The organism is Xanthomonas sp. 1678, assembly GCF_031455575.1.
GTDB lineage: Bacteria > Pseudomonadota > Gammaproteobacteria > Xanthomonadales > Xanthomonadaceae > Xanthomonas_A.
Genome location: NZ_JAVDSZ010000017.1, coordinates 1 through 57056 on the forward strand (window position 1 = coordinate 1; position 57056 = coordinate 57056).

Annotated in this window: 45 protein-coding genes, 2 rRNA genes and 2 pseudogenes; 31 read left to right on the forward strand and 18 right to left on the reverse strand. The window is 68.6% G+C overall.

From position 1 onward, the window contains the following. Positions 1 to 77: ribosomal RNA gene (locus tag J2Y70_RS20970) — 23S ribosomal RNA — on the forward strand; the annotation flags it as partial. Positions 78 to 244: 167 nt separating this feature from the next. Further along, a 5S ribosomal RNA gene (gene rrf, locus J2Y70_RS20975) occupies positions 245 to 359 on the forward strand. Positions 360 to 426: 67 nt separating this feature from the next. Here rrf and J2Y70_RS20980 read toward each other — a convergent pair. Next, a complete protein-coding gene (locus J2Y70_RS20980; RefSeq protein WP_309922221.1) occupies positions 427 to 837 on the reverse strand; it encodes a PepSY domain-containing protein in 411 nt (136 codons plus the stop codon). Between the two features lie 184 nt (positions 838 to 1021). Between J2Y70_RS20980 and J2Y70_RS20985 the strand changes: the two genes are divergently transcribed. Then, positions 1022 to 2089, forward strand: a complete 1068-nt coding sequence (locus J2Y70_RS20985; protein ID WP_309922104.1) for an NAD(P)-dependent alcohol dehydrogenase — start codon at positions 1022 to 1024, stop codon at positions 2087 to 2089. Positions 2090 to 2530: 441 nt separating this feature from the next. On the opposite strand, the gene J2Y70_RS20990 is transcribed toward J2Y70_RS20985, so the two are convergent. Continuing rightward, positions 2531 to 4261 (reverse strand): M28 family metallopeptidase, encoded by a 1731-nt coding sequence (locus tag J2Y70_RS20990; RefSeq protein WP_309922107.1) that lies wholly within the window; start codon positions 4259 to 4261, stop codon positions 2531 to 2533. 84 nt (positions 4262 to 4345) lie between these two features. After that, positions 4346 to 5008, reverse strand: a complete 663-nt coding sequence (locus J2Y70_RS20995; protein WP_309922109.1) for a hypothetical protein — start codon at positions 5006 to 5008, stop codon at positions 4346 to 4348. A 143-nt stretch (positions 5009 to 5151) separates the two neighbouring features. Between J2Y70_RS20995 and J2Y70_RS21000 the strand changes: the two genes are divergently transcribed. Next, positions 5152 to 6420, forward strand: coding sequence for a peptidoglycan DD-metalloendopeptidase family protein (locus J2Y70_RS21000; RefSeq protein ID WP_309922223.1), 1269 nt, complete (start codon positions 5152 to 5154; stop codon positions 6418 to 6420). Between the two features lie 104 nt (positions 6421 to 6524). Further along, positions 6525 to 8042: a S41 family peptidase gene (locus J2Y70_RS21005; RefSeq protein ID WP_309922112.1), complete on the forward strand. Its 1518-nt coding sequence runs from the start codon at positions 6525 to 6527 to the stop codon at positions 8040 to 8042. Positions 8043 to 8249: 207 nt separating this feature from the next. On the opposite strand, the gene J2Y70_RS21010 is transcribed toward J2Y70_RS21005, so the two are convergent. After that, a complete protein-coding gene (locus J2Y70_RS21010; protein WP_263396039.1) occupies positions 8250 to 8570 on the reverse strand; it encodes a DUF1820 family protein in 321 nt (106 codons plus the stop codon). Between the two features lie 40 nt (positions 8571 to 8610). Continuing rightward, positions 8611 to 9303: a rhomboid family intramembrane serine protease gene (locus tag J2Y70_RS21015; protein WP_145708760.1), complete on the reverse strand. Its 693-nt coding sequence runs from the start codon at positions 9301 to 9303 to the stop codon at positions 8611 to 8613. Between the two features lie 233 nt (positions 9304 to 9536). Here J2Y70_RS21015 and J2Y70_RS21020 point away from each other — a divergent pair, with 233 nt between their 5' ends. From J2Y70_RS21020 to J2Y70_RS21045, 6 genes are all read left to right on the forward strand, one after another. Then, positions 9537 to 10877: an outer membrane protein transport protein gene (locus J2Y70_RS21020; RefSeq protein ID WP_309922119.1), complete on the forward strand. Its 1341-nt coding sequence runs from the start codon at positions 9537 to 9539 to the stop codon at positions 10875 to 10877. A 626-nt stretch (positions 10878 to 11503) separates the two neighbouring features. Beyond that, complete coding sequence (locus J2Y70_RS21025; RefSeq protein WP_309922122.1) at positions 11504 to 14476, forward strand: TonB-dependent receptor; 2973 nt, start codon at positions 11504 to 11506, stop codon at positions 14474 to 14476. A gap of 70 nt (positions 14477 to 14546) precedes the next feature. Further along, a complete protein-coding gene (locus J2Y70_RS21030) occupies positions 14547 to 16421 on the forward strand; it encodes a beta-galactosidase (RefSeq protein WP_309922126.1) in 1875 nt (624 codons plus the stop codon). Positions 16422 to 16491: 70 nt separating this feature from the next. Then, positions 16492 to 17868 (forward strand): APC family permease, encoded by a 1377-nt coding sequence (locus J2Y70_RS21035; protein ID WP_309922129.1) that lies wholly within the window; start codon positions 16492 to 16494, stop codon positions 17866 to 17868. Then, the gene (locus J2Y70_RS21040) at positions 17865 to 18791 is read left to right on the forward strand and encodes a sugar kinase (RefSeq protein WP_309922227.1); all 927 of its coding nucleotides are present in this window, start codon (positions 17865 to 17867) and stop codon (positions 18789 to 18791) included. Before J2Y70_RS21035 ends, J2Y70_RS21040 begins: the two co-directional genes overlap by 4 nt. Then, on the forward strand, positions 18772 to 20184 hold the full coding sequence (locus J2Y70_RS21045; RefSeq protein ID WP_309922132.1) for a 6-phospho-beta-glucosidase: 1413 nt from the start codon (positions 18772 to 18774) through the stop codon (positions 20182 to 20184). Before J2Y70_RS21040 ends, J2Y70_RS21045 begins: the two co-directional genes overlap by 20 nt. Positions 20185 to 20348: 164 nt before the next feature. Here J2Y70_RS21045 and putA read toward each other — a convergent pair whose 3' ends face one another. Further along, entirely contained in the window at positions 20349 to 23570 is a 3222-nt protein-coding gene (putA, locus tag J2Y70_RS21050) for a bifunctional proline dehydrogenase/L-glutamate gamma-semialdehyde dehydrogenase PutA (RefSeq protein ID WP_309922136.1), read from the reverse strand. Positions 23571 to 23806: 236 nt separating this feature from the next. Between putA and J2Y70_RS21055 the strand changes: the two genes are divergently transcribed. From J2Y70_RS21055 to J2Y70_RS21080, 6 genes are read left to right on the forward strand one after another with little or no spacing between them, the layout of a single operon-like run. Beyond that, complete coding sequence (locus tag J2Y70_RS21055; protein WP_263398549.1) at positions 23807 to 24283, forward strand: DUF2244 domain-containing protein; 477 nt, start codon at positions 23807 to 23809, stop codon at positions 24281 to 24283. A gap of 20 nt (positions 24284 to 24303) precedes the next feature. Next, positions 24304 to 25293, forward strand: coding sequence for a cytochrome c oxidase subunit II (coxB, locus tag J2Y70_RS21060; protein ID WP_309922139.1), 990 nt, complete (start codon positions 24304 to 24306; stop codon positions 25291 to 25293). Positions 25294 to 25323: 30 nt separating this feature from the next. Further along, entirely contained in the window at positions 25324 to 26934 is a 1611-nt protein-coding gene (gene ctaD / locus J2Y70_RS21065; RefSeq protein ID WP_263396031.1) for a cytochrome c oxidase subunit I, read from the forward strand. Next, positions 26934 to 27068 carry a hypothetical protein gene (locus tag J2Y70_RS21070; RefSeq protein ID WP_263396030.1) on the forward strand — a complete coding sequence of 45 codons (135 nt, stop codon included), beginning with the start codon at positions 26934 to 26936 and terminating at the stop codon, positions 27066 to 27068. The genes ctaD and J2Y70_RS21070 overlap by 1 nt, the downstream gene beginning before the upstream one ends. Next, entirely contained in the window at positions 27065 to 27655 is a 591-nt protein-coding gene (locus tag J2Y70_RS21075; RefSeq protein ID WP_309922144.1) for a cytochrome c oxidase assembly protein, read from the forward strand. Before J2Y70_RS21070 ends, J2Y70_RS21075 begins: the two co-directional genes overlap by 4 nt. Positions 27656 to 27675: 20 nt before the next feature. Then, positions 27676 to 28551: a cytochrome c oxidase subunit 3 gene (locus tag J2Y70_RS21080; RefSeq protein ID WP_263396028.1), complete on the forward strand. Its 876-nt coding sequence runs from the start codon at positions 27676 to 27678 to the stop codon at positions 28549 to 28551. A 284-nt stretch (positions 28552 to 28835) separates the two neighbouring features. On the opposite strand, the gene J2Y70_RS21085 is transcribed toward J2Y70_RS21080, so the two are convergent. Next, positions 28836 to 29054 carry a twin transmembrane helix small protein gene (locus J2Y70_RS21085; RefSeq protein WP_003480622.1) on the reverse strand — a complete coding sequence of 73 codons (219 nt, stop codon included), beginning with the start codon at positions 29052 to 29054 and terminating at the stop codon, positions 28836 to 28838. Between the two features lie 30 nt (positions 29055 to 29084). Here J2Y70_RS21085 and J2Y70_RS21090 point away from each other — a divergent pair, with 30 nt between their 5' ends. The 5 genes from J2Y70_RS21090 to J2Y70_RS21110 all read left to right on the forward strand — a co-directional run bounded on the left by J2Y70_RS21090 (position 29085) and on the right by J2Y70_RS21110 (position 34333). After that, a complete protein-coding gene (locus tag J2Y70_RS21090) occupies positions 29085 to 29843 on the forward strand; it encodes an SURF1 family protein (RefSeq protein ID WP_309922152.1) in 759 nt (252 codons plus the stop codon). 27 nt (positions 29844 to 29870) lie between these two features. Beyond that, positions 29871 to 30446, forward strand: a complete 576-nt coding sequence (locus J2Y70_RS21095) for a hypothetical protein (protein WP_263396026.1) — start codon at positions 29871 to 29873, stop codon at positions 30444 to 30446. Between the two features lie 10 nt (positions 30447 to 30456). Then, complete coding sequence (locus J2Y70_RS21100; protein WP_309922155.1) at positions 30457 to 31620, forward strand: COX15/CtaA family protein; 1164 nt, start codon at positions 30457 to 30459, stop codon at positions 31618 to 31620. After that, the gene (gene cyoE / locus J2Y70_RS21105; protein ID WP_309922158.1) at positions 31617 to 32510 is read left to right on the forward strand and encodes a heme o synthase; all 894 of its coding nucleotides are present in this window, start codon (positions 31617 to 31619) and stop codon (positions 32508 to 32510) included. The genes J2Y70_RS21100 and cyoE overlap by 4 nt, the downstream gene beginning before the upstream one ends. A gap of 92 nt (positions 32511 to 32602) precedes the next feature. Further along, positions 32603 to 34333 carry a methyl-accepting chemotaxis protein gene (locus J2Y70_RS21110; protein WP_309922161.1) on the forward strand — a complete coding sequence of 577 codons (1731 nt, stop codon included), beginning with the start codon at positions 32603 to 32605 and terminating at the stop codon, positions 34331 to 34333. 208 nt (positions 34334 to 34541) lie between these two features. Here the strand turns inward: J2Y70_RS21110 and J2Y70_RS21115 are convergent, their stop codons facing one another. Together J2Y70_RS21115 and J2Y70_RS21120 are read right to left on the reverse strand one after the other, a co-directional pair. Then, a complete protein-coding gene (locus J2Y70_RS21115; protein ID WP_309922164.1) occupies positions 34542 to 36128 on the reverse strand; it encodes a thioredoxin family protein in 1587 nt (528 codons plus the stop codon). 326 nt (positions 36129 to 36454) lie between these two features. Further along, positions 36455 to 37441 (reverse strand): bile acid:sodium symporter family protein, encoded by a 987-nt coding sequence (locus J2Y70_RS21120; protein ID WP_309922167.1) that lies wholly within the window; start codon positions 37439 to 37441, stop codon positions 36455 to 36457. Between the two features lie 73 nt (positions 37442 to 37514). Here J2Y70_RS21120 and J2Y70_RS21125 point away from each other — a divergent pair, with 73 nt between their 5' ends. Next, positions 37515 to 38480: a DUF6602 domain-containing protein gene (locus tag J2Y70_RS21125; protein ID WP_309922170.1), complete on the forward strand. Its 966-nt coding sequence runs from the start codon at positions 37515 to 37517 to the stop codon at positions 38478 to 38480. 19 nt (positions 38481 to 38499) lie between these two features. Here the strand turns inward: J2Y70_RS21125 and dnaG are convergent, their stop codons facing one another. From dnaG to rpsU, 4 genes and pseudogenes are all read right to left on the reverse strand, one after another. Next, positions 38500 to 40236 carry a DNA primase gene (gene dnaG / locus J2Y70_RS21130; protein ID WP_309922174.1) on the reverse strand — a complete coding sequence of 579 codons (1737 nt, stop codon included), beginning with the start codon at positions 40234 to 40236 and terminating at the stop codon, positions 38500 to 38502. Positions 40237 to 40339: 103 nt separating this feature from the next. Beyond that, positions 40340 to 41218: pseudogene (locus J2Y70_RS21135) on the reverse strand (YihY/virulence factor BrkB family protein); the annotation flags it as partial. A gap of 127 nt (positions 41219 to 41345) precedes the next feature. Then, positions 41346 to 41792: a GatB/YqeY domain-containing protein gene (locus tag J2Y70_RS21140; RefSeq protein WP_309922178.1), complete on the reverse strand. Its 447-nt coding sequence runs from the start codon at positions 41790 to 41792 to the stop codon at positions 41346 to 41348. 292 nt (positions 41793 to 42084) lie between these two features. After that, on the reverse strand, positions 42085 to 42300 hold the full coding sequence (rpsU, locus tag J2Y70_RS21145; protein WP_003465342.1) for a 30S ribosomal protein S21: 216 nt from the start codon (positions 42298 to 42300) through the stop codon (positions 42085 to 42087). A 121-nt stretch (positions 42301 to 42421) separates the two neighbouring features. On the opposite strand from rpsU, the gene tsaD reads away from it, so the two are divergent. The 6 genes from tsaD (at position 42422) to J2Y70_RS21175 (ending at position 50318) form a co-directional block, all read left to right on the forward strand. After that, positions 42422 to 43501: a tRNA (adenosine(37)-N6)-threonylcarbamoyltransferase complex transferase subunit TsaD gene (gene tsaD / locus J2Y70_RS21150; protein WP_309922181.1), complete on the forward strand. Its 1080-nt coding sequence runs from the start codon at positions 42422 to 42424 to the stop codon at positions 43499 to 43501. A gap of 95 nt (positions 43502 to 43596) precedes the next feature. Beyond that, the gene (gene folB / locus J2Y70_RS21155; RefSeq protein ID WP_263396016.1) at positions 43597 to 43953 is read left to right on the forward strand and encodes a dihydroneopterin aldolase; all 357 of its coding nucleotides are present in this window, start codon (positions 43597 to 43599) and stop codon (positions 43951 to 43953) included. 108 nt (positions 43954 to 44061) lie between these two features. Then, positions 44062 to 45510 (forward strand): circularly permuted type 2 ATP-grasp protein, encoded by a 1449-nt coding sequence (locus J2Y70_RS21160; RefSeq protein ID WP_263396015.1) that lies wholly within the window; start codon positions 44062 to 44064, stop codon positions 45508 to 45510. Beyond that, entirely contained in the window at positions 45510 to 46451 is a 942-nt protein-coding gene (locus J2Y70_RS21165) for an alpha-E domain-containing protein (protein ID WP_263396014.1), read from the forward strand. The genes J2Y70_RS21160 and J2Y70_RS21165 overlap by 1 nt, the downstream gene beginning before the upstream one ends. 347 nt (positions 46452 to 46798) lie before the next feature. Continuing rightward, positions 46799 to 48976, forward strand: coding sequence for a glycoside hydrolase family 3 N-terminal domain-containing protein (locus tag J2Y70_RS21170; RefSeq protein WP_309922188.1), 2178 nt, complete (start codon positions 46799 to 46801; stop codon positions 48974 to 48976). A gap of 196 nt (positions 48977 to 49172) precedes the next feature. Next, positions 49173 to 50318, forward strand: coding sequence for a PQQ-dependent sugar dehydrogenase (locus J2Y70_RS21175; RefSeq protein WP_309922190.1), 1146 nt, complete (start codon positions 49173 to 49175; stop codon positions 50316 to 50318). Between the two features lie 136 nt (positions 50319 to 50454). Here J2Y70_RS21175 and J2Y70_RS21180 read toward each other — a convergent pair whose 3' ends face one another. Both J2Y70_RS21180 and J2Y70_RS21185 read right to left on the reverse strand, forming a co-directional pair. Further along, positions 50455 to 50760: a hypothetical protein gene (locus J2Y70_RS21180; RefSeq protein ID WP_263396011.1), complete on the reverse strand. Its 306-nt coding sequence runs from the start codon at positions 50758 to 50760 to the stop codon at positions 50455 to 50457. 116 nt (positions 50761 to 50876) lie between these two features. Further along, a pseudogene (locus J2Y70_RS21185) lies at positions 50877 to 51123 on the reverse strand (PQQ-dependent sugar dehydrogenase); the annotation flags it as partial. Between the two features lie 136 nt (positions 51124 to 51259). Between J2Y70_RS21185 and J2Y70_RS21190 the strand changes: the two are divergent. Continuing rightward, a complete protein-coding gene (locus J2Y70_RS21190) occupies positions 51260 to 52168 on the forward strand; it encodes a hypothetical protein (RefSeq protein ID WP_309922194.1) in 909 nt (302 codons plus the stop codon). 354 nt (positions 52169 to 52522) lie between these two features. Continuing rightward, the gene (locus tag J2Y70_RS21195; protein ID WP_309922197.1) at positions 52523 to 53035 is read left to right on the forward strand and encodes a hypothetical protein; all 513 of its coding nucleotides are present in this window, start codon (positions 52523 to 52525) and stop codon (positions 53033 to 53035) included. Between the two features lie 39 nt (positions 53036 to 53074). On the opposite strand, the gene J2Y70_RS21200 is transcribed toward J2Y70_RS21195, so the two are convergent. The 3 genes from J2Y70_RS21200 to J2Y70_RS21210 form a co-directional block, all read right to left on the reverse strand. After that, positions 53075 to 53572, reverse strand: coding sequence for a hypothetical protein (locus J2Y70_RS21200; RefSeq protein WP_263396008.1), 498 nt, complete (start codon positions 53570 to 53572; stop codon positions 53075 to 53077). A gap of 91 nt (positions 53573 to 53663) precedes the next feature. Next, complete coding sequence (locus J2Y70_RS21205) at positions 53664 to 54959, reverse strand: APC family permease (RefSeq protein ID WP_309922201.1); 1296 nt, start codon at positions 54957 to 54959, stop codon at positions 53664 to 53666. Beyond that, entirely contained in the window at positions 54956 to 55711 is a 756-nt protein-coding gene (locus J2Y70_RS21210; RefSeq protein ID WP_309922230.1) for a L,D-transpeptidase family protein, read from the reverse strand. Before J2Y70_RS21210 ends, J2Y70_RS21205 begins: the two co-directional genes overlap by 4 nt. Positions 55712 to 57056 lie beyond the last annotated feature (1345 nt).

Consider the following 57056-nt stretch of genomic DNA (forward strand, 5'->3'; position numbering starts at 1 on the left):
GTGGTTGATAGGTCAGGTGTGTAAGTGCAGCAATGCATTGAGCTAACTGATACTAATGATCCGTGCGGCTTGACCATATAACCTCAAGGTGCTTCCAAGCATCCCTTAGCACGACACACGTCGATAGCTATCCAATCGCTCGCTACGTCACACCCTATGAGAGGCTGGCGCCAGTTGCCGTCTTCGACACCGCACATCCGTGCCACGTCCGAAGCTAGCAACCCGGCGACACTCCAACCGTCTCCCTGGTGAAATTAGCGCTGTGGAACCACCCGATCCCATCCCGAACTCGGAAGTGAAACGCAGCTGCGCCGATGGTAGTGTGGCTCAAGCCATGCGAGAGTAGGTCATCGCCAGGGGCTTTACCCCAAATCCCCGTCCGCAAGGACGGGGATTTTTTATTGCCTGCAGGAAAGCAACAACACCTCAGTCGTTCTGCGCGCTCACCACGCTGCCGTCCGTCGGGTCCGCGTACACCTCCACCCGCTGGCCCGTCGACGTCTGCGCCCGCGCTTCCCACAACCCGTCGTCGTACTTCAGGTCGTGTACCTGCGAGTACCCCGACGCCGTCAGCGCCGCGCGCACCTCCGCCTCGCTCAGCTTCGACGGCACCCCTTCCGCATACACCCGCCCACCGCGCGGGCCCACCCGCACGTCGCTGTGCTTGCCGTCACCGCTCGTGGCCTCCGTCTTCCACAGCCCGTCTTCGAACTTGAGCCGGTCCAGCTTGGTGTAACCCTGCTCGCTCAGCAGCGCGCGGACCTGCGCCTGCGTCAGCGGGGCGCTGCCTTGCGCCGCCGGCGCTTGCGCGTAGGCGCTGCCGGCTGCGAGCGCCAGCGTCCTTTAGTTCGTTGGCCCGCCGGCCAGGTTGATTCGCTCCGTTCCACTGACGATGCGCGCTTTTAATGCGTGGCGACTTAGACTTTCCGCCTGCCATCCAGCTTTGACGTGCGTTGTCGCTCCGACCGCACCTGGGCCTACCAGGCCGCACCCTCCTTTCCCCCGTTACGAGAGAACCCTCATGAGCCAAGCCAATGGATACGCCGCACGGGCGTCCGATCAGCCGTTGACCCCTTACGCGTTCGAACGCCGTGCGACTGGGCCGCAGGATGTCAGCATCGAGATCCTCTACTGCGGCGTCTGCCATTCCGACCTGCATACGGCACGCAACGAATGGCAGAACACCCAATACCCGTCCGTGCCGGGACATGAAATCGTCGGACGCGTGACTGCCGTCGGCGACCAGGTCGAGGCCTTCAAGGTCGGCGACCTGGTCGGCGTCGGGTGCATGGTCGATAGTTGCCGGCATTGTGCGTCCTGCGCGGACGGCGAAGAGCAGTATTGCGAGAACGGCTTCGTCGGTACCTACAACGGTCCGATGTTCGGTGGCGAGAACACCTATGGCGGTTACTCCGACCATATCGTGGTCGACCAGAAGTACGTGCTGCAGATCCACCATGCCGAAAAGGACCTCGCCGCGGTGGCACCGCTGCTGTGCGCCGGCATCACCACCTATTCCCCGTTGAACCACTGGAAGGTGGGACCGGGCAAGAAGGTCGGCATCGTCGGGCTGGGCGGTCTTGGCCATATGGGCGTGAAGATCGCGCACGCGATGGGCGCGCATGTGGTGCTGTTCACCACGTCGGCGAGCAAGAAGGAAGACGCGCTGCGTCTTGGCGCCGACGAAGTGGTGGTGTCCAAGCTGCCGGAGGAGATGGCGGCGCACAACAACAGTTTCGACTTCATCCTCAATACCGTCGCCGCTTCGCACGATCTGGATGCGTTTCTGACCCTGCTCAAGCGCGACGGCACCATGACCCTGGTCGGCGCACCGGCCGAGCCGCATCCGTCGCCGACCGTGTTCAACCTGATCATGAAGCGTCGGCGGCTGGCAGGCTCGTTGATCGGCGGCATCCGCGAGACCCAGGAGATGCTCGACTTCTGCGCGAAGCACGGCATCGTGTCCGACATCGAGACGATCGAGATGGCGCAGATCAACGAGGCCTACGAGCGCATGCTCAAGGGCGACGTGAAGTACCGCTTCGTCATCGACATGGCCAGCCTGGAGAAAGCCAAGCAGGCGGCCTGACCCATCGTATGGCAGGCCGCCGAACATGCGACCTGCTGCGACGACGATAAAGAGCTTCGACGAAGCGCCCGGGCATACAAATGCCCGGGCGCTTTTTTACTTTATGCGCGCGGTGCGTACGACACCGCGCTAGCGATTTGCTCTGACACTCGAAGTGGATCGTCACGTTGCGCACGCAGATCGTGTCGGACTGGCGAGGTTGGCCAGCGAGGCGCCGGGATTGGCGTGCAGGAAGCGCACGTTGCCGCGGCGCATTTGCACCTGCATGGAGGCGCAGCCGCGACAGGCTTGTCGGTACCGCCGGTCGCGACAGAAGTAGCTCGCCACACGTCGGCGACACCAGTAGCTGGCAGCACCACGCGGGAACCGTGCAGGGCGGGTTGAAACAACAACGGCGCCGCAGCGCCGTTGTCGTGACCCTTGCCGAGAGGCGTCAGCCGATCATTTGCCCGGTGCGGCCGGCGCCGGCTTGGCGCCGCCCATCATGCTGTCGCGGGCCGCCTTGAACGGGTTGTCCGAATACCAGTTCGGCCAAGCGTCGCCTGCGGCGAGTTCCTTGCCGACGCCGTAGACCGCCTGCAGGTCGTCCATCACCCCGTCGAGCTTCCAGGTGGCCGGATCGTACTGGTCGGCTGCCGTGTGGTAACGGTGCTTGCCGTAGTCCTCGGCGGCGCGCTTGCCGGCATCGATGCCGCCGTCGATCAGGTCTTCGCCGCCGTCGATGTACAGCGCCGGCACGCCGGCCTTGGCGAAGTTGAAGTGATCGGAGCGGAAGTAGAAGCCGCCCTGCGGCGAGGATTCGGCATGCAGCACGCGGCCTTGCGCAGCGGCGATCGGCTTGAGCAGGTCCTCCAGTTCGGAACTGCCGAAACCGTTGACCACCAGGTCCTTGGCGCGACCGGCGACCGGCATGGCGTCGAGGTTGATGACGCCGGCGATCTTGTTCAGCGGGAAGGTCGGATGGGCGACGTAATACTTGGAACCGAGCAGGCCCGACTCTTCCAGCGTCACCGCCAGGAACACCACCGAGCGCTCCGGCTTGGGCTGCTGATGCGCGAACGCGTCGGCGACCTCGAGGATGCCGGCGACGCCGGTCGCGTTGTCGACCGCACCGTTGTAGATGTTGTCGCCGGGCTCGCCCTCGTGCTTGCCGAGGTGATCCCAGTGCGCCATGTACAGCACCGCCTCGTCGGCACGGCTGCCGCCGGGCAGCACGCCGACCACGTTGCGCGACTTCTTTTCGGAGATCGTGCTCTTCAGGTCCACCGACAGCTTGGCCTTCAGCGGCACCGGCTTGAAGCCGCGCTTGCTCGCGTCCTTGTACGCCTGCGCCAGATCCAGCCCGGCATCGGCGAACAGCTGCTTGGCGGTCTCGGTGGTGATCCAGCCCTGCGCCGGAATGCGCGGTTCCGGATCGTCCTTGGCCGGCAGGTCGTACTGGGCGCCGGACCAGGAGTTCTTCACCACGTCCCAGCCGTAACTGGCGCCGGGGGTGTCGTGCACGATCAGCGCGGCAGCCGCGCCCTTGCGCGCGGCTTCCTCGAACTTGTAGGTCCAGCGCCCGTAATAGGTCATGCGCTTGCCTTCGAACAACGAGCCGTCCTCGGTGTGGAAGCCCGGGTCGTTGACGAACATCACCACCGTCTTGCCCTTCCAGTCCTGGTCGGCGTAGTCGTTCCACTTCTGCTCCGGCGCGTCCACGCCGTAGCCGACGAACACCATGTCGCTGGCGTCGATCTTGACCTCGGTCTGGCCGGTGCGGGTGCCGATCACCATGTCGGTGCCGAATGCCAGCTCGCGCGGCTTGCCGTTCTGCTCCAGCTTCAGCGTGGTGCGAGGGTCGGCCGTGGTCTCGGTCATCGCCACGTCCTGGAACCAGCTGTCGCCGTTGCCCGGCTGCAGGCCGATGCGCTGCATCTGGTCGCGGATGTAGGCGACGGTCTTGTCCTCGCCGGCGGTGCCCGGACCGCGGCCTTCGAACGCGTCCGAGGACAGGGTCTTGACCACTTCGCCGAAGTCGGCCGGGGTGATCTCGGGAGTGAAGGCGTGGGCCGCCGCGGCCACAGGAGCGGACGGCGGCGGTGCGGCATCGGCGGCCGGGGCCGGCGTTTCGCGTTTGCAGGCGGTCAGCGCAGCGGCCGCGGCCAGGCACAGCACAAGCTTGCGGGACATGGGGGCTCCTGGGGTCTGAGGAATCCCGATTCTATAGGCAAGTCCCGCGCGCGCGCCGCCGGCAGCGGAGGCCGGCGCGGCGGATCAGTTGTCCGGTGCGGTCTCGCCGTCGAACGCCTGGGCGGTGGCGCCGGTGATCGGCCCGGTCTTGGCGCTGCGGTGCACGTACAGCGTCACCTCGCGTTCGAAACGCAGCGGGCCATCGATCACCGCGCGCGGGCCGATGATGACGCGCGGCTTGCGCGCCGGCTTGAACGACATGCTGAAGCTCGGCTTGGTGATCTCGATCCCGCCGCTGATGTGCGAGTCGTGGCCCACGGTGATGTCGCCGTTGACCGTCTCGATGCCGCCTTGCAGCTGCGTGGCGACCAGGCCGATGCTGCCGTTGACGCTCTCCACGCCGCTGTCGATACGGCCGCCGCGGTCGACAAAGATGCCGCCGTTGACCGTCTCGATGGAACCGGAGATCTGCACCTGCTGGCCGACGCGGATGCCGCCGTTGACCGTGGACAGGCCCTTGGTCTGCGCGTTGTCGGCGATCTTGATGCCGCCATTGACGGTTTCCACGTCGCCGACGGTGGCGCCCGCCTCGACCTCGATGCCGCCGTTCACCGTCTCCAGGTCGCCGTATTGCTTGCCGGACTCGGCGGTGATGCTGCCGTTGACCTTGCTGATGCCTTCGGCGGCCACGGCGGGACCGGCGATCAGGGCCAGCGCCAACAGGACCGATAAATGCGTACGCTTCATCACCCACCTCCAGAACGCCGGCCAGTCGCGGCATCAATCGTGGGGCGATCACAACACGCTTCGCTACAATCCGCACCTGCCTGAAGTCATTGGACCAGCCCTTGCCCGCAACCGTCTTCGCTCCGCGCCCCGCCTCGCCCGGCATGGCAGGGCGGCGCCTGCGCGGGCCCTGGCGCGCTGCGCTGTGCCGGCTGGCGGCGGTCGCGCTGCTGCTGGTCGCGGCGCAGGCGCTGGCGCAGAACCCGCGCGAGGCCGAACGCCGGTTGGAGAAGGTGCGCGGCGAACTGAAGAGCGTGGCCGAGGAGCGGCGCGAGCTGGAAGGCAAGCGTGGCGACGCCGCGCGCCAGTTGCGCGAGGCCGACGAAAAGGTGGCCACGACCGGGCGCAGCCTGGCGCAGACTCAGCAGGCGCTGCGCCAGCACCAGCAGACCCTGGCCGAACTGGAGCGCAAGCGCGACACCCTGCGCAGCGGCCTGGTGCGGCAGCGTGCCGAACTGGCGCAGTTGCTGCGCGCGGCCTACGCGATCGGCGGCAATGCGCCGCTGAAGCTGCTGCTGGCGCAGGACAGGGTGGCCGACGCCAACCGGCTGCTGGCCTATCACCGCTATCTGCAGCGCGAGCGCGCGCAGCGCATCGCCACGCTGACCCAGGAGCTGCAGGCGCTGGAACAGGTCCAGCGCGACGTGGCGGCGCAGCGGCAACAGCTCAGCGCCGCGCAGCGCCAGCAGCAGGAACAGGCGGCGGCGCTGCAGCGCGACCGCAAGCAGCGCGCCAGCCTGGTCTCGGAACTGGACCAGCGCTACCAGGACCGCAGCGAGCGCGAAAAGGCGCTGGGCCAGGACGCCAAGGCGCTGGAAACGCTGCTGGCCAACCTGCGCGCGGCGGCCGCGCGGGCCGAGGCCGAGCGCCGCGCGGCGGCCAAGCGCGCCGCGGCCGAGCAGGCCGCGCAGGCCAAGGCCGCAGCGAAGAATCCCTCGCGCGGCGGCAGCAAGGTGCCGCCCAAGGTGGTGGCGTCGGCGCCGGCGCTGAAGGTCGGCGGTCTGGGCTGGCCGCTGTCCGGCGATCTGATCGCGCGCTATGGCGGCAAGCTGCCCGACGGGCGCACCAGCAACGGCGTGCTGATCGCGGCGCCGGCCGGCAGCACGATCACCGCGGTGGCCGACGGCACGGTGGTGTTCTCCGACTGGATGACCGGTTACGGCATGATCCTGATCGTGGACCACGGCAACGGCTACATGAGCCTGTACGCCCACAACGACGCGCTGCTGCGCGATCCCGGCGAGCGGGTCAAGCGCGGCGACGCGGTGGCCAAGGTCGGCAATTCCGGCGGCCAGGGGCGTCCGGCGCTGTATTTCGAATTGCGCCGCAACGGCCAGCCGGTGGATCCGTCGTCGTGGCTGCAGCGCCGCTGAGCGCCGCCGCGACGATCCGTTCAACGCGAATTTAGCCTGGCTTCGCGCATAATCCGGACAGCTGCGCCGTGCGCGCGCAGGCCATCCCCCAATCGGAGTGCTTCATGCGCGTAGTCCTGTCCGCTGCCTTGTTGCTTGCCCTGGCGCCGCTGCCGTCGATGGCGCAGAGCGCCGGCGAGCAGACGCCCACGGTCCCCACGGCCAGCGCCGACGATCCCGATGCCACCGAGTCGGCCACCTCGCGTGTGCCGCTGGACGAGATCCGCCGCTACGTGGCGGTGTACAACGCGGTGAAGGAAGCCTACGTCGATCCGGTCGATGACAAAAAATTGATGCAGTCGGCGATCCGCGGCCTGCTGCTGGACCTGGATCCGCACAGCACCTATTTCAGCAAGGAAGACGCCGAGGCCTTCGACGAACAGGCCACTGGCGCCTACGACGGCATCGGCGTGGAATTGCTGCAGCTGCCGGACAACACGCTCAAGGTGGTCTCGCCGATCGACGACACCCCGGCCGCGCGCGCCGGCGTGCGTTCGGGCGACATCATCGTCGCCATCGACGGCAAGCCGATCAGCGCGGTCAAGGCGATGGAGCCGTTGCGCGGCGAATCCGGCAGCAAGGTGGTGCTGACCATCGTCCGCGAGAAGCTGGACAAGCCGTTCGACGTGACCCTGACCCGGCAGACCATCCGCGTGGCCAGCGTGCGCAGCCGCATGCTCGAGCCGGGCTACGGCTACATCCGCATCAGCACCTTCCAGGCCGATACCGGCGCGGACTTCCACAAGCAGCTGCAGCAGCTGCAGACGCAGGCCGGCGGCAAGCTGCGCGGCCTGGTGCTGGACCTGCGCAGCAACCCCGGCGGTCTGCTGACCGCGGCGGTGCAGGTCGCCGATGACGTGCTCGACAAGGGCACCATCGTGACCACGCGCGGACGCATCTCGGTCAGCGATTCCAAGTTCGACGCCACGCCCGGCGACGTTCTCAACGGCGCGCCGATGGTGGCGCTGGTCGATGCCGGGTCGGCCAGCGCCTCGGAGGTGCTGGCCGGAGCGCTGCGCGACAACAAGCGCGCGCGCATCGTCGGCAGCCGCACCTTCGGCAAGGGCTCGGTGCAGACCGTGCTGCCGCTGGACAACGGCGACTCGGTCAAGCTGACCACGGCGCGCTACTACACGCCCAGCGGCAAGTCGATCCAGGCCAGCGGCATCGTGCCGGACGTGGTGCTGCGCCCGGAAGAGGGCAAGGACGACGCGGACACGCCGGCGGTGCTGGCCGACTACAGCGAAGCGACGCTGCCCGGCCACCTGCACGGCGACGACGAAGGCGCCGAAGGCTACAGCGCCGGCGACGTGCTGCCCGGCGATGCGCCGATCGCGCAGGCGCTGGCCGAGTTGAAGCAGCCGGGCGCGGTGGCCAGGGCCGCGGCGGCCAAGCCGGCCAAGGCCAAGCCGAAGGCGGCCGCGCCGACGGCAGCGAAGCCGGCGACGCTCGCGCCCAAGACGGTGGCGCCGAAGAGCGACGCGCCGAAGGCCGATACGCCGCAAGCCGAGACACCGAAGGTCGATCCGCCCAAGACCGACGCACCCAAGACCGACACGCCGGCGCCGCCTTCGGGCAGCTGACGCTGCGGTCGCAGTGTGCCGCGCCGGTCACGGCGCGGCTGCGCCTACGCGACGCAGTCCATCAATCCGGCAACGCCCTTGTAGGAGCGGCTTCAGCCGCGACCGGGCGCTACCGGTAGCGCCCGGTCGCGGCTGAAGCCGCTCCTACAGGAAGCAAAGCGCGGACAGAGAGATGCGCTGCTCGCTCGCGATCAGCGCCGCCTCGGCTCAGCGCGGCTTGCCGGGCATCGGGAACGGGGTGATCACCTTTTCGCCGGTGGTCGCGTCGCGGATCGCGGACTGGCCTTTCTTCTCCACTTCCTCGATGCGCACGATGCTCTGCATCGGCAGGTGCAGCATCTTGGTGTCGCCGAACTCCTCGCGCAGGCGTTCCTCGGTGGGATCGACGACCAGGCCGTCGTGCAGGTCGAACACCAGCGCGCCGATCTCGCTGAAGCCCCACAGGTGGCTGCTGCCCACGTGCTGCGCGTACAGCTCGTACACCTTGCCGTGGTTGAGGAACGTCACTTTGTACAGGGGCTTGGCCATGCGCGAAGTATAGAGCGCGGTAGCGCGGCGGCGCGGCGGCTCAGAAGCCCTTGCGCTTGCGCAGGCGCCGCGCGATCGCCGCGCGCACGTACAGCCCGTACGCCATGCCGAAGGCGAAGCCGGTCAGGTGCGCCGACCAGGCGACCATGCCGAACGCCGGGCCGATGTAGGCGAACACCACCTGCAGCGCCGCCCAGGTGCCGATCAGCAGCGACGCCGGCGCGCGCACGAATTCCAGGAACAGCCCCAGCGGCAGCACCACCCCGAGCTTGGCGCGGGGAAACAGCGCCAGGTAGGTGCCGATCAGCGCCGAGACCGCGCCGCTGGCGCCGATGATGACCCGGTCCGGGGTGCCGATCGCGAACACCGCGGCCAGGTTGGAGATGGCGCCGCCGCCCAGGAACAGCAGCAGGAAGCGCCACGGCCCGAGCACGCGTTCGGCCGGCAGGCCGAAGATCAGCAGGAACACCAGGTTGCCGAGCAGGTGCGACCAGTCCGCATGCAGGAACAGGGCGGTGAACAGGCGCAGCACGCTGCCGTCCTGCACCGTCGCCAGCCAGTCGCGCGGGCTGGCGACGCCGGCCGACAGCGCGCCCCAGTCCAGCCACAGGGTCGCGCGCGCCTGGTTGGGGCGGCTGATCGACCACAGGAACGCCAGCCACATCGCCGCGAACAGCAACGGCGTGGCCCAGCGCAGCGTGGTCCGGTCGCGGGAAGGGATGGAGACGAACATGCCTGTACCGGGGAAGGCGGCCCGTAACGATACCGGCTCCATTCGGCTGAACGCACGCCTACTCCGCGCGAAGCTGAACGGGGGCTATTGTTATTGTTCGGTTAACGCGGCGGGGTATACTGCATACGGCGTCGTATGTCGGGAGGGGAATCCGGCGCGCGCTCCTGGCTTGCACAGCTGGGGGTGCGCAGGCGCGAACACAGACATTTTCGTCTTCCGGAGAGTGACAAGCCATGCAAAACGCAACCCAGTTCGTCCGTTTCACCGCCCTGGCCGTCGGCATCGTCGGCGCCCTGACCATCGGTCAGGCGCACGGCGCCGCGTTCCAGCTCAAGGAAAACAGCGCCAAGGGCCTGGGCCGCGCCTTCGCTGGCTCCGGCAGCGCCCCGGACGATGCCTCGATCATCGCCAACAACCCCGCCGGCATGCGCCAGCTCGACGGCCGCCTGTTCCAGGCCGACGTCAGCGCGATCCACTTCTCGGCCAAGTACAAGGGCGAGAGCGGCACCTACGCCACCGGCGCGCCGATCTCCGGCGGCGACGGCGGCGACGCCGGCATGATCGCCCCGGTCCCGGCGATGTACTTCCACGTGCCGTTCGGCGAGAACAACAACATGCACCTCGGCACCTCGGTGACGGTGCCGTTCGGCTTCAAGACCGAATACGACCGCGACTGGGTCGGCCGCTACAACGGCGTCAAGACCGAGCTGCAGGCGATCGACTTCAACGTGGCGTTCTCGTACGACGTGAACCCGTACGTGTCGTTCGGCGCGTCGGTGTTCGCCGAGCGCCTGGACATCGAACTGACCAACGCGGTCGATTTCGGCAGCATCCTGGCTGCGCGCCGCGTGCCGGGCTTCGCGCCGGGCAGCGCCGACGGCTACTCCAACATCAAGGGCGACAGCACCGAGGTCGGCTTCACCCTGGGCGGCCTGTTCAGCATCGATGAGAACACCCACATCGGCCTGAGCTACCGTTCGCAGGTCGAGCACAAGATCACCGACGGCGACGCCAACTTCACCACCCCGGCCAATGCCGCGACGGTGCTGGGCGTCGCCGCGCCGGGTACCTTCATCGACACCAAGGGCCGCGCCACGGTCAAGCTGCCGGCCAGCGCGACCGCCAGCTTCACCCACAACATCAACGAGCAGTGGTCGGTGATGGCCGACGTCACCCGTACCGCCTGGAGCAAGTTCGACCGGGTCACGGTGGACTTCGCCTCCAACCAGCCCGACAGCGTGCTGGACTTCTCCTACCGCGACACCACTTTCGTCTCGATCGGTGCCGATTACCGCATGAGCGACACGCTGACGCTGCGTGGCGGCCTGGCCTACGACCAGACCCCGACCACCGACGATCACCGCGACGTGCGCGTGCCCGACGCGAGCCGCAAGTGGGTCTCGATGGGTCTGAGCTGGCGTCCGTCCGAGCAGGCCGAGTACAACTTCGGTTATACCCACCTGTTCACCAGCGATCCGCACATCGCCACCACCAGCGCCACCGGCAACTCGCTGGTCGGTAGCTACGACGTGAGCGGCAACGTGCTGGCGGCGTCGGTCAACTACAAGTTCTGATCGATCGCTTGCGCGACAGTGCGCGGCGCAGGCCGCGCGCCACCAAGGCCCCGCTTCGGCGGGGCTTTTTTATGCGCGTTTCCCTGTCGTTGGTGCGGCTCTGCGCATATCCCGGCGCATGCTTGACAGGTGTCGCACCCGGGCGTAGAAGGCTTGTGAAGCCGATGGGGAGATGACATCGGCATGCGGCCACGGCAATCATGCCGTCGCCATCGTCCTGCGGCCGTCGAATGGGAGAGGTTGGTAATGCACCACCGCGCATCGAACCCTTCGTCCTGTGCTGCAGCGCCGCTGCGGTCCTCCGCCGTAGCGTCGGCCTCGGTTGCCGTGCGCGTTTGCCAAGGCCTGCCGGCGTGACCGTTCGCCACAAACTGAGCGCCCTGCGCTCACGCGACAAGTGCGTCGCCGGCTACTCGCCGCCTCGACGCTAATCGTGCATCGCGGTCTGATCTGACCGACGCGTCGCGTTTGTTTCCCGTGTTCCGTTGCCCGTGCGCGCATGTCCTGCGCGCAGCGTCGCAGCGTGCGCGCCATGCATCCGTCCCGCGTCCGGTCACTACCGATGACATCCGGGTGCCGACCTGCGTCGCGCCCCGGTGCCTGGCACTTTTGGCGAGGGGAAGCACATGGGCATTCGTGTTCGTTCGAACAGCAAGGTTCTGGTTGAGGCGATTGTGGCGGTACTGGGGGCGAGCGCCGCATTGACGGCGGCGGCGGGGACGGTGACCGGCCAGGTCAGCGTGCACGACGGCGGCAAACCTGCCGCGAACGCGCGGGTCAGCATCGCCGGAACCGCGTATGCGGCGGTGACCGATGCCAATGGGCACTTCGCGATTGCCGACGTACCGGCCGGGCAATACGCGCTGGAGTCGAGCTATCCGGGTTTCAGCGCGGCGCAGACCCGCTTCGACGTCAGCGACACCGGCACCACCGCGCTCAACATCGCGCTGGACGAGGTCAAGCAGCTGAAGAACGTCACCGTCGTCGCCAATCGCTACGACGCCAGCAACCTCAAGATGAACGCGGCGAACACGGTGGACGTGCTCTCCGCCAACGACTTGCAGCACACCGCGGTGCACAACGTCGCCGAGGCGCTGGGCCTGATTTCGGGCATCAACATCACCACCACCGGTTCGGGCTATTTCGGCGGCGTGGACGGCGCGGCGCGCGGCGAAGGCATGTTCGCCTCGGTGCGCGGCTTGCCGTCGGAGTACAACGTCAACCTGATCGACGGGGTCACCGTCGCGCAGGGGATGCCCTACAGCCGCAGCGTCCAGCTCAGCCTGCTGCCGCCGTCGGGGCTGCAGACCATCGTGGTCAACAAGACCTCCACCGCCGACATGGACGGCGATGCGATCGGCGGTACCATCGATTTCCGCACGCCCACCGCGTTCGACTTCAAGCAGACCACCAGCGGCAGCGTGACCGGCAGCGGCCGCCTGGAGAGCCGCGCGCGCGACTACGGCGGCGACGGCCTGGGCGGCGGCCTGGCCGGGGAGTTCCAGCACAAGTTCGGCGACGAGCAGCAGTTCGGCTTCTACGCCAGCGCCTATTACGACTACCGCACCTCGACCAACAGCGAAGTGGCCGCAGCGACCAGCGCGCTCGGCGACGGCTCCTGGGAATTCCTGCACACCGATGCCGCCGGCGGCAACGCCGCCGGCTACGATCCGCAGCACAACCTGACCAGCACCGGCATGAACGTCGGCGTGGTCGCCGGCTGGGAACGCCGCTACGGCGGCAACGCCGCGTTCGACTGGCAGGTCGACGACAGCCTGTCGCTGTATGCACGCGCCACCTACGCCTACGCCCAGACCGAGCAGGGCACGACCTTCACCCAGTTGCTGCCGCAGAACGTCACCTACGTGCCGAGTTCGACGGCAGGGGTCTACACGCCCGACATCGGCCGCATCGCCTCGCGCTTCTGGTACGAGACCAATCCGGAGATCGCCGACCTGGCAACATTCCAGATCGGCGCACGCAAGACCTCCGGCGGCTGGACCTTCATGCCGAACCTGTTCTACAGCTTCGGCGACAACGACCGGCCCGACCACGTCGAGATCGACGGGCGCGAGGACAAGTTCTCGCAGGCCAACTACGCCTACTCCGGCAGTTCGCTGGTCGGCTACGGCGGCGGCGCCTTTCCGTATCCCCAGCTGACCCCGGCGCTGCTGGCGCAGGTCAACGCCATCCCGTCGCTGTACGCCAGCAGCTACGGCGAGCTGACCAAGATCTATTCCGGACAGAAGAAGGGCGGCGCCAAGTTCGATGTTCGCTACGACTTCGACGACGGCGCGCTGGCGTCGCTGCAGTTCGGGGTGAAGTACAGCAAGAGCTCGCGCAATTTCAGCAACCGCGACTGGTGGACCGGTGGCGTGGACGACACCAGCACGCTGGGCGACCTGGGCATCTTCAACGGCAACTACAGCGCGATCTTCCCCGGCAAGTATTCCTGGGTCACGCCCAGGGTCAGCGAGACCGCGGTCGCCAACGTCATCTACAGCCATCTGCGCGACGACGACCTGGACAGCTGCGGCAGCGCGTACTACGTCAATAACTGGAACTGCAACACGATGCGCGGCACCGAGGCCGTCGCCGCGGCCTATGCGATGGCGACCTTCTCGCTCGGCAATCTGGAAATCGTGCCGGGCGTGCGCTTCGAGCACAGCAGCATCCACAACACGTTCTGGGTGACGCCGTCCGACGCCGACGGCAACCAGACGGTCGGCTACTTCGACAGCAACCACACCGCCTACGACGAACCGCTGCCGAGCGTGTTCCTGACCTGGCGTCCCGACGCGCGCACCGCCTACCGCGCCTCGCTGTGGACCAGCTATACCCGGCCCGCATTCGTGCAGTTGGGTGGTGGCAGCAATATCAGCGTCTCCAATGGAAATACCACGATCACCCAGGGCAATCCGGACCTGAAGCCGATCGAATCCACCAACCTGGACCTGTCCGGCGAATGGTCGACCGAGCACGGCGGCTTCTTCTCGGTGGCTGGCTTCTACAAGCGCCTGCGCAACTACATCTACGACGCCGGCTCCGGCCAGGCCAATCCGGGTACCAGCGGCAGCGGTACGGTGTTCTATTCGATGCCGACCAACGGCGGCGACGGTCGCGTCTATGGCCTCGAGCTCAGCGCGCGCCAGCGCTTCCAGGACCTGCCTGAACCGCTGAACGGCCTTGGCGTGAGTTTCAACGCCACCCGCCAGCATGCGCGCGCCGACCTGGGCATGGACGGCTTCGAGAACGAGCACATGCAGTCGGCGCCCAATGCCATGGCCAACGTCGAGCTGTTCTACGAACGCGAGCGCTTCTCGGTGAACCTGAGCTACCACTTCAGCAGTTCGTATCTGCTCGGCTACGACTATCTGCATCAGGGCGCGCCGTGGGACGACCTGTGGGCGCGCCCGACCCGGCGCGTGGACCTGCACGCCGGCTACCACTTCGACAACGGCCTGAGCCTGGACCTGTCGATCTCCAACCTGACCAAGGAGTACAGCTACTGGGCGCACGTGGGCCGCAGCGACCTGGCGATCTCGGACATCGTCGATGCCGGCATGACCACGTTGCTGACCGCCAAGTACACGTTCTAGCCAGCTCTCCGCAGGATCGGGGCGGTGCGCCTGCACCGCCTCCTTGCGCGCGCCGCCTTCGGAGACCTCGATGAAACGTCGCAATTTTTGCCTGCTCAGTGTGCTCGCGCCACTCGGGATGGCCGCCATGGTGCCCACGGGCGCGGCCGCCACGCTTGCCGCGCCGGTGCCGGATGGACGCCCGCACAGTTTCGGCTTCGCGCACGCGCAGTTCGTGCTGGATGGCCAGCCGTGGCAGATCCGCAGCGGCGAGATGCATCCGCTGCGCATCCCGCGCGAGGAGTGGCTGCACCGGATCCGCATGGCCAAGGCGATGGGCTTGAACACCATCGCCCTGTACCTGATGTGGAATGCATTGGAAACGGAACCCGGCGTGTTCGACCTGGACAGCGGGCGCCGCGATTTCGCCGCTTTCATCCGCCTGTGCGCGCAGGAAGGCATGTGGGTGTACCTGCGGCCTGGCCCCTACGTCTGCGCCGAATGGACGCTCGGCGGCCTGCCCGCCTATCTGTTGCGCGAACCGGACATGCGCCTGCGCGATGCCGGCGATGCGCGCTACATGGCGGCGGTGCGGCGCTACATCGCCGCGGTGGCGCCGCGGATCGCACCGCTGCTGGCGTCGGCCGGCGGGCCGGTGCTGATGCTGCAGATCGAGAACGAATATTCGATGTTCGGCGATGACGTCGGCTACCTGCAGGCGCTGCGCGCGCTGTGGCAGGAACACGGCATCGACGGGCCGTTCGCGGTCGCCGATGGGATGAAGGATCTGCGCCGGCGCAAGGCCTACTTGCCGGGTGCGGCGCTGGGCCTGGACGGCGCCGACCTGGCCGATCTGCAGCACGGCCGCACGTTCGCCGGCGAGGCGCCGGTGTGGGTGGCCGAGGGCTATCCCGGCTGGCTGACGCATTGGGGCGAAGCCGATTTCGCGCGTCGCGACTACCTGCCGACGCTGCGCCGGCTGCTGGCGCACGGTTATTCGTTCAACCTGTACGTGGTGCATGGCGGCAGCAACTTCGGCTTGAGCGCCGGCGCCAATGCCGACGACGACGGCTCCAACTTCCAGCCGGCGTTGACCAGCTACGACTACGCCGCGCCGATCGACGAGCGCGGCGCGGCGACGCCGGCCTATTTCGCGCTGCGCGAAGCGATCGCCGCGTCCCTGCCGCAGCGCTTGCCGGCGTTGCCGCCGGCGCCGCCACGCGCGCGCTTCGCCGCGACGCTGGCGTTTCCGTATGCGGCCTTGTGGGACAACCTGCCGGCGGCGCCGGTGGCGACCGTGGCGCCGGCCGGCAACGAGCTGCTGTTCGGCCAGGACCAGGGACTGGTGCTGTATCGCCGCCGCATCGGTCCCGGTGCGCAGCTGCGCATGGACGGCGTGCACGACTACGCCGTGGTGCAGGTGGATGGCGAGGAAGTGGGGCACGTGTCGCGGGTGCGCCACCGTGCATTGCATTCTTCGCCGCAGCTGACCCTGCCGCGGGCGCAGCAAGCGGACCGTACGCTGGAAATCCTGGTCGACAGCTTCGGCCATGTGAACTTCGGCCCGGCGCTGGGCGATGCCAAGGGGCTGCTCGGCGAGGTGCAGTTGCAAGGCGCGCCGCTGCAGGACTGGCAGGCGTATCCGATCGCGCTGGACGACGCGTGGATCCAGGCGCTGCAGCCGCTGCGCGCGGCGGCGTCGCGGCCGGGGCTGTTCTTCCGTGCGGAGATCGTGGTCGAGTCGCCCGGCGACGTCTACCTGGACATGCGCGAGTGGGACAAGGGTTATCTATGGGTCAACGGCCAGTTGCTCGGCCGCTACTGGCGCATCGGACCGCAGCAATGCCTGTACTGCCCGGGACCATGGCTGCGGCAAGGCCGCAACGAGGTGCTGGTGCTCGATCTGCACCGCACCCGCGCCGCAACGATCCGCTGCGCGAAATCGTTGCAGGGCGAGCGCGCATGAGCCTGCGCCGCATCCGCACCGATCGTCTCCGTCCGATCCACTGCGTCGCGCGGGCGACGAGGGAGTCTGCATGCTGCTGACCACGCCCGATACGACTGCGCGCCCCGATGCCGACCACGCGCCGCCGCGCGTGATCGGATTCTGGGGCGGCCTGTCCGCGAACCTGCTGAACATGATCGGGATCGGCCCGTTCATCACCATTCCGTTGGCGCTGTCGGCGCTGGCCGGGCCGATGGTGCTGCTGGGTTGGGTGGCTGGCGCATTGCTGTGCCTGTGCGACGGTCTGGTGTGGGCCGAACTGGGATCGGCGATCCCCAAATCCGGCGGGCCGTACCACTACCTGCGCGAGGCCTATGGCCGCGAGCGTCTGGGCAGCCTGTTCGGCTTCCTGTACCTGTGGCAGACGCTGCTGACCGCGCCGTTGTCGATCGGCGCGGCGGCGGTCGGTTTCACCCAGTACCTGGCCTTCCTGGCGCCGAGCCTGGTGCCGTGGCAGCTGACCGCGATCGCCGCGGCGCTGTGCCTGTTCAACACCGCCTTGCTGTACCGCGAGGTGCGCTCGGTGCAGCTGCTGTCGCTGCTGGTCAGCGCCGCGGTGGTGGCGGCGGTGGTGTGGATCGTCGCCAGCGGCGCGCTGCATTTCGACATGGCCATCGCGCGGCGTTTCCTGCAGGCCGGCACGGCCTCGCCGCACGGCTTCTGGCTCGGTTTCGGCGCGGTGGCGCTGATCGCGGTGTACGACTACGGCGGCTACAACAACGTGTGCATGCTCGGCGGCGAGATCCGTCAGCCGCGGCGCAACATCCCGCTGGCGGTGCTGTGTTCGATCCCGATCGTGGCGGCGCTGTACCTGGGCCTGAACGTGGCCATCCTCGGCGTGCTGCCGTGGCAGCAGGCGGCGCAATCCAAGGCGGTGGTGGCCGATTTCATGCAGGCGATCTACGGGCATGTCGGCAGCACCATCGCCGTGGCGTTGATCATGCTCGCCAGCTGGGGCTCGGCGCTGGTGGTGCTGCTGGGCTATTCGCGGGTGCCGTACGCGGCGGCCGCCGAAGGGCAGTTCTTCCGCGTGTTCGCGCGGCTGCATCCGCGCGGGCGCTTTCCGACGGTGTCGCTGCTGTTCGTCGGCGCGACCTCGGCGCTGGCCTGCCTGCTGTCGCTGGACGACCTGATCGCCACGCTGATGGTCATCCAGATCATGTTCCAGTTCATGGCGCAGTGCCTGGCGGTGGTGCTGTTGCGGCGCCAGCCGCAGCGTCCGCGCGATGCGTTCTCGATGCCGTTGTATCCGTGGCCGCTGTGGGTGAGCGTGGCCGGCTGGCTGTACATCCTGGCGACCAGCCAAGGCCGCCACCTGCTCGCCGCGGTCGTGGCGCTGTGTCTGGGCACGGCGCTGTTCTTCATTCAAGCCAGGAGACAGGGCACATGGCCTTGGGCAGCACGATGAGCGCGTGCGACGTTGCCGTGGTCGGCGAGATCTATGCCGATCACATCCTCAGCGGCTTCCAGCGCTGGCCGCAGCCGGGCGAAGAAGCACTGGCCAGCGCCTATCTGCGCGAACTCGGCGGCGGCAGCGTCAACACCGCCTGCGGGTTGGCGCGGCTGGGACGCACGACGCGGCTGATCGGCCTGATCGGCGAAAGCGACCGGCCCTGGTTCGCGCAGCGCCTGGGCCAGTTCCAGGTGCGCAGCGATGGGCTGCGCAGCGACCCGGCGGGAACCGGAATCACGGTCAGCGTGTCGATGCCCGACGACCGTGCGTTCTTCACCTACCTGGGCGCCAATGCCCAGCTCGATGCGCTGCTCGCGCGCGCCGAGGTGCTGGACGAACTGTGCGCGGCGCGCCATGTGCATTTCGCGATGCCGCTGTCGCGCGCGCTGGCGCAGACGCTGTTGCCGGCGCTGGCCGCGGCCGGCTGCACGACGTCGCTGGACGTGGGCTTCAGCCCGGAGTGGCTGGCCGCGCCGCACAACCTCGCGACCTGCCGCGAGGTCGACTATTTCCTGCCGAACCAGAAAGAGGCCGCGCTGCTCGGCTGCGGCGACGGCGCCGAGGCATGCCGCCAGTGGGCCGCCTCGCTGGGGCTGCGGCATGCGGCGATCAAGCTCGGCGGCGCCGGCGCGATGGCGGTCGATGCGGCCGGCGCGCGCCGCGTGGCCGCGCCCGCGGTGCAGGTGCGCGACACCACCGGCGCCGGCGACGCCTTCGACGCGGGCTTCATCGATGCGCTGCTGGATGGCGCAGGACTCGACGACTGCCTGCGCCGCGCCTGCTTCTGCGGCGCGTCCTGCTGCGCCGCGCTCGGCGCGCTGGACGGCCTCCCCGATTCCGACCAACTGAGGGACAGCAATGACAGCAACGAATCGTAAGATCGCCTTGATCGGCGGCGGCGGGGTACGCTCGCCGCTGGTCGTGTACGGGGTCAACGAGGCGGCCGCGGCACTGGGCGTGGAAGAGATGGTGCTGTACGACCCGGATCCGGAGCGCGTACGGCTGATGGTGGCGATGGGCCGTGCGGTGGTGACCGAGTTCGGCGGCGACTTGCGCCTGCGCGCCGCCGATTCGCTGGAGGACGCGATCGAAGGCGCGGACTTCGTACTCAACAGCATCCGCATCGGCGGCATCGCGCAGCGCGCCGCCGACGAGCGGGTGAGCATCGACCAGGGCTATCCGGGCCAGGAGACCACCGGCCCGGCGGGTGTGGCCATGGCCTTGCGCACCGTGCCGGTGTCGATCGCGCAGGCGCGGCTGGTGGAGCGCTTGAGCCCGGATGCGTGGCTGGTCAATTTCACCAACCCGGCCGGGTTGATCACCCAGGCGGTGACCACGCATACCCGCGCCAAGATCGTCGGCATCTGCGATACCCCGACCGAACTGTTCCACAACATCGCGCACGCGCTGGGCGCGCACCACGCGGCGGTGGAATGCGACTACGTCGGCCTCAACCACTTGGGCTGGGTGCGCGGCGTGCGCCTGCACGGCGAGGAGGTCATCGACCGGCTGTTGCAGGACGACGCGCTGCTGCGCCAGCTGTACCTGGCGCCGCTGTTCGACTTCGACATGATCCGCGCGCTGCGGCTGATTCCCACCGAATACCTGTTCTTCTACTACGAACGGCGCCGCGCGCTGGCCAACCAGCGCACCCAGGGCGGCAGCCGCGGCGCCGAGATCGAGACCTTGAACCACGCGCTGATCGCCACGCTCGGCAGCCGCCTGCAGGCCGGCGACGGCCACGGCGCGGTACAGGCCTATGCGGCGTATCTGAACCAGCGCTCGGGTTCGTACATGAAGCTCGAGGCCGAAGGCGGTTCGGCGTTCGATCCCGGGACCAGCCTGCAGTCCGATCCGTTCCGGGTCAGCACCGGCTACCACCGCATCGCCATCGACGTGATGAGCGCGCTGACCGGCGCGGTGCCGGCGAAGATCGTGGTCAACGCGCGCAACCAGGGCGCGATCGCCGATCTGCCCGACGACGACATCGTGGAGATCACCTCGCAGATCGACCGCGACCGCATCGTGCCGTGCCCGACCGCGCCGCTACCGGACGCGGTGCATGGCCTGATCCGCGCGGTGAAGGCCTACGAGCGCGCGGCGATCGAGGCGGTGCTGTCGGGCAGCCGCCTGACCGCGCGCAAGGCGATGCTGATCCATCCGGCGATCGGCGAATGGACGCCGTCGCACGATCTGCTGGAGAGCCTGTTCGGGCACCTCAGCGACGACGGCCAGTGCCTGTGCCAGGGGCCGATGCATTGGCATGGCTGAGGCGCGCGAGTGCGCGGCGGCGGACGTGGATCCGCCACCGCGTGTGCCGAGTTCTGTGTGGCTTTCGTGTAGGAGCGGCTTCAGCCGCGACATTGTCTTATCGGAGAGTACCTGTCGCGGCTGAAGCCGCTCCTACAGAAGTGCCGGGCGAACGCTTGCGCCGATCAGTCGCCCAGCGTGAGCAACGACGCATTGCCGCCGGCCGCCGTGGTGTTGACCGTCACCACCTTTTCGGTGGCGAAGCGCAGCAGGTAGTGCGGGCCGCCGGCCTTGGGGCCGGTGCCGGACAGGCCCTGGCCGCCGAACGGCTGCACGCCGACCACCGCGCCGATCTGGTTGCGGTTGACGTAGACGTTGCCGACCTGCACGCGTGCGGCGATGCGCTCGATGGTCTCGTCGATGCGCGAATGCACGCCCAGGGTCAGGCCGTAGCCGGTGGCGTTGATCTGGTCGATCACCGCATCGAGCTGGTCGGCCTTCCAGCGGATCACGTGCAGCACCGGGCCGAAGATCTCGCGCTGCAGCTGCGCCAGCGACTGCAGTTCGTAGGCGCGCGGGGCGAAGAAGCTGCCGTGCGCGGTGCCGTCGTCGGTGGCGGCGACGGCGATCAGCCGCGCTTCGCGGTCCATGCGCGCGGCATGCTCGGTGAGGATCTGCAGCGCGTCGGCATCGATCACCGGGCCGACGTCGGTGGACAGCAGGCCCGGGTCGCCGATCTTCAGTTCGGCCATCGCGCCGGCCAGCATGGTCATCACCTTGTCGGCGATGTCGTCCTGCACGAACAGCACGCGCGCGGCCGAGCAGCGCTGTCCGGCGGAGATGAAGGCGCTGGAGATCGCATCCTTGACCACCGCTTCGGGCAGCGACGAGGAGTCGGCGATGAACGCGTTCTGGCCGCCGGTCTCGGCGATCAGCACGCCGATCGCGGCGTCGCGCGCGGCCATGGCGCGGTTGATCGCGCGCGCGGTCTCGGTGGAGCCGGTGAAGGCGACGCCGGCCACACGCGGGTCGCGGGTCAACGCGGCGCCGACGGTGGCGCCGTCGCCGGGCAGGAACTGCACCGCCGCTTCCGGCACGCCGGCGTCGTGCAGCAGCTTCACCGCGGCATGGCCGATCAGGTTGGTCTGCTCGGCCGGCTTGGCGATGACGCTGTTGCCGGCGGCCAGCGCCGCGGCGACCTGGCCGAGGAAGATCGCCAGCGGGAAGTTCCACGGGCTGATGCACACGAACACGCCGCGGCCGTGCAGCTGCAGTTCGTTGGATTCGCCGGTCGGCCCGGGCAGGCGCTCGGGCGCGCCGAACTGGGCGCGCGCCTGGCCGGCGTAGTAGCGCAGGAAATCCACGGCCTCGCGCACTTCGGCGACGCCGTCGGGCAGGGTCTTGCCGGCTTCCTTGGCGCACAGCGCGATGAACTCGGGCAGGCGCGCTTCCAGCAGGTCGGCGGCGTGCTCAAGGATGGTGGCGCGGCTGGCGGCCGGGGTGCGGTTCCAGCCCGGCTGCGCGGCCACCGCATTGGCCAGCGCCTTCTCCACCGTGGCGGCGTCGGCCGGCTGCCAGCGGCCCACGGTCTGGCGGCGGTCGGCGGGATTGACCACCGGCAGCGGCTCGCTGGCGAGCACCGCGCCCGGCACCAGCGGCGCGGCCTGCCAGGGCTTGATCGCGGCGTTGAGCTGGTCGGCCAGCGCGCGCAGGTCGTTGTCGTTGGCGAGGTTGGCGCCCATGGAATTCTTCCTGTTGTGGTTCTGGCTGCGCAGCAGGTCGGCCGGCAGCGGAATCTTCGGATGCGGGATGGAGGCGAACGCGGACACGGCCTCGACCGGGTCGCGGATCAGGTCCTCGATGGCCACGTCCTCGTCGGTGATGCGGTTGACGAAGCTGGAGTTGGCGCCGTTCTCGAGCAGGCGCCGCACCAAGTACGGCAGCAGGTCCTCGTGCGAGCCGACCGGCGCGTACACGCGGCACGGCACGCCCAGACGATCGGCGGGGATCACCTCGGCGTAGAGGTCGTCGCCCATGCCGTGCAGCTTCTGGTGTTCGTAGTCCTTTCCGCCGGCGATGGCGCGCACCGCGGCGATGGTCTGCGCATTGTGGGTGGCGAACATCGGGTACAGCGCGTCGCTGTGCGCGAACATGCGCTTGGCGCAGGCCAGGTAGGACACGTCGGTGTTCTGCTTGCGGGTGAACACCGGATAGCCCGGATGGCCCTCGACCTGCGCGCGCTTGATCTCCGCGTCCCAATATGCGCCCTTGACCAGGCGCACCGGGATGCGGCGGCCGACGCGGCGCGCCAGGTCGGCGAGGAAGTCGATCGTGTACGGGGTGCGCTTCTGGTACGCCTGCACCGCCAGGCCGTAACCTTCCCAGCCGTCCAGCGACGGATCGGAGAAGGTGGCCTCGATGATGTCCAGCGACAGCTCCAGGCGGTCGGCTTCCTCGGCATCCACCGTGTAGCCGATGCCGTAGGACCGGGCCAGCTGCGCCAACTCCAGCACGCCCGGCACCAGCTCGGCCATCACCCGCGCGCGCTTGGCGTGCTCGTAGCGCGGGTACAGCGCGGACAGCTTGATCGAGATGCTGGGCGCGGCGAACACGTCGCTGCCCTTGTACGAGCCGTTCGGGCCGCTGCGGCCGATCGCGTGGATCGCCTGGCGGTAGGCGTCGAGATAGCGGTGCGCGTCCTTCATGGTCAGCGCGCCTTCGCCGAGCATGTCGAACGAGTAGCGGTACAGCGCGTTGTCGCCCTTCTTGGAGCGCGACAGCGCCTCGCCGATGGTCCGGCCCATCACGAACTGGTGGCCCATGATCTTCATCGCCTGGCGCACCGCCAGACGGATCACCGGCTCGCCGACGCGGCCGATCAGGCGCTTGAACGCGCCGGCCACGTCGGCGCGGGTCAGGTCGTTGATCTGCACCAGCTTGCCGGTGAGCATCAGGCCCCAGGTGGAGGCGTTGACCAGCACCGAGTCGCTCTCGCCCATGTGCTTCTTCCAGTCCGCATCGCCAAGCTTGTCGCGGATCAGCTTGTCGGCGGTTTCCTGGTCGGGGATGCGCAGCAGCGCCTCGGCCACGCACATCAGCAGCACGCCTTCCTCGCTGCCCAGGTCGTACTGGCGCATGAAGGCCTCGATCGCGCCCTGGTCCTGGGCGCGGGCGCGCACGCGGGTGACCAGGTCGGCGGCCAGCGCCTGCACCTTGGCCTGGTCGGCGGCGGGCAGGCGCGCCTGCTCGAGCAGTTCGCGCACGTGTTCGGCCTCGTCCTTCAGCCAGGCGGCGGTGATCGCGGCGCGCAGTGCGTGGGAGGCGGGCGGCAGTTCGGGGGCAAGCAGCGGCGAGGGAGACGCGGACGGCATCGCCGGGGAGGACCCGGCGCCAGACAGAGCGTTCATGCGGGGAGGACCAGGGAAGATGCGCCCATTTTATGTCAGCGCCCGCTCGCGCAGCGCGTCGGCGACTGTGCCCGATCCCGCATGTCGAGGCGGGTCTGAACGGCCGCGGCGAGAATCTGGTTGCAATGCAGCATTTTTTATGATGAACGCGCGCTTGCCGCCGCGCAGGCCCGGGGCTACCATCGATGCGTTACCCGCGGCTCGGACAGCGCGGCACCCCGGAAGCGCGGTTCGACATGATCGAAATGTTTCCGTTTACGTCGGAGGGGCCGGGTACGCAGCTGCGGCTGCGACCGCCACGGGCGCTCAGCGCCCGGCAATTCGTCGTGCTGTTCGCGGCACTGGCCGGGGCGATGTGGGTGGTGGCGGTGTTGGGGTGGTTCGCCGGCAACGTGTTTGCGCCTGCGTTCGCCCTGTTGCACAGCACCGTGGTGGCGCTCGCGCTGCGCTGGTCATGGCGCAGCGGCGAACGCGAAGAGGACATCCGGGTGGGTCCGGGCTGCGTGGAAGTGACCCGCACGAATGCAGGAACGCCGGCGTTCCGCGCCCACCCGCATTGGGTGCGGTTGCGGATCGAAGGCGACGACAGGGTGGTGCTGGCGTCCAGCGGCAAGCAGGTCCGGGTCGGCGAGTTTCTCGGCCCGGGCGAGCGCCGCGAGCTGGCGCAGACCCTGGAAGGCTTGCTGGCGGCCGCGACCGGCCGCAACCGATGACGCTCCAAGGGGTCTAGGCAATGAAGCAAAGCGGCAGATGGAAGCAACAGGCGGTCAGGGGTGGGTTGGCATTGGCGGCGGCGCTGGCCGCACCGATGGCGTGGGCGCAGTCGGCCGACCCCAAGCCGTGGCAATTGAACATGGGCCGCGGCGTCACCCAGAGCGCCCGCAATGCCTACGACGCGCACATGGTCGCGTTGTGGGTGTGCGTGGTCATCGGCGTGCTGGTGTTCGGCGCGATGGCCTATGCGATGTTCAAGTTCCGCAAGTCCAAGGGCGCGGTCGCCGCGCAGTTCAGCCATAACACCAAGGCCGAGATCGTGTGGACGGTGATCCCGGTGCTGATCCTGATCGTGATGGCGTGGCCGGCCACGGCCAAGCTGATCGCGATGTACGACACCCGCGATGCCGAGATGACGGTCAAGGTCACCGGCTACCAGTGGATGTGGCGCTACGAATACCTGGGCGAGAACGTGGCGTTCACCAGCCGCCTGGAGCGCGGCTCGGACCGCATGCGCCAGAGCGGCAAGGTGCCGACGCTGGAAAGCGATCCGCACTACCTGCTGGACGTGGACAACCGGCTGGTGCTGCCGGTGAACACCAAGGTGCGCTTCGTGATCACCGCCGACGACGTGATCCATGCCTGGTGGGTGCCGGCGCTGGGCTGGAAGCAGGACGCCATCCCCGGGATCATCAACGAGGCCTGGACCAGCATCGAGACGCCCGGCGTGTACCGCGGCCAGTGCGCCGAGCTGTGCGGCAAGGACCACGGCTTCATGCCGATCGTGGTCGAGGCCGTGTCCAAGCAGGATTTCCAGAAGTGGCTGGCCTCGCGCAAGCCGGCTCCCGCCGCCGCGCCGGCCGCGCCCGCGCCTGCCGCTGCGCCGGCGCCGGCCACGCCGGCGGCCCCGGATGCGCCCGCGCCCGACGCCACCGCGCCGGCCGCGCCGCCGCAGGCCGTGCTGCCTCGCCTTCGTTCCGGTTCGCACCTGACCGTGCAAGCCGCCTGATCTCCTGCATTCTTTTTTGAGGTAGCCGCCATGGCCCATTCCGCAGTCGATCACCACGACGAGCACGGGCATCAGCAGAGCTTCGTGGAACGGTGGTTCTTCTCCACCAACCACAAGGACATCGGCACGCTGTACCTGCTTTTCAGCTTCACGATGTTCATCATCGGCGCGGCGATGAGCGTGATCATCCGTGCCGAGCTGGCGCAACCGGGGCTGCAGTTCGTCAAGCCCGAGTTCTTCAACCAGATGACCACCGTGCATGCGCTGGTGATGATCTTCGGCGGCGTCATGCCGGCCTTCGTCGGCCTGGCCAACTGGATGATCCCGCTGCAGATCGGCGCGCCGGACATGGCGCTGCCGCGCATGAACAACTGGTCGTTCTGGCTGCTGCCGGTGGCTTTCACCCTGCTGCTGCTGACCCTGTTCATTCCTGGCGGCGCACCCGCCGGCGGCTGGACGCTGTATCCGCCGCTGTCGCTGCAGGGCGGCTACAACGTGGCCTTCAGCGTGTTCGCGATCCACGTCGCCGGCATCAGCTCGATCATGGGCGCGATCAACATCATCGCCACCGTGCTGAACATGCGCGCGCCGGGCATCGACCTGCTGAAGATGCCGATCTTCTGCTGGGCCTGGCTGATCACCGCGTTCCTGCTGATCGCGGTGATGCCGGTGCTGGCCGGCGCGGTGACCATGCTGCTGACCGACAAGTTCTTCGGCACCTCGTTCTTCAACGCGGCCGGCGGCGGCGACCCGGTGATGTACCAGCACATCTTCTGGTTCTTCGGCCACCCCGAGGTCTACATCATGATCCTGCCGGCGTTCGGCGTGATCAGCGAGATCATCCCGACCTTCAGCCGCAAGCCGCTGTTCGGCTACCAGGCGATGGTCTACGCGATCGCGGCGATCGCGTTCCTGAGCTTCATCGTCTGGGCCCACCACATGTTCACCGTGGGCATGCCGCTGGGCGGCGAGATCTACTTCATGTTCGCCACGATGCTGATCTCCATCCCCACCGGGGTGAAGGTGTTCAACTGGGTCAGCACCATGTGGCAGGGCTCGCTGACGTTTGAATCGCCGATGCTGTGGGCGGTGTCGTTCGTGATCCTGTTCAGCATCGGCGGCTTCTCCGGGCTGATGCTGGCGATCGTGCCGGCCGACTTCCAGTACCACGATACCTATTTCGTGGTCGCGCACTTCCACTACGTGCTGGTCACCGGCGCGGTGTTCGCGCTGATCGCCGCGGTGTACTACTGGTGGCCGAAGTGGACCGGGCGCATGTACAACGAGGGCTGGGCCAAGTTCCATTTCTGGTGGACCATGCTGTTCGTCAACCTGCTGTTCTTCCCGCAGCACTTCCTCGGCCTGGCCGGCATGCCGCGGCGCATCCCCGACTACAACGTGGTGTTCGCCGACTGGAACCTGATCAGCTCGATCGGCGCGTTCGGCATGTTCGTCACTCCGTTCCTGATGGCCGGCATCCTGCTGGCGTCGCTGCGCAGCGGCGCGCGCGCCGAGGCGCGTTCGTGGGAAGGCGCGCGCGGCCTGGAGTGGACCGTGCCGTCGCCGGCGCCGGCGCATACCTTCACCCTGCCGCCGGTGCTCAAGCCCGGCGACCTGGCCCACGACGACATCAGCCACTGATGACCGCGCAACAACCGCCGCTCGACGATCTGGTGCTGCGCCGCAAGCGCGCCGTGCGCACCGCGCTGGTGGTCGGCGCGATCGCGTTGCTGATCTACGCCGGCTTCATCCTGTCCGGGGTGCTCGGCCGATGAACGCGCCGGCGCCCCGCGTGCACAGCAGCGCCGGCCTGTTCAAGCTGGTCGGCGTGGCGCTGGCGGTGTTCGTGCTGACCTTCTCGCTGGTGCCGCTGTACCGCATCGCCTGCGAGAAGGTGTTCGGCGTGCGCCTGGAGCGCGGTCCGGGCGAAGGCCCGCAGGCGGGCAAGCCGTTGCTCGGCAAGCGCACGGTCAAGGTGGAATTCGACGGCGGGGTGAACTCCAAGCTGCCGTGGTCGTTCCACCCGGAGCAGCTGACCATGGATGTGGTGCCCGGCGAACTCAACGAGGCGCTGTATTACGCGCGCAACGACGGCGCAGGCGCGATCGTCGGCAGCGCGGTGCCGTCGGTGGCGCCGTCGCGCGCGTCCGGCTACTTCACCAAGACCGAGTGCTTCTGCTTCACCGCGCAGACCCTGCAGGCCGGCGAGAAGCGCGACATGCCGGTGCGCTTCATCGTCGACCCGAACCTGCCGAGCGACATCACTACCATCACCCTGTCGTATACCTTCTTCAAGAACGATGCGCTGAGTGCCGAACTGGGATCGCCGAAACTGGCCGGTTCCGTGCACTCAGCCCCTTGACCCGACCCGGAACGCCCGCCATGGCCCAGCCCAGCACCGACGCCACTGCCTATTACGTGCCCAGCCACAGCCGCTGGCCGTTCATCGGCTCGATCGCGATGTTCGTGACCATGATCGGCGTGGCCAGTTGGCTCAACGACGCGGCCTGGGGCAAGTGGAGCTTCTTCGCCGGCATCGCGATGCTGGTGGCGACCTTGTTCATGTGGTTCGGCGACGTGATCCGCGAGTCCATCGCCGGTCACTACAACCGTCAGGTCGACGTGTCCTTCCGCATGGGCATGGTCTGGTTCATCTTCTCCGAAGTGATGTTCTTCGGCGCGTTCTTCGGCGCGCTGTTCTACACCCGCACCTTCATCCTGCCGTGGCTGGGCGGCGAGGGCGACGGGGTGATGACCAACGCGCTGCTGTGGGACGGCTATTCGGCGGCGTGGCCGACCAACGGCCCGGGCGCGGTCGGCGGCCAGTTCCAGACCATCCCGGCCTGGGGCCTGCCGCTGATCAATACGCTGATCCTGCTCAGCTCCGGCGTGACCCTGACCATCGCCCACCACGCGCTGAAGGCCGGCCATCGCGCGCGCCTGCTTGTGTTCCAGGGGCTGACCGTGCTGCTGGGCTGCGTCTTCCTGTTCTTCCAGGCCGAGGAATACATCCACGCCTACAAGGAACTCAACCTGACCCTGGGTTCGGGCATCTATGGCTCGACCTTCTTCATGCTCACCGGCTTCCACGGCGTGCACGTGCTGCTGGGCACGGTCATGTTGCTGGTGATGTGGCTGCGCTCGGCACGCGGACATTTCAGCCGCGACAACCATTTCGCCTTCGAAGCGGCGGCGTGGTACTGGCACTTCGTCGACGTGGTGTGGCTGGCGTTGTTCTTGTTCGTTTATGTGTTGTGAGGGCGGGACCGGGGACCGGGGACCAGGGACCAGGGACCAGGGACCAGGGACCCGGGGATGGCCGCAAGTGCGCCGCATTTTTGCTTTTCTGTAGGAGGGGCTTTAGCCGCGACGCGTTGCCGAGGAGGCGTCGGCGCTAAAGCCCCTCTACAGAAAAACTGTCGGGCTTGATGGCAAAAGGCCGCTTTGTTCTTCAAATAATTGGCAATTTTTTCATCAGGGCGTTTGACGGCGATTTTTTCGCTCGGACACCATCCTGCGGTCCCCGGTCCCCGGTCCCCGCTCTACCGGCCCAACCCATGCGGCTTGATCACCCCGGTATAGATGCCCAGGATCACCAGCAGGATCAGGCAGACCGATAGGCCGATGCGCCAGGTCAATGCGTTCACCGTGCGCTTGCTCTGGCCGCGGTCCACCAACAGGTAGTACAGGCCGGCGCCGAGGTTCCACAGAATGACCAGCAGGAAGGCGACGATCAGCAGGGTTTTCAGCGAGTCGTTCATGGGCGTCTCGGTGCACGGTATCGCTGCATTATGACCCTGGCCGCGTCCTCGCGCGTCGCCGCGCGCGCGCGCATGCCGCTGTGGCTGGGCTGGGGGCTCGCGCTGGCGGTGGCGCTGGGATTCTGCGCGCTGGGCCGCTGGCAATTGCTGCGCATGCACGAGAAACAGGCGCTGCTCGCGCAGGCCGCGCACGTGCGCGACCGTCCGCAGGCGCTGGCCGATGCGCTGCGCACGCTGCGCCCGGCGCAGCTGGCCTGGGTGCACGGCAGCGGCCGTTTCCTGCCCGGGCAGATCCTGCTCGACAACCAATTGCGCGAGGGCCGCAGCGGGGTCAAGGTCTATCAGCCGTTCCTGGCCGACGGCGCGTCCGCGCCGCTGCTGGTCGAACTGGGCTGGCTGCCGTTGCCGGCCGATCGCGCGCTGCCCACACCGGTGCCGCTGCACGGGCAGTACGCGCTGGCCGGCCTGCTCGGCCCGGCGCCGTCGCACGGGCTGGCGCTGGGGCCGGCGCTGGTCGCCGCGCCGGCGCCGCAGCTGTGGCTGGCGATGCGCATCGAGCCGGCGGCGATCGGCGAGGCGCTCGGACGCCGCGACATTTTGTCGCAGGTGCTGCGCCTGGATCCGGCGTTGCCGCTGGGCTATCCGCGCGACCTGGAGATGCTGCCGAACACCCTGCCGCCCGAGCGCCACTTGGGTTACGCGGTGCAATGGTTCGGCCTGGCGCTGGCCGTGCTGATCACCGCGGCGCTGCTGAGTTGGCGCGCGCGCAAGGGACGGGGCGGGCGCTGAGCGCGCGCGCATGAGAAAATCCCCGGCATGAATGCCTCCCCCTCGGCTCCACGCCAGGCGACCGCGCGCGGCCGCTGGACGTTGATCGCGCTGTTCGTCCTGTTCTTCGGCTCGATGCTGGTCGCCGGCGCGCTGCGTTTTTCCGGCTGGCAACCGCCGGGCAACCGCAACCACGGCGAACTGCTGCAGCCGCCGGCCGACCTGCGCGCGCTGCAGCCGCGGCTGGACGACGGCAGCGTCTACGCCTGGCAGCCGCAGCAGCGCGTGTGGCGCATCGCACTGGCGCCGCCGCGCGACTGCGCGAGCGCCTGCGAGGCGCTGGCGCGCGATCTGAACAAGGTCTGGCAGCTGTTCGGCCACGACGCCGACCACGTGCAGATCCTGTGGATCGGCACGCCGCCGGCGGCGGTGCGCGCGCTGCCGCAGGTGCGCGTGCTGCGCGCCGACCCGGCACTGCTGGCCGGCCTGCCGCGCGTGCACGATGCCGCAGGCGTGCCGGTCTACGTGATCGATCCGAACGGCTTCGTGGTGCTGCGCTACGCGCCGGGCTTCGACCCGGCCGGACTGCGCGCGGATGTGTCGAAGCTGCTGAAACTCCTGTGAGTCACCCCCTATGAACCTGTTCGCGCCGCCGGCGCTGTTTCGGCACTTCCACCGCATGGCCTGGCTGGCGGCGTTGTTCACCGCCAGCACGATCATGTTCGGATCGTTCGTGCGCCTGTCCGACGCGGGCATGAGTTGCCCGGACTGGCCGACCTGCTATGGCCGGGTGACCTGGCCGCAGAGCAGCGACGAGGCCAACGCGCACGCCGCGAGCAAGATTCGTCCGCTGGAGACGCACAAGGCCTGGCGCGAGCAGGTGCACCGGTTCCTGGCCGGGGCGCTGGGCGTGGAAGTGCTGGTGCTGTCGTTGCTGGCCGCGCGCCGGCGCCGGCTCGGCATCGCGCAGATCGTCGGCGCCGCGGCGCTGGTGGCGCTGTCGATCCCGCTGTACATGTCCGGCTGGCCGACGTGGGCGATGGCGTTGGCCGGTGCCGGCGAGGCGATCCTGCTGCTGGCGGCGCTGCGCTGGTCCAACAGCGACCTGGCGCGCGCGGCGGCGCTGACCCTGGCGGTGGTGATCTTCCAGGCCCTGCTGGGCATGTGGACGGTGACCCTGCTGCTCAAGCCGATCGTGGTGATGGGGCATCTGCTCGGCGGCCTGCTGATGTTCTCGCTGCTGGTGTGGATGGCCTGGCGCGCCACCCACCTGCCGATCACCCTGGCCGACGCGTCGCGGCTGAAGTGGCTGCTGCGCCTGGGCGTGGCGCTGCTGGCGCTGCAGATCGCGCTCGGCGGCTGGGTCAGCGCCAACTACGCGGCGCTGGCCTGCGGCGGCGGCAGCTGGTCGGCCGACAACTTCCCGCGCTGCGTCAGCCAGTGGTGGCCGCCGCACGATTTCCGCGAAGGCTTCACCCTGTGGCGCGGCATCGGCGTGGACTACGAAGGCGGCGTGCTCGACGGCGCGGCGCGCATCGCGATCCAGATGGCGCACCGGATGATGGCGCTGGTCGTGGCGGCCTACCTGCTGTGGCTGGGCTGGCGGCTGAGCCGCTCGCCGGGCATGCGCGGCTGGGCGGCGGCGCTGGTGGTGCTGCTGCTGGCGCAGGTCAGCCTGGGCATCCTCAACGTCAAGCTGGCGCTGCCGCTGCCGGTGGCGGTGCTGCACAACGCCGGCGCGGTGGCGCTGCTGTTCGTGCTGGTGTCGCTGCTGGCGCGCTTGCGGGCGCCGCAATGAGCGCGACGGGCATCCACTGGCGCGACTACTGGGACCTGACCAAGCCCAAGGTGGTGGCGCTGATCGTGTTCACCGCGCTGGTCGGCATGTGCCTGGCGATTCCCGGCGTGCCGACCTGGGCGCAGGTGCGTACCGGCCTGATCGGCTTCTTCGGCATCTGGCTGGCGGCCTCGGCCGCGGCGGCGATCAACCAGTTGCTGGACGCGCGCATCGACGCGCAGATGGCGCGCACCTCGTGGCGGCCGCTGGTGGTGGGCAAGGTGCTGCCGTGGCAGGTGCTGCTGTTCGCTACGGCGCTGACCGCGCTGTCGATGACGATCCTGGTGATCTGGGTCAACACCATCACCGCGGTGCTGACCTTCGCCTCGCTGATCGGCTACGCGGTGATCTACACCGTGTTCCTCAAGCGCACCACGCCGCAGAACATCGTCATCGGCGGCCTGGCCGGCGCCGCGCCGCCGCTGCTGGGCTGGGCCGCGATCACCGGCATGCAGGGCCAGTGGGACTGGGCCTACGCGTCGTTGCTGGTGCTGATCATCTTTGTGTGGACGCCGCCGCACTTCTGGGCGCTGGCGATCTTCCGCCGCGCCGACTACGCCAAGGCATCGATCCCGATGCTGCCGGTCACCCACGGCGTGGTGCATACGCGCAGGCAGATCCTGGTGTACACGCTGCTGCTGGTGGTGGTGACCCTGCTGCCGGTGGCGGTGGGCATGAGCGGCGTGTTCTACCTCGGCGGCACGCTGGTGCTCGATGCGGTGTTCGTCTGGTTCGCCTGGCGCATGCTCGACCCGCCGGACGAGATGTTCTCGATGCGCATGTTCGGCTATTCGATCGTGTACCTGATGGCGTTGTTCGCTTTCCTGCTGGTCGATCACTGGATCGGCTGAGCGTCCCGTTCCCGTTCGCGGCACTCAAGGGACGGCGGCCCAGGCCGCTACCGATGGATTGACCGTAGACGGCGAGACCGTTGGGAGGGCGTATGTGGGGAAAGAGCAAGCGCGATGCGGCGATGGCGCTGCAGGGCATGACCGCACGTCTGCGTGAGGTCGAGACCGAGCGCGACCGTGCCCACGCCGAGGCCGAACACGCCCGGACCGAGCTCAGCTATCTGCGCGGCCGCTTCGACCTGGTCACCGGCGGCACCAGCGACGGCCTGTGGGACATGAGCGTGGTGGCCGGCGATCCGATCAATCCGGCCAACGAGTTCTGGTGGTCGACCCAGTTCCGTGCGCTGCTCGGCTTCGCCTCGGAGGCGGAGTTCCCCAACGTGCTCGACAGCTGGGCCTCGCGCCTGCATCCGCAGGACAAACAGGCCACGCTGGACGCGTTCGCCGCGCACCTGGCCGATCGCAGCGGCCGCACCGCGTACGATGTGGAGTACCGGCTGCAGCTGAAGAACGGTCAATACCGCTGGTTCCGCGCGTTGGGAACCACCCAGCGCGACGCCAACGGCGCACCGCTGCGGGTGGCCGGCTCGCTCACCGACATCGGCGAGCGCCGCGAGCGCGATGCCTTCCTCGACGTGATCCTGACCCGCTTCGAACTGGGCGCGGAGATGCTCAACGACGGCCTGTGGGACATGAGCGTGATCGCCGGCGACCCGATCAATCCGGCCAACGAGTTCTGGTGGTCGCCGCAGTTCCGCGCGCTGCTCGGCTTCGCCTCGGAGGCGGAGTTCCCCAACGTGCTCGACAGCTGGGCCTCGCGCCTGCACCCGGAAGACAAGCAGGCCGCGCTGAACGCGTTCGCCGCGCATCTCAACGACCGCAGCGGCCGCACCTCCTTCGACATCGAATACCGCTTGCAGCAGAAGAGCGGCCAGTACCGTTGGTTCCGCGCGCGCGGGCTGACCAAGCGCGCGGCCGATGGCACGCCGCTGCGTGCGGTCGGTGCGTTGCTGGACATCCATGCCGCGCGTCAGCTCGGCGACGCGGCACGCACGCTGCAGGTCGCGGCGGCCGAGATGGTCGAGGACAACAACGACCTGGCGCGGCGCACCGAGCAGCAGGCGGCGGCGCTGGAGGAAGCGGCCAGTTCGATGGAAGAGATCACCAGCACCGTGCAGAGCAACGTGGACCACGTGGGCCATGCCAATCGGCTGGTGGACGGCGCCAGCGACGTGGCCCAGCGCGGCGGCACGGTGGTGAACGACGTGGTCGCGACGATGGCCGGCATCGAAACCGCATCGCGCAAGATCTCCGACATCATCAGCGTCATCGACGGCATCGCGTTCCAGACCAACATTCTGGCGCTCAACGCCGCGGTGGAAGCGGCACGCGCCGGCGAACAGGGCCGCGGTTTCGCGGTGGTGGCCACCGAGGTGCGCAGCCTGGCCCAGCGCTGCACCGATGCGGCCAGGGAAGTGCGCGGCCTCATCGCCAGCTCCAGCGAGCAGGTCGAACGCGGGTCGGCGCTGGTGGCGCGGGCCGGGACCACCATGGGCGAACTGTTCACTGCGGTGCGCGAGGTGCAGGGGATCATGGGCGAGATCGCCAACGCCAGCCGCGAGCAGAGCGCCGGCATCGTCCAGGTCAACCAGATCGTGGTGCAGATGGATACCGCGACGCAGAAGAACGCGGCCCTGGTCGAGAAGATGGCCGACGCCGCGCGCGGCCTGGAGGGCCAGGCGCAGGGCCTGACCGCGCACACCACCAGCGGCCGCCGCCCGGGCAGCGGCCATGCCGCCGAACCAGTGCGCGCGGTGGCCTGAGCGGTACGCAGCGAAGCCGCTGGCGCGGCGGCGGCGGCGTCGCTCGACGCCGCGCCGGCCGATGGACACGCCGCGCACCAAGCGGCATCCGCGGCGAGCCACCTCGAATATGTTTATGCGATGCCTTTCGTTCGATGGCGCCCGGCGCGCGCGCTGCCTAGGCAGGCGCGTGCGCCAGCACGGACGCATGCCGCGATGACTCGGGCGCTCAGCTCAGCCAGTGCTGGCAGCTGTCGCGTTCCTCGCTGCCGCAGCTTTGCTGCATCTTGTGCTGCAGGCGTGCGAGCACGGCGCTGCCGTCATGGCCCTTGCTCCAGCCCTGCAGGGTCTTGGCCAGGGTGTCGAAGCGCTGCTTGGTGCGCTGGTGGTAGCCGCCGGGCTGCCCGGCCAGTTCGCCGATGACCTGGCCGGCGGCGGCCTCGATCGCGGCCGCATTGTCCGGCTGCAGCCGGATCAGGCCATCGACATAGAGCACGCCCCACTGCACCCGGGTGGCGGGGCCTTCGGCGCTCTCGTAGGCCTTCTTCAGCCAGTACAGCGCGGTCTGCCTGTCGCCGCGCGCCTCGGCCAGGCCGGACAGTTCCGGCATGTAGTAGTACGGCGTCTTGCTGCGCCCCAGTTCGGCCAGCAGCAGCTGTTCGGCGCCGGCGCTGTCACCGGCGTCGTCGAGCAGGCCGGCGGCGTTGCTGATCGTGGATTGGCGTTCGTAGTCGGTCTTGGCGGCCTGTTCGGCCCAGCGCACGCGCTGCTGTACCTTTTCGGTCACCGCGGCCGGCAACGGCGGATGCGGCGCGTCGCCCGGATCGGCCGGCTGGCCCTGCGCCAGCCGCGCCAGTTGGATGTCGGCATAGGCGGTGTCCAGGCGATCGCTGATCGGTAGGCTCGCGTCGGCGTAGACCTGGTCCAGCGCGTGACTCAGCGCGCGCGACAGCGTGGCCCGTTCGCCGGCATCGGCGGCCGCGGCCTGGACCAGCTCGCGCGCCGAGTAGGTCAGGGTGCTGCGGTTGGCGCGGACCTCGGCCGGATCGGCCAGCACCGCCTGCAGCAGGCGGCGATCAGTGGCGCGGCGCTTGGCCTCCATGGCACCGGCCTTGTCCGGATCCTGCGCGGCCAGCGCCAGCAGTGCGAAGCGGCGCTGCAGTGCCGGCTGCGGCGCGGCGGCGGCCAATTGCGCGAGCACGCCGGCGGCCTGCTCCGGCTTGACCAACTGGCTCGCATCCACCGCCCAGCCGTATTCGCCGAGCAGGGTCCAGTCGTCGGCGCCGAGCGTGGTGGGCGCTTTCAGCGCCTGTTGCAGCAGTTGCGTCGAGCTGGTGGTGCGGGTCGCCGCCACGCGCAACGCTTCGGCCAGCCGGCCGGTGTCGCTGTCGCCGGCCAGGCGGGTGACCTCGCTGCGATCGGGGCGCAGCACGATGATGGTCGGGTAGCCCTTGATGCCGAAGCGTTCGCCCCAGGCCTGCGCGCCTTCCGAATCGCCGTCCAGGTGCACCGCGACGAACGCGCGGGTGCGGGCGATGAAGGCCGGGTCCTTGAACAGCGTGGCCTTGAGCCGGTTGCACGGCGGGCACCAGGCCGCGCCCCAGTACAGCAGCACCGGCTTGTTGTGTTCGCGCGCTTCGGCGAAGGCGTCGTCCACGTCGCCCTCGCGCCAGGCGATGCCGGCGCTGTCGGACGTCTTGGCCGGCGCAGCGGTCTGTGGCTTGGAGGCGGCAGGCGGCTTGTCGCAGCCGCCCAGCGCCAGCACTGCGGCAAGGCTGGCGGCCGTCATCACGGAAAGGCGGAGCGTACGGCGCATACGTCGGTCACCGGGCGAAGAGGGGAGGAGCGGCAACAGCGGATGCCGTGCAGGCCATGGCGCCAATCGCGCACTCTACCTAGCCGATCGTGCCGCGGGTACCCGGCGGACATGTCGTTTGCGCATTTGCATATGCCGCGATTCAGCGGCGGCGGCCGGCGCGCGTTTGCCACACGGCGCGAACGACGGCGCGTGGCGGGCCGTCATGGCGCAACGTTGCTGTTTTGCCACGGCGGCTCGCCGCGATCGGCGTGTTGTGCACGCACGCAGGCGTCGGCCGCGCCTTCTCGGGCAGGCCGCGCCGATCCGTCGCCGTGCCGCGCTCGCTAGTCCTGTGTCGCCGTCTTCGTATCGCGCGCGTAGCGCTGCGCGACGAAGGCGCAGACGATCAGCTGGATCTGGTGGTAGATCATCACCGGCAGCACGATCGCGCCGAGGCTGCCGCTGGCGAACAGCACCTTGGCCATCGGCACGCCGGTGGCCAGGCTCTTCTTCGAGCCGCAGAACACGATCGGGATCTCGTCCTGGCGGGCGAAGCCCAGCCGCCGCGCGGCGAAGGTGATCAGTCCCATCGCCAGCGCCAGCAGCAGCGCGGCGACCAGCGCCACCCCGAGCAGCGCCGGCAGCGGCGTCTTGCGCCACAGGCCTTCGATCACCGCGGCGCTGAAGGCGGTGTACACCACCAGCAGGATCACGCCCTGGTCGGTGTAGCGCAGCACCGCGCGGCGCCGTTCGACCCAGCCGCCGATCCAGCGCCGCAGCAGGTGGCCGGCCACGAACGGCACCAGCAGCTGCAGCATGATCTTGCCCATCGCCTCCAGCGGGTTGGCCATCGCGCTCTGCGCACCGGCCAGCAGGCCCATCAGCAACGGCGTCAGGAACACCCCGAGCAGGCTCGACAGCGAAGCGCTGCACACCGCCGCCGGCACGTTGCCGCCGGCCATCGAGGTGAACGCGATCGACGACTGCACGGTGGACGGCAGCGCGCACAGGAACAGCACGCCGATGTACAGCTCCGGGGTCAGCAGCCAGTGCGACAGCGGCTTGAGCAACAGGCCGAGCAGCGGGAACAGCACGAAGGTGGCGGCGAGGATGGTCAGGTGCAGGCGCCAGTGCAGCGCGCCGGCGACGATCGCCTCGCGCGACAGCCGCGCGCCGTGCAGGAAGAACAGCGCGGCGATGGCGATATCGGTGGCGTCGTCCATCACCGCCGCGGCGCGGCCCTGCACCGGCAGCAGCGAGGCCAGCAGCACGGTGCCGAGCAGGGCCAGGGTGAAGGGCTCGATGCGCAGGCGGGCGAGGAGGTTCTTCATGATGTGATGCCTGGAATAAAAAGCCTCGGATCTGGTTGGTATTCTCACACGCCGGTCCTGAAGGTGAGTTCGAATGCAGCCCACTGTCGCCAGTGCCATGCAGACGTTGGCGTTGAACGCGGCGAGAAAGTTTCGCGGCGACTATCTGGTGATGAGCCGGGAGGCGTTCTGGGATGCGGACCAGAACAATCATCTGCTGCATTCCGGGGAATTCGGGGGCTACCGCGAGCAGTTGTTGAGAACCCTGCTGGCGTCGTATCTGCCGGCGCGCCTGTCGATCGGCAGCGGTTTCCTGGCCACGCCGCTGCAGCACCACAGCACGCAGTGCGATGTCGTCATCTACGACCGCGATGCCACGCCCAGCCTGGATCTGTCCGGCGGAAGAGTGTTCTATCCGACGGAGACCTGCGCCGCGGTCGGTGAAGCCAAATCGACCCTGACGTTCGCTGCACTGAAGGAGGCCTTGCACAAGCTGGCCTGCACCAAGCGGTTGCGTTCGGAGCACTGCCCGCCCGGCTTGCCGGTCGCGCCGAACGATGCGGTATTCCACATGTGGAACCAGTTCGCGCTGGAGGAGGCGACTCCGGGCCTTCTCGACGCCCATCGTACGTCCCTGTTTCAGCCATCCAGGATCGAGCAGCAGAACCTGGTGACGTTCCTGGTGTGCGAGAAGATCGAGTGGCCAAGCGGAGCCCAGCCCGGGACGAGCGGGTTCTACAAGGCGCTCGCCGAACTCTATCCGCGTTCGGCCGATGCGTACCATTTGCGGCACAACATGCTGCTGAGCTTGGAAGACGGGTTTCTGTCCTACTACACCGGTGACGGCGAACTGGGCCCGTTGCCTTATCCATTCCCGCGTCGCGACGAAACCGATTGCGGCTGGCGCTGGCTTCCAGCCAGCGACGACGCAGTGCACATCTTCAATTTTGCCGCCGAGTGCGCGCTGGCGTCGTCGCGCACGTGGATCTACGAGTTCCTCGCCAATGCGCATTTGCAGGGAAAACAGGTTCCGCAGTATCGCTACATCCCGCTGAGTTAGCCGGACTGCCGGTTGTCCCTCAGTGCAGCGCGGCGCGCGCCTTGAACAGCTCGCGCAGTTCGTACTTGTCGGTCTCGTCCAGGCCTTGCGCGCGTTGCTTGGCCTGCAGTTCCTCCAGCCGCTGCTGCAGGGTCTGCCGCTCCAGTTGCACCACCACGTCGTGCAGTTCCTGGCGCCAGCTGGCGGTCTCGCCGGGAATCTCCTGCACCGCCAGTTTCTGCAGCGCGGCCAGTTCCTCGCGTTCGTGGAAGTGTTCGAGCAGCGCGCCGGTGGTGATCTCCGGGCGCGTGTGCACGATCTCCAACAACTCGATCATCAGTTCGATGCCGGGCAGGCGCAGGCCGGCGAACGGGTAGGGCGGCGGCAGGTCCAGCGCCAGCGAAGGCGTATGCAGCAGGCGCACGATCGCCTCGCGCACCAGGCTGCGCTTCTGCGTGGGACGCACCGCGCGCGGCGGCGGCTTGGCCGGCTGCGCGGCGGCGGGCGCGGGGCCGCCGATGCCGGTGATCTCGGCCAGGCGCTGGCGCATCAGGTCGCCGAAGGCGCCATCGGGGATCTGCGCCAGCATCGGCCGTGCGCGTTCGGCCAGCCGCGCCTTGCCGTCGAGCGTGGCCAGGTTGACCTCGCGCGAGAGTTCGTCGAAGAAGAACTGCGACAGCGGCGTGGCCTGCTGCAGGCGCGCGGCGAAGCCGTCGGCGCCTTCCTTGCGCACGATGCTGTCCGGGTCCTCGCCGTCGGGCAGGAACAGGAAGAACGCCTGGCGCCCGTCCTTCATCCGCGGCAGCACCGATTCCAGCGCCTTCCAGCCGGCGCGGCGGCCGGCGGCATCGCCGTCGAAGCAGAAGAACACGTCCGGCGCGTTGCGGAACAGCAGTTCGGCGTGCTCGGAGGTGGTTGCCGTGCCCAGCGTCGCCACCGCCTGGGTGACCCCGAACTGGAACAGCGAGACCACGTCCATGTAGCCTTCGACCACGATCAGCCGCTCGATCTTCTGGTTGGCCTGGCGTACCTGCCACAGGCCGTACAGCTCGCGGCCCTTGTGGAACAGCGCGGTCTCCGGCGAGTTCAGGTACTTGGGGCCGTCGTCCTTGTCCATGACCCGGCCGCCGAAGGCGATGACCCGGCCGCGGCGGTCGAAGATCGGGAACATGACCCGGTCGCGGAACTTGTCGTAGACGTGGCCGCGCTCGTTCTTGGAGAACAGTCCGGCGCGTTCGAGCAGCTTGTGGCGACGCTCGTCGGTGCCCAGCGCGTCCTTCAGCGCGCTGAAGCCGTCCGGCGCGTAGCCGATCTGGAAGCGCGTGCGGTTGTCCGCGTCCACGCCGCGGCCGTCGAGATAGCTGCGCGCCTTGTCGCTGGATTCGAGCTGGCGCTGGAAGAACTTGGTCGCCGCGTCCAGCGCCGAGTACAGGTCGCGATGGTCGTCGCCGGCGGCCTGCGCGGCGCCGCGCTGCTGCGCGTCGCGCGGCACTTCCATGCCGGCGCGCTTGGCCAGTTCGTCGACCGCGTCGAGGAACTCGAGGCGGTCGTAGTTCATCAGGAAGCTGATCGCGGTGCCGTGCGCGCCGCAACCGAAGCAGTGGTAGAACTGCTTGGTCGGCGACACCGTGAACGAGGCCGAGCGCTCGTCGTGGAACGGGCAGCGCGCCGCGTATTCCTTGCCCTGGCGCTTCAGCGGCACGCGCGTGCCGACCACCTCGACGATGTCGGTGCGGGCGAGCAGGTCGTCGATGAATGCGTCGGGGATGCGGGCCATGGGCGATAGGATGCCATGCGTCCGCGCCGCGGCCACGGATCGGGCCGCAAACCCTGGCGTTGCGGTGCTACAGCTGCGGCGGAACCGCCGTGATCGCGCTGGCGTCGATCCCGGCGGCGGCGAGCTTGCGCCGCGAGCGCAGGCGTTCGTCGATCACCGCGGTGATCAGCGCGCCGACGAAGAACACCACGGTGGCGTAGTAGATCCACACCAGCAGGATCACCAGCGCGCCCATCGAGCCGTAGGCGCTGCCCGGCGCGGCGGTGGCGATGTACAGGCCGATCGCATAGCGCCCGGCCACGAACAGGCAGGCGGTGATGGCGCCGCCGATCACCGCCTGGCGCCACTCCACGCGCCGGTCCGGCAGGTAGTGGTAGAGCACGGCGAAGGCCAGGATGTAGATCGCCAGCGTCGAGACGTAGCCCACCGCGGGCAGCAGCGACGGCAGGCGCGCGAACAGCACCTGCACCACCGTGGTCAGGATCATCGAGATCAGCAGCAGAAAGCCCAGCCCCAGCACCACGCCGAAGGAGAACACGCGCTTCTTCAGCCACGCCATGACCCCTTCCAGGCGCTGCTTGTCGGTGCGGAAGATCAGGTTCAGCGCGTTCTGCAGCTGCGCGAACACCGCGGTGGCGCCGACGAACAGCAGCAGCGTGCTCCACAGCCCGGCCAGCGAACCGACGCTGGGCTGGTTCTTGGCGTTGTCGATGATGGTCTGCGCCACTTCGCGCGCGCCGTGCCCGGCCAGCTGCCCGATCTGCTCGATGAAGGCCTGCTGCGCCTGCGGGTACAACGAGGCGGTCAGCCACAGCAGCAACACCAGCAGCGGCGCCAGCGACAGCAGCGCATAGAACGACAGCGACGCGGCCTGGGTCATCACGTCGATCTCGACGAAGCGCCGCAGCAGCGCCGCCGGCAGGCTCTGCTGCAGGCGTTCGAGGTGTTTTTGCAGGCGGGTGGGCGACAGCGACAGGGACATGGGGCGGGCACGGCCTTCGGCGGCGCGCGGCATCGCGATGCCGGGCCCGCGCTGCGCGAAAAAGTGTCGCGGGTCGCCGGCGTTGTAGCAGCCGGCGGCCGAAAGGCGGGTGAAGCCCGCCGCCGGATCAACCGGCCAGTTGCTGCTTGACCAGCACCGAGACCAGGCCCATGTCGGCCTTGCCGGCCAGCGCCGGCTTCAGCACGGCCATCAGCTTGCCCATGTCGGCCGCGCCGCTGGCGCCGGTCTGCGCGATCGCGGCCTGGATCGCGGCGACGATCTCGGCCTCGCCCAGCTTGGCCGGCAGGTAGCGCTCGATCACCACGATCTCCTCGCGCTCGATCGATGCCAGGTCTTCGCGGCCGGCCGCGGCGTACTGGCTCACCGAGTCCTTGCGCTGCTTGACCATCTTGTCCATCAACGCCAGCACCGCGGCGTCGTCCACGTCCTTGCGCTCGTCCACTTCCTTCTGCTTGATCGCGGCGTTGATCAGCCGGATCACGCCCAGGTTGTGCGTGTCGCGGGCCTTCATCGCGGCCTTCATGTCGTCGATGAGCTGCTGCTTGAGGGTCATGAGGGGCTCCAGGGGGAAGGGAAAAGAAGGGCGTTCATTCTAGGCGCTGCGCACGTCGGCGCCGCGCCAGGCGCATGCGGGGGCGCGAGCGGAGCAGGACGGGTGCGCCTGCGGCTGGCAAGGCCGCACGGCGGCCAATAAGGCTGCCGGGGCCAGGAGATCGCTGCACCGGTGCGGCCGGCGAAGATTCCGGGCCACACAAAAAGCCGGCGACGCTTGCGCGTGCCGGCTTCGTGGGTTTACCGTAGCGGATGCCGAAACCGGCACAACCCGCTACCGCAAACCGCGATCCTCAGTACAGACGCTGACGCTTGGTGACGTCGCGAGACGTCCGGCGCAGCTGACGCTTCACCGCGGCTGCGGCCTTGCGCTTGCGTTCCTGGGTCGGCTTTTCGTAGAACTCGCGCTTGCGGGTTTCGGCCAGCACGCCGGCCTTTTCGCAGGTGCGCTTGAAGCGACGGAGCGCAAACTCGAAGGGCTCGTTCTCGCGGACTTTGACGCTGGGCATGGAATCTCCGGGACACAATGGTGACCGGGTCACGCCCGGCGAGCCGCACATTATAGCGACTGATTTCCTGGCTGCAAGCGGGGCGTTTGCCTGCCGCCGATTCGGCCCCACAATGGCATCCATGAGAGTCCTCGGCATCGAATCCAGCTGCGACGAAACCGGCGTCGCCGTCTACGACACCGCCCTGTCCGGCGCGGCCGCGCTGCGCGCACACGGGCTGTACAGCCAGATCGCGCTGCACGCCGAATACGGCGGCGTGGTGCCGGAACTGGCCAGCCGCGACCACGTGCGCAAGCTGCTGCCGCTGATCCGCCAGACCCTGGCCGAGGCCGGGCTGGGCGTGCGCGATCTGGACGGGGTGGCCTATACCGCCGGCCCGGGCCTGGTCGGCGCGCTGCTGGTCGGCGCCGGCGTCGCCCGCGCGCTGGCCTGGGCGCTGGAGGTGCCGGCGATCGGCGTCCACCATATGGAAGGCCACCTGCTGGCGCCGCTGATGGAGGACCCGGACCCGGTGCACGGCGTGCCGGCGCCGCCGTTCGTGGCGCTGCTGGTGTCCGGCGGGCATACCCAGCTGATCGCGGTGGAGGCGATCGGCCAGTACCGGCTGCTCGGCGAGACCCTGGACGATGCGGCCGGCGAAGCCTTCGACAAGACCGCCAAGATGATGGGCCTGCCGTACCCGGGCGGCCCGCAGCTGGCCGCGCTGGCCGCGCAGGGCACGCCGGGCCGGTTCCGCTTCGCGCGGCCGATGACCGACCGCCCGGGCCTGGATTTCAGCTTCTCCGGGCTCAAGACCCAGGTGCTGCTGGCCTGGCGCGGCAGCGACCAGAGCGAGGCCACCCGCGCCGACATCGCCCGCGGCTTCGAGGATGCGGTGGTGGACACGCTGGCGATCAAGTGCGAGCGCGCGCTGCAGGCGGCCGGCAGCGACACCATCGTGGTCGCCGGTGGCGTCGGCGCCAATGTGCGCCTGCGCGCCAAGCTGCAGGCGATGGCGCAGGCGCGCGGCGGCCGCGCCTGCTTCCCGCGCCCGGCGCTGTGCACGGACAACGGCGCGATGATCGCCTTCGCCGGCGCCCTGCGCCTGCAGGCCGGCCAGTCCAGCGACGCGGCGGTGCGGGTGACGCCGCGCTGGGACATGGCGTCGCTGCCGCCGTTGGCGGCAGCGCGGGATTCGGGATTGGGGATTGGGGATTCGTAGAGCGGCTGCGTGCGGGCTCCGGTCTCTCCTTTTGCCTCTGCTTTCGCCTTTGCTCTTACCATTCCCGAATCCCCGATCCCGAATCCCTGCCCCCAATGGATAAAGTCTTCATCGAAGGTCTGGAAATCGACGCGCTGATCGGCATCTACGATTGGGAGCGGCGGATCCGGCAGACCTTGCGCTTCGATCTGGAGATGGGCTTCGACAATCGGGTGCCGGCGGCCAGCGACGACATCGCCGATACGCTCAACTACAAGGCGGTCAGCAAGCGCCTGGTGGAACTGGTCGAGCAGTCCGACTGCGGTCTGGTGGAGACGCTGGCCGAGCGTTGCGCGGCCGCGGTGCTGGCCGAGTTCGACGTGCGCTGGCTGCGCCTGAAGCTGAGCAAGCCGGGCGCGGTGCGCGGTGCGCAGGCGGTGGGCGTGATCATCGAGCGCAGCCGCGACGGCTGAGCGTGGCCTGCGTCGGCGCCGCTTGACGCTCATTCCGGTTCCGTGCATGTTGCTGTGCAACGCAACATCTGGCCGATCGCGCTCGGTGGCGTACAACGACGGGGCACGATGGACTGGAGCAAGTACCGCACGGCCACCTACGACGAGCTGATCCAGGCCGATGGCCAGCCGCGTCCCGCCGCCCGCCGGGTCATCGAATACCTGTCCAGCCTTTCGGGGCGCGAATTGTCCGAACGCCAGCTCGCCGCCGATGTCGCCGCGCGGGTCATGGGCATCACCTTCACCGTCTATTCCGATGGCCGCAACGTCGACCGCACGCTGCCGTTCGACCTGATCCCGCGGGTGATCCCGCTGCGCGAATGGGAGCGCACCGAGGCCGGGCTGAAGCAGCGCATGCGCGCGCTCAACCTGTTCATCGGCGACGTCTACGGCGCGCAGCGCATCGTCAAGGACAAGGTATTCCCGGCGATGCTGCTGGAGCACTCGGTGAACTTCCGCCCGCAATGCGTGGGCATCACGCCGGCGCTGGGCGTGTGGGCGCACATCTGCGGCTCGGACCTGGTGCGCGATGCCGACGGCACGCTGTACGCGCTGGAGGACAACCTGCGCATTCCCAGCGGCGTGTCGTACATGCTGGAAAACCGCATGGTCGCCAAGCGCGTGTTTCCCGAACTGTTCGAGACCAGCGCGATCCTGCCGGTGGACGAGTATCCCTCGCAGCTGTACGACACCCTGGCCGCGCTGTCGCCGCGGCCCGGCGACCAGCCGGTGATCGCGCTGCTGACCCCGGGCATCTTCAATAGCGCCTATTTCGAGCATGCCTACCTGGCGCAGGCGATGGGCATCGAGCTGGTCGAGGGCGACGACCTGTTCGTCGCCGACGACGACTGCACCTACATGCGCACCATCTACGGGCCGCGCCGGGTCGATGTGATCTATCGCCGGGTCGACGACCTGTTCATCGATCCGGAGGTGTTCCACCCCGATTCGGTGCTAGGCGTGCCCGGGCTGATCCGCAGCTGGCGCGCCGGCAAGGTGGCGCTGGCCAACGCGCCCGGCGCCGGCGTGGCCGACGACAAGGTGGTGTTCGCCTACGTGCCGAAGATGATCCGCTACTACCTGGACGAGGAGCCGATCCTGCCCAACGTGCCCAGCTACCTGTGCCACGACGACAAGGATCGCCAATACGTGCTCGAGCATCTCGACCAGCTGGTGGTGAAGCCGGCCAACGAATCGGGCGGCTACGGCATGCTGATCGGGCCGCGCTCGACCAAGCGCCAGCGCGACGAGTTCCGCAGGCTGATTCAGGCCGACCCGCGCAACTACATGGCGCAGCCGACGCTGGGCCTGTCCACCGCGCCGATCGTGACCGAGGTCGGTCCGTCGGCGCGGCACCTGGACCTGCGCCCGTTCATCCTGTCGCGCGAAGACGTCTACGTCACCACCGGCGGGCTGACCCGGGTGGCGATGGAAGAGGGCTCGCTGGTGGTCAATTCCTCGCAGGGCGGCGGCGCCAAGGACACCTGGGTGGTGGACCTGGACGAGGAGACGGACTGATGCTCTCGCGCGTCGCCGACAACCTCTACTGGTTCAGCCGCTACGTGCGCCGCGCCGAGACCACCGCGCGCCTGGTCGGCGTGGGCAGCCTGCTGCAGCTGGACCTGCCGCGCTCGGTGCGCTTCGCCTGGCGGCCGATGATCGACACGGTCGGCGCCGGCGAGATCTTCAACGTGTGGTTCCCGCAGGCCGGCGACGACGTCGGCGATGCCGACGTGGTGCGTTTCCTGCTGCTGGACGAGCGCAATCCGTCGTCGCTGCGCACTTCGGCGCGACAGGCGCGCGAGCTGCTGCGCGGCATCCGCGACACGCTGCCGCAGGAAGTGTGGGAGGCGGTCAACGACCTGCACCTGTACATCGACGCCAACGGCGAGCGCAGCGTCGGCCGCCGCTACCGGATGGAGTTCCTCGGCCACGTCACCGACGCCTGCCTGAAGGTGTCCGGCCTGCTCACCGCCAACGTCAGCCGCGACATCGGCTTCCAGTTCCTGCGCCTGGGCACGGCGATCGAACAGGCCGACATGACCACGCGGATCATCGATGCCGGCGCCTCGGGCCTGATCACCCCGCGCAAGGCCGACGACCTGGAGGCCTACCAGAACATGCAGTGGATGAGCGTGCTGCGCTCGCTGGCCGCCTACCAGATGTACCGACGCCACGTGCGCCAGCGCGTCACCGGCGAGCATGCGCTGCGCTTCCTGCTGCAGAACAACGATTTCCCGCGCAGCGTGCATTTCTGCCTGACCCGCGCCCAGCACATTCTGCCGACGATGCCGCCGCGGCCGAACGTGGAGCGCGCGCTGATGCGGATCAACGGGCTGGTGCGCAACGCCGACCCGGCCTACCTGGCGCGGCACAATCCGGCCGAGTTCATGGACGAGATCCAGACCCATCTGGGCCATCTGCATACGGCGATCGCCGAGGCCTACTTCAGTTCCTGAGCGCCCGCCGCCGTTACGCCCGTCCGCGCTGCGGCGGCGAGGATTTGCCGGTGGGTGTCGCAAGGCTGGTGAGACGCAGTCGGGAGCTGCGCCGGGGCAGCGTGCGGCGCGATCGCGGCTGCGCCCGGCAGGTGTCGTGTGTGCCTGGCTTGACCGCCGCGCATGGCGGTCTCGTGCCGCAAACGGCGGGATTGCGGGATCCGGAGGCGTATGGAGCTCCCGGCGGGCAGGGCGGGCGCGGCGGTAGACAGTTTGCTGAATAGGCGAATCCGGCCGCACAATTTGTTCTTTCGGCTGGCCGGAGAGCTAGAATTGACGGCTATGTAAACGTTTTCTCAAAGGACCCCATGGCTTCGGATCGTATCGAATCGCTCATCGCCCGCATGACCGTCGAAGAGAAGGTCGGCCAGCTCGGCGTCTTCGCCGACATGGTGCGCCCGTTCGCGCCGGACGTGAATCCGGAAGCGAACGTCAGCAATGCCGACGAGGTGCTGCAGCAGGTGCGCGCCGGCCGGGTCGGCTCGCTGTTCAACGGCGTGGGCGCCGAACTGGGGCGGCGGATCCAGCAGACGGCGCTGGAAGAGAGCCGCCTGGGCATCCCGGTGATCCTGGCCGCGGACGTGATCCACGGCATGCGCACCGTGTTCCCGATCCCGCTGGGCGAGGCCGCCAGCTTCGAGCCGAACCTCGCCGAGCGCACTGCGCGCGCCACCGCAATCGAGGCCACCGCCGCCGGCATCCACTGGACCTATGCGCCGGCGGTGGACATCGCCCGCGACCAGCGCTGGGGCCGTGGCGCCGAGGGCGCCGGCGAGGACGTGGTGCTGGGCTGCGCGTTCGCCGCCGCGCGCGTGCGCGGCTTCCAGGGCCCGGACCTGCGCGCGCACGACGCGCTGCTGGCCACGCCCAAGCATTTCGCCGCCTACGGCGCGGTCGCCGCGGGCATGGACTACAACAGCGTGGACATCGCCCCGCAGACCCTGCGCGACGTGCACCTGCCGCCGTTCCAGGCCGCGTTCGGCGCCGGCGCGCTGAGCGTGATGACCTCGTTCAACGACATCAACGGCGTGCCGGCCAGCGCCAACCACGAGCTGCTGACCGAGATCCTGCGCGGCGAGTGGAACTTCCCCGGCGTGGTCATCTCCGACTACACCGCCGACATGGAGCTGATCGCGCACGGCTACGCCGCCGACGAGCGCGACGCAACCAAGAAGGCGTTCCTGGCCGGCATGGACATGAGCATGCAGAGCGGCTTCTACGCCGCGCATCTGCCGTCGCTGGTTGAGGACGGCGAAGTGCCGATGGCCGCGCTGGACGCGGCGGTGCGGCGGGTGCTGGCGCTGAAGGAGGCGATCGGCCTGTTCGACGATCCGTACCGCTCGCTGGACCCGGCGCGCGAGGCCGACCAGTCGCACATCGTCGCGCACGATGCGTTGTCGCGCGAGGCGGCGCGGCGCTCGATCGTGCTGCTGAAGAACGACGGCGACGTGCTGCCGCTGCGCAAGCGCGGGCAGAAGATCGCGCTGATCGGGCCGTTCGTGCAGGACCGCGAGAACATCGAGGGCTGCTGGACGCTGTTCGGCGACAAGACCCGCTACGTGACCCTGGAAGCCGGCGTGCGCGCGGCGCTCGAAGACGCCGACGCGCTGAGCGTGCTGCCGGGCTGCGACCTGGAAGCGCCGCTGGACGGCGGCATCGAGGCGGCGGTGGCCGCCGCGCGCGCCGCCGACGTGGTGGTGCTGGCGCTGGGCGAGCCGCAGCGCTACAGCGGCGAGGCGCAGTCGCGCACGCAGATCGTGCTGCCGCCGGCGCAGCAGGCGCTGGCCGAGGCGGTGGCCGCCACCGGCACGCCGCTGGTGGTGCTGCTGCGCAATGGCCGCGCGCTGGCGCTGCAGGGCGCGGTGCGCGACGCGGCGGCGATCGCGGTGACCTGGTACCTGGGCACGCAGACCGGCCCGGCGGTGGCCGACGTGCTGTTCGGCGACTACAACCCGTCGGCGCGGCTACCGGTCAGCTTCCCGCTGGACCCGGGCCAGCAGCCGTACTTCTACAACCACCCGCGCACCGGCCGACCGGAACTGCCGACGATGAGCGAGTTCAAGGCGCGCTGGCGCGAGATCCCGAACGCGCCGCTGTATCCGTTCGGCCACGGCATCGGCTACACCCGCTTCGCCTACGGCACGCCGCAGTTGGATCGCGTGCAGTTGGGTTGGGACGACACGCTGACAGTGACCACCCGCATCGACAACGTCGGCGAGCGCGCCGGCGAGGAAGTGGTGCAGCTGTACGTGCACGACCGCGTCGCCAGCCGGGTGCGCCCGGTGCGCGAGCTGAAAGGCTTCCGCAAGGTGCAGCTGGCGCCGGGGCAGAGCGTGGAGGTGGTGTTCACCCTGGACCGCCGCGCACTGGCCTTCAGCGGCCGCGACGGCCGCTTCGAGGCCGAGCCGGGGCTGTTCGACCTGTGGGTGTGCGCCTCCTCGGCCAGCGGCGAACCGGTCGGCTTCGAACTGCTGGCGCAGGCGTAAGCCTCACGGGCTTCCGTGCAGGCGAGGCGCCCGGCGGCATGCCGCGCGGCCAACCCCTGCGCGGCCCGTGGCGGGTTCCTGTCTACCGCGCGCGGGCGCGTCGCGTGACCGCGGCCACGGCTTGGCCGCTGCATGCTTGCCGTCTACGCCTGGTTTGCTAGGTTCGGCGTTCGACCCCATCCGATAGGTGCACGTCATGCAACGTTCTCTCCTGGGCCTGGCCTGTGCGTTGGCAGTGAGTCTGGCCGTGTCCGCGGCGCACGCGGCGCCGGCGACCAAGACGGCGGAGCGGCGCGGCGACTGGCCGTTCTCGGCCACGCCGTTCGCCACCTTCAACGAGCCTTGGGCGATGAGCTTCCTGCCCGACGGCAGCGCCCTGGTCAGCGAGAAGCGCGGCACGCTGAAGCGCGTCGACCCGGCCAGCGGCCGCACCGGCACGGTCAGCGGCGTGCCCGCGGTCGCCTACGGCGGCCAGGGCGGATTCGGCGACGTGCTGCCGCACCCGGGCTTCGCCCAGAACGGCTGGGTCTATCTGAGCTACGCCGAGGCCGGCAGCGGCGACACCCGCGGCGGCGCGGTGGCGCGTGCCAAGCTGACCCTGGACGGCAATGGCGGCGGTGCGCTGTCGCAGCTGAAGGTGATCTGGCGCCAGCAGCCCAAGGTGTCCGGCCAGGGCCACTATGGCCACCGCCTGGCGTTCGGGCCGGACGGCAAGCTGTGGATCAGCTCCAGCGAGCGGCAGAAGTTCGATCCGGCGCAGGACATGAGCGGCAACCTGGGCAAGATCGTGCGCCTCAACGACGACGGCAGCGTGCCGGCCGACAACCCGTTCGCGCGCCGCGGCGGCGTCGCCGCGCAGGTGTGGTCGCTCGGCCACCGCAACGTGCTCGGCCTGGCCTTCGACGCCAAGGGCCAGCTGTGGGAACACGAGATGGGCCCGGCCGGCGGCGACGAACTGAACCTGATCCAGCGCGGCGCCAACTACGGCTATCCGATCGTCTCCAACGGCGACCATTACGACGGCCGGCCGATCCCCGATCACAACACGCGCCCGGAATTCGCCGCGCCGAAGGTCAGCTGGACCCCGGTGATCTCGCCAGCCGGCTTCGTCATCTACAGCGGCAGCGTGTTCCCGCAATGGCGCGGCAACGGCTTCATCGGCGGACTGTCCTCGCAGTCGCTGGTACGGATCGAGTTCAACGGCGAGAACGCGCGCGAAGCGGCGCGCTACGACATGGGTAAGCGCATCCGCGAGGTGGAGCAGGGCCCGGACGGCGCGCTGTGGCTGCTGGAAGACGGCAGCGGTGGGCGTTTGTTGAAGCTGCAGCCGTTGGAGAGTTGATCGATGGGCGTGGCCGGCGCGCCTCGTGCAGGGCGCGCCGGCAGTATTGCAAGCGGCAACGCCTATGGGCTTGCCGAGGCTGCGGGACATGGCTGCAGCCGCTCCTGCATGAGGCTTCGTCGTCTGTCGTAGCGACTCAATCCTGGCCCGCCCGCTCCCAGGCACGGCGCACCGCATGCCGTGCCTTGCTCCAGCTCAGCGTCTGCGAGCCCTTGGTGCTGTCCCAGTCGCGATGCAGTTCGGCTTCCACCTGCTCGTAGGCGCGATTGAAGTTGCGCACGCGCGCCTCGTGTCCGGCGTGATACGCCGGCTCGTAGTCCTCGAAACGCTCGCCTTCGCTGTAGTACGGCTCTTCGGCAAAGCGCTCGCGCCAATACTGCGAGACCAGGCTGCGGTCGTCGTCGTTGGGTTCGCGGCCGGGGATCTGATAGGGAACGCTCATCTGTCGTCTCCTGTGCGGATGTGGCAGCGACGTTAACGGCGGTGCTGTTAATGCGGTTCCAGCGTCGCGTGATCGGTGCATGAAGCGCCGTGCCCGCCGTTGCTGGCACACGGCGTGATCTGCAGCTCCGACAGCGCGCCGCTGCCGTGGGCATTCAACTTGAGCCTGGCCCGCGCCACCGCGGGTATCGCCTTTGCCGGCCTCGGCATAGCTCAGGTAGACCCCGCCGTTCTGAGCGAAACCCGGGTGCGGCAGCACGTCGCCGAAGCCGCCCGCTGGCTTTCGCCGGTGCCGCGGCCTGCACCGCGAGACCGCCAGATCCAAGGCAAGACTGCAAGCCAGACCCAGAGAAGAACGTTGCATGGCGCCATCTGTCGGATGGAGGATCTAACACCAGGCTGGCACCCAGCGTTGGCGCCAGGCATGCATCGTCCAACCAAAGCGAAAAAGCCGCCAGCCGGCATAATATCGGACGATTGACAAACGGGATCTAATGAAGGTGAGCGGAATATCGGATGCGGAGTTTATTGAAGGGGCCTTTATTCAGGAGGGCGTGAGTCCGGTCGCGGGTATCATCATCGCTGCCTGTACGCTTGGCGACGATCGTGACAACCCAAAGAACAGGATCGGCGTTAGGAGGCAGGATGTCTGGCTTGAGTTCGGGTTGTCTGCAGAAGCTATTCTCTCGATTGATGCCGCTACTGACGGCTCTGCTTACATCTTGGGAGAGAACGGTTCAGTCGTGCGTTTCGACTGGAAATCGCCAACAAGAGAGGAGCTCAAAGCCTCGCGGAAGGCCTACGCAAACCCTGCCGTCGGTAACATCGGCCCACTGCGGAGAATTCGTATCATAGGTGGCGATGTGATCTGCGCAGGATCTGTCGGCCAGGTCTATCGCTTACTTGGCGATCGGTTCGAGACGCTGCCGAAGTTAAGTGTTGGCTATCAGGATGTGACAATCGAGGATGTCGCCGGAAGCAGTCGCAGCGACGTTGTCGCTGTAACTTCCGATGGTTACGCCGCGCATTTCGACGGTAAAAATTGGACCGTGCTTGATCTGCCAACCAAGGCAGGTCTTACCAGTATCTGCCGGCTGGACAACGGTCACTATGCCATTGTCGGCCAGAATGGGGCTGTACTGATCGGCGTTGCAGATCAATGGTCCATTGTTCAGCCGATCGACACGAGGAGAAGTTACTGGGGGGTTGCGACATATAACGATGAAATATATGCAGCGCATTTGGCCGGTGTGGACAAAGTTGCCGGACACACTTTGATTGCCTTGGATATAGAAGAAGCAGACCTCCAATTCACAGTGCTTCGAAGCAGCGCCGAAGGGGTGTTGTCCTTTGCGGACAGAACGATTGGATTGATCCGTGATGATCGCTGGCAAACGATAATGAAGTGATGCGTGCTAAGGGCGCATAGCAATTTGGAGCCAGCATCTGGCAATGTCGTGGAGCCGGTCACGGACGTGGCTCGCGTTGGCGACGGCGTTGAGCTGGGCATCGCGATGCCACGTGCGACGAATCGAGTCGGCGCATGCTCGGTGCTGGGGTAGCAAACCACCCACCGCCGCGTGCGCGCAGGCAGCCACCTTTGCAGGCATCGTTGGCTGATCCAAAGGTTCGATAACGGCGATGCAGCACACCCCGGGAACGAGGACACCGGCTCGGCCGCGGCCCAGGCGCCGGCTGCGTGCCCCCCGCCGATGGCTTACGATCCGCGACAACGCCGCTCATTGCCCCCGCCGCAGGATTCCATGGCCGCCACCGGTCTCGCCTTGTTCACGCCCTATCTGGCCACTGCCGGCATCGGCTGGCTGTATTACCGGCGCATCCGCCGCTACTTCGGTCGCCAGCCCTGGCAGCCACGGCGGACCGTGGCGCGGATGCTGGTGCTGGTGCTGGCGACCGCAGGGCTGACCTACCTGGCAGCGGTGTTGCCGCCGGTCCGTCTGGGCATGGCGCTGGGTGTGGTGGCCGGTGCGGCGCTGGGTGCCTTCGCCTTGCACCACACCCGCATCGAACTGCGCGATGGCGCGCGTTTCTATACGCCCAATCCGTGGATCGGTGCCGGGCTCAGCGTGCTGCTGATCGGGCGCCTGGCCTGGCGCTGGGCCAGCGGTGCGTTTTCCGGCGGCGGCGCGCAATCGCTGCAGAACGCCAGCCCGCTGACCCTGGCGATCGCCGCGGCGCTGATCGGCTACTCGCTGGTGCACACCGGCGGCTTGCTGCTGCGCATGCGCGCGCTGGCGCCGCCGCCGCATTCTTAGCCCTGCCGTCACTACGGGACGCGCGGCGGCGGCCTGCGCTCACTGCGCGGCAGCGGCGGACTCGTAGGGCAGCGCTGTGGTGCCGGCGTCGCGGAGTGCGGCATCGGCGGCGTCGAGCTGCGGCGACTCGCCTTCGATCACGACCAGGACGCGGCCGGCCTCGATTTCCTCTTCGAAGTTGCGCCGCACCGGATCCGGCACGGTGGCGCCGACCAGCGCCGAGGACCAACTGCCGACCAGCGCGCCGGCGATGGCCATCACCCCGGCGCCGGCCAGGGTGATGCCCAGCGGCGGCACCGCGATCGCCGCCAGCCCGGCGAGCAGGCCGGCCGCGCCGCCGCCCATCGCACCGCGCGCGGCGGCCGGCAAGGTGTCGGTCTTGACGTCCTTGCGTTCGTCGGGGATCGCGTCCAGTTCGATGTCGCCGCGCGCGATCAGCGACAGGTCGTCGTTGTCGATGCCGGCGCTGCGCGCCGCTTGCAGGGCGCGGGTGGCGGTGGCCACGTCGGGGGCGCTGTAGACACGGCGTAGTTTCATCGCGGACTCCGGCATCGATCGAGGCGGGCGCCCAGGGTCGAAGCGGTGCGGTTACCCGCGCGTGACAATCGCGCAAGGCCGCGTGAAGGCCTTACGCCGCTCCCTTGCGCGGGAAGCAGTAGAACAGCGCGCCGACCAGCAGCGCCACGCCGGCCGCGGCCAGGTTCTGCCAGCTGGCGCTGAGCAGCAGCGCCAATGCCAGCAGCAGTGCCGCCAGCGGGATCAGCGGGCCGCCCGGCAGATGCAGCGCGCCGGGACGATCGCCGTAGCGCCGTGCCAGCACCAGCACCGCCGCGGCGGTGCCGATGTAGGCGAACAGGCGGGTGACCATCGACAGCAGCGCCAGCTGCACGAACGAGCCGGACAGCGCCAACGCCAGCGACAGCACGCCCTGCAGCAGGATCGCCGCGGCCGGGGTGCGGAAGCGCGGATGCACGCGGGCCAGGAACGCCGGTCCGTAGCCGTCCTGCGCGAGCGCGAACAGGAAGCGCGGCCCCAGCATCACCGTGTTGCTGGTGGTGCCGAGGATGGAGATGGTGGCGCCGACGGTGAGGATCAGCGCCAGCGCCTCGCCGCCGAAGCCGCTGGCGGCATCGGCCAACGGCGTCGCCGATTGCGCCACGTTCGCCAGCGTGCCCTGCGCGACCACCTGCACCGCGGCGTAGATCAGGGTGACGGTGACGATCATGGTGATCAGCGCGAACGGTACGTCGCGGCGCGGATTGCGGTATTCGCCGGCCGCGGCGGGGATGTTCTCGAAGCCGGCGTAGGCGAACAGCAGCAGCAACGCCGCCTCGCCCATGTTGCCGAAGTCGCGCGGATCCGGCGCCTGGCCGGAGAACGCCCACGACCAGTCCACGTAGAACAGGCCGATCGCCACGAACAGCAGCAGCGGCACCAGCTTGCCGATCACCAGCGCCACGCCGGTGCGCGCGGCCGATTTCACTCCGATCACGTTGATCGCGGTGAGCAGGCCGAGCGAGCCGACCACGATCGCCAGGCGTGCGCCGCCGCCGGCCGCGGCCGGCCAAAAGCGCACCACCGCGTCGGCCAGGCCGTTGCCGAGCGCGGCGGCCGAACTGATCCGGGTCAGCCAGATCATCCAGCCGATCTCGAAACCGGCGAAGCGGCCGAATGCCTCGCGCGCATACAGATAACTGCCGCCGGGTTCGTCGAAATAGCTGGCGGCCTGCGCGTAGCACAGCACCAGCAAGCCCACCGCCAGCCCGGCCAGCAGCACCGCCCACAGGCTCATCGGCCCGAGCAGCGCGGCGGTGGCGGCGGGCAGCAGGTAGATGCCGCTGCCGATCACGTCGTTGATCGACAGGCCGACGATCTGCCAGCGGCTGACCGCGCGGACCAGGCTCGGTTCGGGCGCGTTGCTCACGGTGCCGGCTCCGCCGCGGGCAGCGTCCAGGCGGTGCGCAGGCGCTGGTAGTCCTTGCGCGGCAGCAGCACGAACAGCGGCGCGGCGTCCGGCCGCAGCCAGGCCAGCAGGCGCTGCATGTCGGCCGGTTCCATTGCGGTGCAGCCGGCGGTGGCTTCGCCCGGCGCGCGCCACAGGTGGGCGAAGATGCAGCTGCCGGCGCCGGGCCGCGCCTGCGGGTTGTGGCCGATCACGAAGCCTTCCTCGTAGCGGCGATCGCCGTCGTGGTGCAGGTCCAGGCGCATCGGTTCGGTCGAGCCGGCGACCGCCTCGGCGCCGACCTGGTCGGCGTCGACGATGCGGTTGTACAGCGGCGAATCGGGCACGTCGATGCAGTAGCTGCTCTGCTGCATCGGCTGGTAGGGCAGCGCGCTGTCGATGCGCTGCGCGTAGCCGAAGGCCTCGCCGATGGTGAAGATGCCGGCCGGGCTGCGGCCGTCGCCCTCGCGCTTCTGCGGGCCGTCGGCCTGCGCCGGATGCAGGCCCAGGCCCCAGGCGCTGCCGTTGCGGCCGAGCGCGACGTCGAAGCGCTGGCCGTGCGCGCGCCAGCCCTGCGCGGTGCGTTCGAACGCTTGCAGCTGGCCGCGTGGGCTGTCCCAGTCCGGCGCCACCACCAGCACCAGCTGGCGTGCCTGCTGCAGTGCCGGCGGCGCGGTGTCGGCGGTGGCGGTACCGGCCAGGCCGGGGCCGGCGACGGCGACGCACAGCAGCATCAGCGATGCGCGCCATGTGCGGCAGGCGGCGCCGGGCTGCGTCAGGGCGGACAACCACGGGAACTTCGGCATGCGCATCTCCGGTCGCGATCGGGCATCGAACAGGTACTGGACCCGTTCCAGGGTCGCCGCGCGTTGCCGGCGGCGGTCAGTGTGGCGGAACAACGGCATCCACACGATGTCGCGTGGGCGCTCTGCAAGAGTGCACGTTACCGTAGTTGTTCGGTGCGTGGCGGTCGTGCGTGTGATGCGCTGGCAGTGGTTCGATCCAGGCAGGTGTGGCAGTGCGGGGTACAGCAAGTCAGGCGGGTTGGTCGCGAGTTGATCGGGCTGGCGTCGGCTGTGGCCTTTACGTGTTGGTCGCCACTGTTGCCTATGTATCTTCCGCGGCCGTGCCGTACAGCCATGCTGCCGCCGTACCGCCATTGTCGCCGTGGCCATGCCGCGCAGTGCCGTGGTCGTGGCTGTTGCTGTGGTTGGTGCTGTTGCTGTTTTGCTTTACCGGGCCCCTTACGTAGCGGCGAATAGGGCGGGAAAAACCCCGAAGGGGCGGCGCACAGGGATGTGCGCCGTTCGCGGCAGGGGCAGGATGCCCCTTCCGCGAATCCCGTCCTATTCGTGGACCCGGAGCACGAAGTGCGGAGGGCGCGAAGGCAGGGTGTGCTTTCTTTTGGTTACTTTTCTTTGCACAAGCAAAGAAAAGTAACTCGCCAAAGGCGAAAGCTTTGCTGTTGCCTGAACTTGCTATTGCAGTGGCGGGATCCCTGTAGGAGCGGCTTCAGCCGCGACTGGTTCTGTCAGGAAAGCGTCGCGGCTGAAGCCGCTCCTACAAAAGCAAACGCCGAAGCAAAAAAACAACAGCAAAGCAAAGCAAAGCAAAGGCTTCCGCCCTTGGCGGGTCACTTTTCTTTGCTCGTGCAAAGAAAAGTAACCAAAAGAAAGCACGCCCTGCCTTGCGCCCTCCGCGCTGCGCGCTACGGGTCCGCGGATGCACCGGGGATTCGCGGAAGGGGCATCCTGCCCCTGCCGCGAACGGCGCACATCCTTGTGCGCCGCCCTTCGGGTTTTTCCCCGGTCCATCCGCCGCTGCGGAAGGGAACCCGGTAAAAGCAACAGCAGAAGCAACAGCAGAGCAGAAGCACAGCAGAGCCAGGCCCAACCCCAAGCTCAAGCCAAGAAGAGCAGGGCAAAGCGGAAGCAGTGGGCAAATAGGATCGGCTTGGCGTTCCAGGTGACGCGTGCAGACGTCACGGTGGTCGTCAGCACCGATGCACACCGGCGTCGACCGCCATACGTAGATGGCAAGCGCGATCGCGGTGGAAGCTGTGGCATGCGTCGGCCGTGC

Bases quoted from the DNA above. Each gene is read 5' to 3' on its own strand.
- dnaG (WP_309922174.1), bottom strand. From the start codon at position 40,236: ATGGCCCGCATCCCCGACGCATTCATCGACGACCTGCTCGCCCGCACC.
- J2Y70_RS21175 (WP_309922190.1), top strand. From the start codon at position 49,173: ATGCAACGTTCTCTCCTGGGCCTGGCCTGTGCGTTGGCAGTGAGTCTG.
- J2Y70_RS20990 (WP_309922107.1), bottom strand. From the start codon at position 4,261: ATGTCCCGCAAGCTTGTGCTGTGCCTGGCCGCGGCCGCTGCGCTGACC.
- J2Y70_RS21180 (WP_263396011.1), bottom strand. From the start codon at position 50,760: ATGAGCGTTCCCTATCAGATCCCCGGCCGCGAACCCAACGACGACGAC.
- J2Y70_RS21080 (WP_263396028.1), top strand. From the start codon at position 27,676: ATGGCCCAGCCCAGCACCGACGCCACTGCCTATTACGTGCCCAGCCAC.
- J2Y70_RS21025 (WP_309922122.1), top strand. From the start codon at position 11,504: ATGGGCATTCGTGTTCGTTCGAACAGCAAGGTTCTGGTTGAGGCGATT.
- J2Y70_RS21035 (WP_309922129.1), top strand. From the start codon at position 16,492: ATGCTGCTGACCACGCCCGATACGACTGCGCGCCCCGATGCCGACCAC.
- J2Y70_RS21020 (WP_309922119.1), top strand. From the start codon at position 9,537: ATGCAAAACGCAACCCAGTTCGTCCGTTTCACCGCCCTGGCCGTCGGC.
- rpsU (WP_003465342.1), bottom strand. From the start codon at position 42,300: ATGCCCAGCGTCAAAGTCCGCGAGAACGAGCCCTTCGAGTTTGCGCTC.
- J2Y70_RS21210 (WP_309922230.1), bottom strand. From the start codon at position 55,711: ATGCTGCTGTGCGTCGCCGTCGCCGGCCCCGGCCTGGCCGGTACCGCC.
- J2Y70_RS21015 (WP_145708760.1), bottom strand. From the start codon at position 9,303: ATGTTCGTCTCCATCCCTTCCCGCGACCGGACCACGCTGCGCTGGGCC.
- J2Y70_RS21030 (WP_309922126.1), top strand. From the start codon at position 14,547: ATGAAACGTCGCAATTTTTGCCTGCTCAGTGTGCTCGCGCCACTCGGG.
- J2Y70_RS21045 (WP_309922132.1), top strand. From the start codon at position 18,772: ATGACAGCAACGAATCGTAAGATCGCCTTGATCGGCGGCGGCGGGGTA.
- J2Y70_RS20985 (WP_309922104.1), top strand. From the start codon at position 1,022: ATGAGCCAAGCCAATGGATACGCCGCACGGGCGTCCGATCAGCCGTTG.
- J2Y70_RS21055 (WP_263398549.1), top strand. From the start codon at position 23,807: ATGATCGAAATGTTTCCGTTTACGTCGGAGGGGCCGGGTACGCAGCTG.
- coxB (WP_309922139.1), top strand. From the start codon at position 24,304: ATGAAGCAAAGCGGCAGATGGAAGCAACAGGCGGTCAGGGGTGGGTTG.
- J2Y70_RS21140 (WP_309922178.1), bottom strand. From the start codon at position 41,792: ATGACCCTCAAGCAGCAGCTCATCGACGACATGAAGGCCGCGATGAAG.
- J2Y70_RS21115 (WP_309922164.1), bottom strand. From the start codon at position 36,128: ATGCGCCGTACGCTCCGCCTTTCCGTGATGACGGCCGCCAGCCTTGCC.
- J2Y70_RS21110 (WP_309922161.1), top strand. From the start codon at position 32,603: ATGTGGGGAAAGAGCAAGCGCGATGCGGCGATGGCGCTGCAGGGCATG.
- J2Y70_RS21195 (WP_309922197.1), top strand. From the start codon at position 52,523: ATGGCCGCCACCGGTCTCGCCTTGTTCACGCCCTATCTGGCCACTGCC.
- J2Y70_RS21040 (WP_309922227.1), top strand. From the start codon at position 17,865: ATGAGCGCGTGCGACGTTGCCGTGGTCGGCGAGATCTATGCCGATCAC.
- J2Y70_RS21165 (WP_263396014.1), top strand. From the start codon at position 45,510: ATGCTCTCGCGCGTCGCCGACAACCTCTACTGGTTCAGCCGCTACGTG.
- J2Y70_RS21075 (WP_309922144.1), top strand. From the start codon at position 27,065: ATGAACGCGCCGGCGCCCCGCGTGCACAGCAGCGCCGGCCTGTTCAAG.
- J2Y70_RS21005 (WP_309922112.1), top strand. From the start codon at position 6,525: ATGCGCGTAGTCCTGTCCGCTGCCTTGTTGCTTGCCCTGGCGCCGCTG.
- folB (WP_263396016.1), top strand. From the start codon at position 43,597: ATGGATAAAGTCTTCATCGAAGGTCTGGAAATCGACGCGCTGATCGGC.
- tsaD (WP_309922181.1), top strand. From the start codon at position 42,422: ATGAGAGTCCTCGGCATCGAATCCAGCTGCGACGAAACCGGCGTCGCC.
- J2Y70_RS21160 (WP_263396015.1), top strand. From the start codon at position 44,062: ATGGACTGGAGCAAGTACCGCACGGCCACCTACGACGAGCTGATCCAG.
- J2Y70_RS21120 (WP_309922167.1), bottom strand. From the start codon at position 37,441: ATGAAGAACCTCCTCGCCCGCCTGCGCATCGAGCCCTTCACCCTGGCC.
- J2Y70_RS21090 (WP_309922152.1), top strand. From the start codon at position 29,085: ATGACCCTGGCCGCGTCCTCGCGCGTCGCCGCGCGCGCGCGCATGCCG.
- J2Y70_RS21085 (WP_003480622.1), bottom strand. From the start codon at position 29,054: ATGAACGACTCGCTGAAAACCCTGCTGATCGTCGCCTTCCTGCTGGTC.
- ctaD (WP_263396031.1), top strand. From the start codon at position 25,324: ATGGCCCATTCCGCAGTCGATCACCACGACGAGCACGGGCATCAGCAG.
- J2Y70_RS21100 (WP_309922155.1), top strand. From the start codon at position 30,457: ATGAACCTGTTCGCGCCGCCGGCGCTGTTTCGGCACTTCCACCGCATG.
- J2Y70_RS21170 (WP_309922188.1), top strand. From the start codon at position 46,799: ATGGCTTCGGATCGTATCGAATCGCTCATCGCCCGCATGACCGTCGAA.
- cyoE (WP_309922158.1), top strand. From the start codon at position 31,617: ATGAGCGCGACGGGCATCCACTGGCGCGACTACTGGGACCTGACCAAG.
- J2Y70_RS21010 (WP_263396039.1), bottom strand. From the start codon at position 8,570: ATGGCCAAGCCCCTGTACAAAGTGACGTTCCTCAACCACGGCAAGGTG.
- J2Y70_RS21095 (WP_263396026.1), top strand. From the start codon at position 29,871: ATGAATGCCTCCCCCTCGGCTCCACGCCAGGCGACCGCGCGCGGCCGC.
- J2Y70_RS21000 (WP_309922223.1), top strand. From the start codon at position 5,152: ATGGCAGGGCGGCGCCTGCGCGGGCCCTGGCGCGCTGCGCTGTGCCGG.
- J2Y70_RS21200 (WP_263396008.1), bottom strand. From the start codon at position 53,572: ATGAAACTACGCCGTGTCTACAGCGCCCCCGACGTGGCCACCGCCACC.
- J2Y70_RS21070 (WP_263396030.1), top strand. From the start codon at position 26,934: ATGACCGCGCAACAACCGCCGCTCGACGATCTGGTGCTGCGCCGCAAG.
- putA (WP_309922136.1), bottom strand. From the start codon at position 23,570: ATGAACGCTCTGTCTGGCGCCGGGTCCTCCCCGGCGATGCCGTCCGCG.
- J2Y70_RS21125 (WP_309922170.1), top strand. From the start codon at position 37,515: ATGCAGCCCACTGTCGCCAGTGCCATGCAGACGTTGGCGTTGAACGCG.
- J2Y70_RS20995 (WP_309922109.1), bottom strand. From the start codon at position 5,008: ATGAAGCGTACGCATTTATCGGTCCTGTTGGCGCTGGCCCTGATCGCC.